At 66.7% G+C, this 52,980-nt stretch carries 28 protein-coding genes; 17 read left to right on the forward strand and 11 right to left on the reverse strand.

The features are described 5' to 3' along the window. The 9 genes from SX243_06990 to SX243_07030 all read left to right on the forward strand — a co-directional run. On the forward strand, positions 1 to 2,479 hold a 2,479-nt coding region (locus SX243_06990), incomplete at its 5' end, for a hypothetical protein (GenBank protein ID MDY7092702.1). Positions 2,480 to 2,571: 92 nt separating this feature from the next. Continuing rightward, a complete protein-coding gene (locus SX243_06995) occupies positions 2,572 to 4,602 on the forward strand; it encodes a YncE family protein (protein MDY7092703.1) in 2,031 nt (676 codons plus the stop codon). A gap of 17 nt (positions 4,603 to 4,619) precedes the next feature. After that, a complete protein-coding gene (locus SX243_07000) occupies positions 4,620 to 5,336 on the forward strand; it encodes an SCO family protein (protein ID MDY7092704.1) in 717 nt (238 codons plus the stop codon). Beyond that, positions 5,333 to 5,947 (forward strand): SCO family protein, encoded by a 615-nt coding sequence (locus SX243_07005; protein ID MDY7092705.1) that lies wholly within the window; start codon positions 5,333 to 5,335, stop codon positions 5,945 to 5,947. Before SX243_07000 ends, SX243_07005 begins: the two co-directional genes overlap by 4 nt. Then, positions 5,944 to 7,605, forward strand: coding sequence for an ABC transporter substrate-binding protein (locus tag SX243_07010; protein MDY7092706.1), 1,662 nt, complete (start codon positions 5,944 to 5,946; stop codon positions 7,603 to 7,605). The genes SX243_07005 and SX243_07010 overlap by 4 nt, the downstream gene beginning before the upstream one ends. 977 nt (positions 7,606 to 8,582) lie before the next feature. Continuing rightward, a complete protein-coding gene (locus SX243_07015) occupies positions 8,583 to 9,017 on the forward strand; it encodes a hypothetical protein (GenBank protein ID MDY7092707.1) in 435 nt (144 codons plus the stop codon). Between the two features lie 244 nt (positions 9,018 to 9,261). Continuing rightward, a complete protein-coding gene (locus tag SX243_07020; GenBank protein ID MDY7092708.1) occupies positions 9,262 to 9,837 on the forward strand; it encodes a hypothetical protein in 576 nt (191 codons plus the stop codon). 329 nt (positions 9,838 to 10,166) lie between these two features. After that, positions 10,167 to 11,678 (forward strand): DUF1254 domain-containing protein, encoded by a 1,512-nt coding sequence (locus tag SX243_07025; protein ID MDY7092709.1) that lies wholly within the window; start codon positions 10,167 to 10,169, stop codon positions 11,676 to 11,678. Between the two features lie 578 nt (positions 11,679 to 12,256). Then, positions 12,257 to 12,589 carry a multidrug transporter gene (locus SX243_07030; protein ID MDY7092710.1) on the forward strand — a complete coding sequence of 111 codons (333 nt, stop codon included), beginning with the start codon at positions 12,257 to 12,259 and terminating at the stop codon, positions 12,587 to 12,589. Positions 12,590 to 12,627: 38 nt separating this feature from the next. Here the strand turns inward: SX243_07030 and SX243_07035 are convergent, their stop codons facing one another. Both SX243_07035 and SX243_07040 read right to left on the reverse strand, forming a co-directional pair. Beyond that, on the reverse strand, positions 12,628 to 13,329 hold the full coding sequence (locus SX243_07035; GenBank protein ID MDY7092711.1) for a hypothetical protein: 702 nt from the start codon (positions 13,327 to 13,329) through the stop codon (positions 12,628 to 12,630). Between the two features lie 61 nt (positions 13,330 to 13,390). Further along, positions 13,391 to 13,759, reverse strand: a complete 369-nt coding sequence (locus SX243_07040; GenBank protein MDY7092712.1) for an MmcQ/YjbR family DNA-binding protein — start codon at positions 13,757 to 13,759, stop codon at positions 13,391 to 13,393. Positions 13,760 to 13,834: 75 nt separating this feature from the next. On the opposite strand from SX243_07040, the gene SX243_07045 reads away from it, so the two are divergent. From SX243_07045 to SX243_07060, 4 genes are all read left to right on the forward strand, one after another. Further along, positions 13,835 to 14,338 carry an N-acetyltransferase gene (locus tag SX243_07045; protein MDY7092713.1) on the forward strand — a complete coding sequence of 168 codons (504 nt, stop codon included), beginning with the start codon at positions 13,835 to 13,837 and terminating at the stop codon, positions 14,336 to 14,338. Between the two features lie 23 nt (positions 14,339 to 14,361). Then, entirely contained in the window at positions 14,362 to 14,730 is a 369-nt protein-coding gene (locus tag SX243_07050; GenBank protein ID MDY7092714.1) for a hypothetical protein, read from the forward strand. Between the two features lie 228 nt (positions 14,731 to 14,958). Further along, positions 14,959 to 16,845: a S8 family serine peptidase gene (locus tag SX243_07055; GenBank protein ID MDY7092715.1), complete on the forward strand. Its 1,887-nt coding sequence runs from the start codon at positions 14,959 to 14,961 to the stop codon at positions 16,843 to 16,845. Positions 16,846 to 17,080: 235 nt separating this feature from the next. After that, positions 17,081 to 17,554 (forward strand): hypothetical protein, encoded by a 474-nt coding sequence (locus tag SX243_07060; protein MDY7092716.1) that lies wholly within the window; start codon positions 17,081 to 17,083, stop codon positions 17,552 to 17,554. A 260-nt stretch (positions 17,555 to 17,814) separates the two neighbouring features. Here the strand turns inward: SX243_07060 and SX243_07065 are convergent, their stop codons facing one another. Then, positions 17,815 to 18,159 carry a hypothetical protein gene (locus SX243_07065; protein ID MDY7092717.1) on the reverse strand — a complete coding sequence of 115 codons (345 nt, stop codon included), beginning with the start codon at positions 18,157 to 18,159 and terminating at the stop codon, positions 17,815 to 17,817. Positions 18,160 to 18,266: 107 nt separating this feature from the next. Beyond that, positions 18,267 to 18,695 (reverse strand): hypothetical protein, encoded by a 429-nt coding sequence (locus SX243_07070; protein ID MDY7092718.1) that lies wholly within the window; start codon positions 18,693 to 18,695, stop codon positions 18,267 to 18,269. 227 nt (positions 18,696 to 18,922) lie between these two features. On the opposite strand from SX243_07070, the gene SX243_07075 reads away from it, so the two are divergent. Further along, positions 18,923 to 21,478: a tetratricopeptide repeat protein gene (locus tag SX243_07075; GenBank protein ID MDY7092719.1), complete on the forward strand. Its 2,556-nt coding sequence runs from the start codon at positions 18,923 to 18,925 to the stop codon at positions 21,476 to 21,478. Between the two features lie 12 nt (positions 21,479 to 21,490). On the opposite strand, the gene SX243_07080 is transcribed toward SX243_07075, so the two are convergent. The 7 genes from SX243_07080 to SX243_07110 all read right to left on the reverse strand — a co-directional run bounded on the left by SX243_07080 (position 21,491) and on the right by SX243_07110 (position 45,654). Continuing rightward, the gene (locus tag SX243_07080; GenBank protein MDY7092720.1) at positions 21,491 to 33,301 is read right to left on the reverse strand and encodes a hypothetical protein; all 11,811 of its coding nucleotides are present in this window, start codon (positions 33,299 to 33,301) and stop codon (positions 21,491 to 21,493) included. A gap of 55 nt (positions 33,302 to 33,356) precedes the next feature. Beyond that, complete coding sequence (locus SX243_07085) at positions 33,357 to 34,901, reverse strand: hypothetical protein (protein ID MDY7092721.1); 1,545 nt, start codon at positions 34,899 to 34,901, stop codon at positions 33,357 to 33,359. Positions 34,902 to 34,903: 2 nt separating this feature from the next. Further along, positions 34,904 to 38,632, reverse strand: coding sequence for a hemagglutinin protein (locus tag SX243_07090; protein ID MDY7092722.1), 3,729 nt, complete (start codon positions 38,630 to 38,632; stop codon positions 34,904 to 34,906). A 7-nt stretch (positions 38,633 to 38,639) separates the two neighbouring features. Continuing rightward, entirely contained in the window at positions 38,640 to 42,164 is a 3,525-nt protein-coding gene (locus SX243_07095) for a hypothetical protein (protein MDY7092723.1), read from the reverse strand. Positions 42,165 to 42,224: 60 nt separating this feature from the next. Further along, complete coding sequence (locus SX243_07100) at positions 42,225 to 43,922, reverse strand: hypothetical protein (protein MDY7092724.1); 1,698 nt, start codon at positions 43,920 to 43,922, stop codon at positions 42,225 to 42,227. Between the two features lie 375 nt (positions 43,923 to 44,297). Beyond that, positions 44,298 to 45,338, reverse strand: coding sequence for a hypothetical protein (locus SX243_07105; protein MDY7092725.1), 1,041 nt, complete (start codon positions 45,336 to 45,338; stop codon positions 44,298 to 44,300). 4 nt (positions 45,339 to 45,342) lie between these two features. Then, a complete protein-coding gene (locus SX243_07110; GenBank protein ID MDY7092726.1) occupies positions 45,343 to 45,654 on the reverse strand; it encodes a hypothetical protein in 312 nt (103 codons plus the stop codon). A gap of 1,124 nt (positions 45,655 to 46,778) precedes the next feature. Between SX243_07110 and SX243_07115 the strand changes: the two genes are divergently transcribed. The 3 genes from SX243_07115 to SX243_07125 all read left to right on the forward strand — a co-directional run. Continuing rightward, a complete protein-coding gene (locus SX243_07115) occupies positions 46,779 to 49,220 on the forward strand; it encodes a DNRLRE domain-containing protein (protein ID MDY7092727.1) in 2,442 nt (813 codons plus the stop codon). Between the two features lie 286 nt (positions 49,221 to 49,506). Then, positions 49,507 to 51,945 (forward strand): DNRLRE domain-containing protein, encoded by a 2,439-nt coding sequence (locus SX243_07120; protein ID MDY7092728.1) that lies wholly within the window; start codon positions 49,507 to 49,509, stop codon positions 51,943 to 51,945. Positions 51,946 to 52,304: 359 nt separating this feature from the next. After that, the coding region (locus SX243_07125; GenBank protein ID MDY7092729.1) for a hypothetical protein at positions 52,305 to 52,980 on the forward strand (676 nt) is incomplete at its 3' end.

Genomic DNA, 52,980 nt, shown 5'->3' on the forward strand with positions numbered 1-52,980 from the left:
TGCGGGTCTGGTGGTGGAACCGGAAGGCAGCGTCTGGGTGCACAACGAGACCGGCGTGCCCCTGAGCTCCGGCCGGGACGACGGTGGTCCCACCAGCTGGCAGGCGGCGATTCGCAACGGCAGCGACAGCTACCGCGAGTTCCTGCTCGAATTCGGCGACTTCCAGCACGCCTACGAGGAGGAGTGGGATCCCATCTGCCCCACCGACGCGCTGGGGTTGGCGAGCCCGCAATACGCCATCAATCCGCCGGGCCGCAAGTCCGACGTGCCCCACTTCATCTATGAGAAGCCGGATCCTTGCCCCATCTCCGGGGCCGCGCCGCCCTGTCCCGAGGCCGTCTCCGCGGACGATCCGGGCTTGACGGTGGTCAACTATCGCAACGAGCCGGTGGCCATGCGCATCCGCAACCCCGGCACCAACAGTCAGGCCGCCCACGGGATCGGTCTCGAAGAGCCGGGGGATCTCTCCTTCGCCTACGAGACGCGGACGGACCGCGAGGATCCGGACTACAACCTCTTCCCCGGCGTCCGCGCCGGCGTGCCCAGCGCCGGACCCTACCCGCCCCTGACTCGGGGGCTGGTCCAGGGTGACCCCTTCACTCCGCTGATGCGGGTGCAGGAGGGTGACAACGTCAAAATCCGTGTCTTGGTGGGTGCCCACGAGGAGGAGCACAACTTCACCATCCACGGTCTCAACTGGCTGGCGGAGCCTTCGAATAGCAATTCCGGCTACCGCAACTCCCAGCACATGGGCATCTCCGAGTTCTTCGATCTCGAGGTCGGCCATATGCCGGGGCTCGAAGCCGGGCGTTCCGTCGATCTGCTGTACAAACCCAGTGCCGCTGTGGAATGGCAGTGGACGGGTCTGTGGGGTCTGGTGCGCATCTATCGCGGCCGCGACACTACGGACACCCAAGACGATCGCCTCGAGGCGCTGCCCAACAACACCCTCGGTCAGGTCAACGTCGACGAAGGCGAGTACCAGACCTCGACCCGAGGCCAGACGGTACCGGGAACCTTCGACGGCGTCATGATCCCGGAGAAGGCAGGGGCCGGTCCCGCCGACCCCACCGCCATCGTGCCCATCGCGTGCCCCAACGGCGCGCCGCGGCAGATCTATGACATCACCGCCGTCGCTGCCACCGAGGTGCTCCCGGACCGGACCCTCTACTACAACTGGCGCGACACCACGGTGGTGCGCTGGGACGATCCCGACGCCGACGAGTATCCGCCGTCGAGCACGGTCAATCGCGGACCGCTGCACGACCCGACGGCGATGCTCTTCGTCGAGACCAGCGACCTCGATTACTCCGGCACCCGCCCGGTCCTCAGACCGGACGCGCCGGTGGAGCCGTTGATCCTGCGCGCCAACGCGGGGGATTGCATCGAGGTCACCCTGCGCAACGACCTGCCTAGCTCCTACGGTCCGCTGCCCAGCCAATACCAGGATCTGGACGGCTGGAGCGGTATGCCGATGATCATCGAGCACTTCAACGCCAACGATGTGAACCCCTCCTTGGACGTGGGTCTGCATCCTCAGCTGGTGTTCTTCGACGTCCGCCAGGGCGACGGCAGCAACGTCGGTCTCAACCCCGCTCAGTACCAGAAGCAGACGGTCTCTCCCGGTGAGAAGATCACCTACTACTGGTACGCCGGGCGCATCGACAACACCCCGCTGGGCGTGGTGGCCACTCCCATCGAGTTCGGTGCCATCGGCCTGAGCTCGTCGGACCCCATCAAGCACACCAACAAGGCGGCGGTGGGCGCGTTGATCGTCGAGCCCCAGGGCTCCAGCTGGCAGCTGGACGACACCGACAACTACAACGACGAGCCCCAGGATCGCCGGACTCGGGCTTCCGCCACCATCCACGCCGCCGACGGCACGTTCTTCCGGGAGTTCGCTTTGATCTTCCAGAACGACGTCAATCTGCGCTACGGCGCCGAGCGGACCGGCGTCCGCAACACCGAGCCGGTGATGAGCATGGCGGTCAACGAAGACGCCACGGAAACCGGCCAGAAGGCGTTCAACTACCGCACCGAGCCGATCTGGTTCCGTCGCGGCTACAAGCCGGAGAGTGCGCCCACGAGGACCCGCGAGGTGACCAACTTCGACCAGGTCTTCACCAACGCGTTCATCGGCAACCAGGACCCGGTGACCCCGGTGTTCACCGCTGACGCGGGAACGCCGACCCGGTTCCGGGTGGTCCATCCCGGCGGTCACACCCAGGCCCACGTGTTCAACATTCACGGCCACGTCTGGGAGCAGACCCCCTACGTCAAGGACTCGGAGCTCATCGGCACCAACCCCACCTCCCCGTGGGTCGGCGCCCGCTACGGCCACGGCCCGTCGAATCACTTCGACGCAGTTCTCAAGGACGGCGCCGGCGGTCCCAACCTGGTCACCGGTGACTACCACTACGGTGACTATGTGCCCTGGTACCTGGTCAACGGTATGTGGGGCATCTTCCGGGTCGACTAAGACCGGCGAACACCCGGGGCGGCACGCTCCGCCCCGGGTGTTCCGTTGGTTGTCTCTTCGTTCTCTTGTTTTGCCTTAGAAAAGGAACCGTGATGAACCATTCCCTGGCTCTACGATTCTCGCGCAGCTTCGCAGTTTTGCTCCTGGCCCTAGCCCTCGCCACCGCCTGGATCCTGGCAGCGATGCCCGCGGCGGCGTCCGTGCCGGCGGCGGACGAGGCCGCCCAGCCTCCGGCGGAGAAGGAAGCACAGCCTCCGGCGGAGAAAGAAGGCGTCCAGATTCAATTCCAGATGGAGCGCCTGGAAGCCGGCAGCGGACCGCTGCAGGAAGGCGATCAGGTGCGGGTGCGCTTCCACATCACCGATACCGCTTCCGAAGCTCCCCTCTCCGGTCTCTACCCCGCCGCCTGGATGGACCGGGTGCCCACCTCCGTAAGCTACGAGCAGGAGAGCTGCGACCAGAAGGTCAGCGCCTTCTTGAGCGGCACCCTCTTCTCCCAGCCGGAGCTCAACCTCAACGTCTACTACGTCCTGGCTCTCAACGACGACGCCACCATCACCATCGTCGATCCCCTCTTCGGCTTCGGCACCACCAAGCTCCTGGCATTGGTGGAGTTGGAAGCCCGGGGCGAAGACTGGGTGATGCAGCCCCGCGGCCGCTACCTCTACGTCTCCATGCCCACGGCGGGCAAGATCGCTGTGGTGGACACCGAGGTCTGGAAGGTCGCCGCCACCCTCGACCCCGGCTTCGCCCCCACCCGTCTGGCCCTCACCGAGGACGGCGGGCAGCTGTGGGCGACCGACGACGGCCAGGGGGAGTCTTCCGGCATCGCCGTCTTCGACACCCAGAGCCGCGAGCTTCAGGCGCGCATCGCCACCGGTGCCGGGCCCCATGATCTGGTGCTCGATCCGCGGGAGCAATACGCCTACGTCAGCAACCGCGCCGCCGGCACGGTTTCGGTCATCGACGCCCGCGCCCTGGCCAAGGTCGCCGACGTCGCCACCGGCCCGAGCCCCAGCTACCTCGCCTACTCCACCGCCGGCGATGCCGCCTACGTGGTCGATCCCCGGACCGGCATCGTCTCCGTCATCGCCCCCGGTCAGGGAGTGGTGAGCCGTATGGAGGGCCGGCCGGGGCTGGGGCATCTGAGCTTCGCCCCCGGCGGACGCTACGGTTTTCTGGTCAACCCCCTCACCGACCAGCTGCACATCCTCGACGCCGCCCGCCAGCGCATCATTCAGACCGGCACCATGGAGGAGGGACCCCACCAGGTCAACTTCACCGACGAGCTCGCCTACATCCGACACCTGGACAACGAGCTCATCCTGATGGTGCCCCTGGACGAGATCGGCCGCGAGGGAGCCCCCATCTCGGTGGTGGACTTCCCCGGTGGTCAGCGGCCGCCGGGCCTCGGCGCGGCGCTCCTGCCGGCACCGTCCATCGTGCAGGCTCCGGGAGCCCCGGCGGTGCTGGTGGCCAACCCGACGGACAAGATCATCTACTTCTACAAGGAGGGGATGGCGGCCCCCATGGGCAGCTTCCAAAACTACAACCGCCAGCCCCTGGCGGTGCGGGTGGTGGATCGCAGTCTGCGAGAGCAGGCTCCCGGCAGCTACGAGACGACGGTGCAGCTGCGCCGGCCGGGCACCTACGATGTCGCCTTCTTCCTCGACGCCCCGAAGCTGGTGCATTGCTTCCAGCTGACCGTGGCTCCGGATCCCAACCGCGAGCGGGAACGGCAGGCGGCGATGCCGAAGGTGCGGCTGGAATCCCTGCTCGACAACCGGCAAATCGCCGTCGGCGAGCCCGTGGATCTGCGTTTCCGCCTCACCAGCCGGGCCGACGGCTCGTTGATCGAAGGGGTGGATGATTTGCACACCCTGACCTTCCTGGGCCCCGGCCTGTGGCAGAAACGCCAGACCGTGGAGCACCAGGGCGCAGGAATCTACGGATTCTCCTTCACCCCGCCCCGCCCCGGCCTGTACTACGTGTTTCTCGGCTCGGCCTCCTTGGGGATTTCGTTGAAAGAGTCCCGATACATCCTGCTGGAAGCTCGGGAGAGCTCGCCGTCCTCGGACCGCGCCGGCACTTCCGCCGAAGCCCAAACCGCCAGCTTGCCCTAACTCGAAGGAGATCGACGATGCCTATCCAACTTCTCCGCAGCCGGTCCGCAACTCGCGGTCCGCTCTCCCTCCTCGCCGCCTTGACCCTCGCCAGCGCCCTGATGCTCTGGACGGCGCCCGGCGCTCGAGCCGAGGAACCAAACTGCCACGACACCGCCGCGGAGCCCTCCGCTCACAGTGACCACGCCGGGCACGCGGAGCATCGATCCGCGGATGCGGAACGCGCCTCCGGCCTCGACCTGCCCAACGTCGAGCTGGTGGACCAGGACGGCCACGCCGTCCACCTCTACCAGGACCTGATCGAGGATCGGGTGGTGGCGATGAATTTCATCTTCACTACCTGCACCACCATCTGCCCGCCCATGGGCGCGAGCTTCGGCAAGCTCCAGCGGGAGCTCGGCGAGCTCCTGGGGGATCCGGTAAAGCTGGTCTCGGTGTCCATCGATCCCACCACCGACACGCCGCCACGGCTCAAGAGCTGGGGCGCGAAATTCGGTGCTGGGGACTCCTGGAGCCTGCTCACCGGCTCGAAGCAGGACGTGGATCAAGTGCTCCGCGCCCTCGAGGTCTTCACCCCGACCCCGGAAGACCATGGCCCCATCGTGTTGCTGGGTAACGACCGCACCGATCAATGGGTGCGGGTCAACGGCCTGACCCCACCGTCCAAGCTCGCCGCCATGCTCGAAGAATTGGCCACCGACCACCGCCCCACCGCTGGAAAGGAATCGCGATGATCCGCTTCCCTGGAACCCCCTCGAAGCTCTCTCTCCTCGCCGTCGCGGGGATCCTCCTGGCCGCGCTCTCAGTGCAGATCCCGGCCCAGGCCGCTCCCGATGCCCGCGTCGACTCGAAAGCCCGCGGCGCCGCCGACTACTTCACCGACGTCGAGCTGGTGGATCAGCACGGCGAGAGCCACCGCCTGTACAGCGACCTGATGCAGGGCAAGGTGGTGGTGATCAACGCCATGTTCACCTCCTGCGCCAGCAGCTGCCCCGCCATGGCCGCGCGGTTGTCCAAGATGCAGCGTTTCCTCGGCGATCGGCTGGGGGACGATGTCCACATCCTCTCCATCTCCGTCGATCCGGAGCGCGACACCCCCGAGCGCCTGCTGACCTTCGCCGACTCCTTCGGTGCCAAGCCGGGCTGGTATCTGCTCAGCGGCAAACCCGACAACGTCAACCTGGCGCTGACCAAGTTGGGCCAGTACGTGGACGAGCCGGAAACCCACAAATCCATCATGATCATGGGCAACGAGTCCACCGGATTGTGGAAGAAGGCCATGGGGTTGGCTCCCGCGGAGGAGCTCATCGCGGTGCTGGAGAGCGTGCTGGAAGACCGGGAATGATGCCTGCCCTCGGCCGCGGATCCGGTTGGTCGTTCGTCTCTCTGGCGGCCGGGCTCTTGCTTCTGGGCCTCGCGGGAGCACCGTCTCTCCTGGCCGAGACCGGAGCCCGCGCCGAGGGTGATGCCGAACGGGGGCGCTCCATCTACCACCAGGGCGTCACCGCCGAGGGCGGCACCATCGACGCCGCCTTCGGGGACCAGGGCTTCGTGGTGGAAGCCTCGGTGCTGCCCTGTGCCAGCTGCCACGGCCGGGACGGTAAGGGCAAGCCGGAGGGCGGCGTCAGCCCCTCGAACCTGACCTGGCATTCCCTCACCCACCCCCGCGGCGCCCGCGGCGGAGCGGGCACCAACCGGGGCGGCCGCAGCCATCCGCCCTACGACGAGCGGTCGGTGGTCAAGGCCATCACCATGGGCCTCGACCCGGCGGGCAACGAGCTCGACTCCACCATGCCCCGATACCGGCTGTCCCACCAGGACGCCGCCGACCTGGTGGCCTATCTGCGGCAGCTGGAGCACGAGAAGGACCCGGGGATCTCCGACGACACCCTGGTGATCTCCACCCTCCGCGCCCACGGCAGCTCCCAGGGCACCGCCGTCGAGGATGCCCTCCGGGCCTTCTTCGACGAGGTCAACGACCGCGGCGGCGTCTACGGCCGCAAGGTCCGCTTCCGCCCCCTCGACCTCCCCATCACCCCCGGAGCCCAGGCCCTCGCCGACGACCTGGGCTCCCAGCTGGAGGCGGATCCTCCCTTCGCGCTGGTGGCGGCGGATATGACCCGGCGGGAAGCCCCTCTCGCGCGGCTCTTCAGCACCCGCCAGCTGCCGGTGGTGGGCCCCTTCGCCGTGCAGCCCCAGCTCGAGATGCCCCCCAATCCTTATGTTTTCTATCTCCTCGGCGGAGTCCAGGAACAGGTCGCCTCCCTCCTCGACTTCGCGCGGCAAGAGCTCGCCGCCGGCCAGGGCGGAGAGACCCCCGGCCGCCTGCTCATCGTCCAGCCAGCCTCCGCCGGCCTCGGCGATCCCGACACCGAGCTCTGGGCCGAGGCCGCCGTCGAAGCCGCCCAAGGCGGCCCATGGAGCGAGGTCGCCCGGCCCACCCCTGAGGAGCTCTTCTCCGACCTCTCAGCGTCCTCCAGCCAGGCTCAATCGAGCCAGATCCAAGACACCGTCCTCCTTCTCGGCGGCGGCTCCGCCCTCTCCCAGTTCCTGGCCCGCGCCGACCACAGCAGCTGGTACCCCAAGGTCCTGATCCCCGGCGTCTTCGCCGGTTCCAACATCCTCTCCGCTCCCCCCAGCTTCGACGGTCACCTCTACCTAGCCTTCCCTGTCCTCCCCTCCGACGCCCGCCCCGACAAGCTGCAAGAAGTGTGGCAACTCGCCGACCGCCACGACCTCCCCAAGCAACACCTAGCCGCCCAACTCTCCGCCCTCGCCGCCGCCCAAGTCCTCATCGAAGGCCTCCACCGCGCCGGCCGCGAGCTCTCCCGGGAACGCCTGATCCAATCCCTAGAAGGCCTCTACAAACACCCCACCGGCCTCCTCCCCCCCGTCACCTTCACCCCCAACCGCCGCCTAGGCGCCCCCGGCGCCCACATCGTGCGGGCGAACCTGCAGACCCGGAACTTCGAGCCTTTGGGTGAGCGGGTGGTGCCGCGGTGAGGGTGGGGCTGGCCTGAAGAAAGGCCTTGGCTGAGGCTGCGACGTTGGCTGTCTGACAGCGTCTAACGAACATTTGCCCTTCTTTCCGCGCGAAGGAGAGCCCTATCGATTAGGGATTCTCTGTCTCCAAATTGGACGCAGCGGGAACAGAACTCTAGCTACGACTCTTGGATAGCCTCTATGACACGCCGTGTCGTAAAAGAACAAATCAAGCGATCGGCGTTGCTGTGGCCTGACGATGGGCTGCGTTTTACGGGTGACGGTTGTCCCAAAACCGGTGCATAGCGAAGTAAGAGAGCGTCCTCACGGAGAAGCAAAACTGAATACCACTTCCATAGTATTAAACAATCAGAATGCCGCGGACGTTGCACAAACCAACACTTCTTCACCACCCCTAACTGAGAGGATCAACAATGCGGACAGATGTCAGATTGATTCTTATCCTCTTACTCGCTCCTGCCTTGAGCGCTCTGGGCTGCTTCAGTATTGCTCCTCCGAGCGCTTGCTGTGGTGTGGTCACCGGGAACCCTCTCCACTGTCCATCAGTGATTCCATTCGACAGCATCCAATTGCCGGAAAGAAATCCAACGAAGCTAACCTGCCTAAGTGACGACACCGGTGCTATTTGCTGCGGCCCGGTAGTTCCCGGTTGTCATGCCTGCAACTGCTCCTGTTGGGGTGGCAGATGGTGCGACAAGCTTCGCGATGAATGCGACAAATCAGGGGCGAGCGGATCCTTCTGGTCGGATGACACCGGTCTCCTGGGCGCATGCGAACCCTTAACGCCGGCTCTTCCTTCATAAGGTAGTGACACCGCCCTGGAAGTGAAGCTCCAGAGTACCAGCGGCTGAGTCATCCCTGAGCCGGGTGTACGATGCGCTCGACCGAGATGGAATTGCTTTCGGGTGCATAACGAAACACCAAGGGCCCTCACCCCGACGATTCCTCACAACCAACCCACCAAGGAGCTGAAGTAGATGGACTCATTTTGGATCATTCTAATCGGCGCAGCAATCTTCGGAATATTGATTGCGATCGGTAAGAACCAGGCGAAGGAAACCGCTGAGACTGCATACAAGCAGAGTCTGACTGAGCTTAAGTTGGACCCAACGAACGCGGAGCTTCGTGAGAAGACCCTGGACCTCGGCCGCAAGTACTCAAACTTGACCAGAGACGGAAAGGGGATCGCCATTTTCGACGAAATCGCGCTCATGAATGATCTCAATGCTGCTGCAGGTGGATCTATGGCTCTAGCGGACGGACCGCCAACCCAACCACCACTACGAGACCAAGCTCCGCCTCGAGCAAATCCGGAGGCAAGACTGAAGCAACTGACAAGTCTCAAGGAGAAGGGGCTAATCGAAGAGGAAGAATTCGAAGAGCGGCGAGCCAAAATCCTGGACGAGCTCTAGAATTCTCGACGAATCGCTCCCTGAAACACAGCGAGGACGAAAAGAGTCGAGGTCCTTAGCGCTAAACACCCAGAGCCTAGCTGAGGACCCTTTCGACTCGGCAAGCTGAACGAGCCTCAAGGCGAGCAATATCGATGCTTCCGCTGAGCCTTGCCCGCGAGCGAACAGCCCGCGCTGTCGCTTAGCTTTGCTCATTCTCCGTTAACTGGAACCAACCCACGCCCGGCGAAGTCTAAACGGACAGATGAACTCACCAAAGCCCACCGTCCCCCAATCCCTGCCCTGGCTCCTCGCCGGATCCACGGGCCTTGCCGCATGGGGCCTACTCATGCTGCAGGCTGCCGCCGCGACCGGCCCAGCCGGTTACTTCACCGACCTGGCCCAATCACCAGCGCACTTCCTGGCCTGGCTCGCCCTCCTCGTCGGCCTCCAGTCACTAGTCACGGCAGCTCAACGCCAAACCGCCTGGAGGTGGGTCGAAGTGCGGGTGGGTGTGGGCCTTGGATTGGTCCCAGAGCTCCTGCTCACTCTTCCTCTACTCACCAGGATCGACATCGAAGCCGGCGCCTGGTTCTTGTGGCTGGAGCGGCTGATCAGCCTCTTCCAGCTCCCGGGACGGGCTCTCACCGCCCCATTCCGCGACTTTAGCCGGTGGGCGGTGGGGTTGACGGATCCGGGATCGGCGTGGGTGGCGCGGGAGCTCGCCGTGTTGAATCTCGCGAATGTGCTGGGGTGGGTGGTGGTTTGCCTGCTGGTTGGTGTTGGCGTTCGGGGGCTTGGAAGGGCGGCCGAGAGTCCGCCTGAGGAATCTCAGCTCTAGCAGAGCAGCAACAGCAGAGCCCCGCTGCGCATCAGCGCCCCTCGAGGGGCTCTGCGAGCTCCCCCTGCCCAACCCCGTCCCGACCAACAAACGCTCTTCTGCTCCGATCCGTCGCGTCGTGGAGGCAGGACTCTCGAGACAGCAGCGCTCCCGGCTTGCCTTGCCGATTGACGGCAGATCACCAATAAGTCTATGATTCCTCAAGCTTGCAAGTTTAAATAACAGAATTTCTTGAATAGAGAGCCGGATAAGCCGCGAAGGATGAGTGGGGCGCGCGCTATTCAATTTAACGCTAAGCAAATGCCTGCCCAAGTGAGGAGGAATCAGAGATGAGGATCGTGAAACCGGCCACAATGTCGACTGTGATCTGGATCTGTGCGATGTTTCTCGGCTCCGGTGCCGCCGCTCAAGTTCCCGATGACGTGCTCGAGTCCATTGAAACCCCGGACCAGGTCGAAACGTCCATCGGAACGCTCCATTTCCTTGATGGGGCGCCGCTGCCCGAGACTGCTGACAGAGTTTACGACTACCTCGACACTGCCAGGGCCATGGACGCCTTCTTGAAGGGCCAGCCGGCGACGTCCGTGAGAGCACTCATCGAAGGCGCACACTCGATCGGCGCGGTGGCAGCGAACGAGGTCATGATCTTTGACCACCTGATGGACTCGAACTCGCTCTTCCTCACCGGCAATACCTCCACGCTGTACACGATCCCCGACCTCGACCTGAAGCGGGATGGGCCGACCGTGGTGGAGGTGCCGAATGGCCTACTCGGCGCGGCCAATGACGCCTACTTCCGCTACATCAACGACCTCACGCAGGCCGGGAAGTACCTCTACCTACCGCCGGGGTACGAGGGTCAGGTGCCTGCGGGCTATACCGTCCTGAAGCCGAGCACCTACCGGGTGTGGGTTTTCCTGCGCGCCTCGATCGCCAACGGCGTGGACGAAGCGGCCGATTTCGTGAAGAGTACCTTGAAGGTCTATCCGCTGTCCCAGGCGGACAATCCCCCCGAGATGGTCTTCGTCAGCGCCTCGAACAAGTCCTTCAACACCATTCATCCCAACAACGTCGAGTTCTTCTACCACCTCGACGAGATCATCCAATACGAGCCCTTGGGCTGGCTCGATCCCGAGACCCGCGGTCTCTTCGCCTCCATCGGCATCGCGAAGGGCGAGGAGTTCGCACCGGATGCGAGAATGCTCGGGCTCCTCGCCGACGGTGTCGCGCTCGGGAACGCCGCCTCGCGCTCGATCGTCTGGTTTCCTCGCTACACATGGAATATGGACGAGATCCGGATCTATCCGGACACCAACAGTTCGTGGATCATGGGCTTCTTGAATCGAAACGTTTTCTTCAACGGCGAAGACGGCCAGACCATGAACACCGACGCCCGGGTCATGTTCTTCTATCCCTATACCGCCGTCTCGCCCGCGATGGCCACGCCCCAGGTAGGCACCGGATCCGACTACGCCATCACCTACACCGACGCCACCAAGCAACCCTTCGACGGCAGCAAGACCTACAAGCTGAACATTCCCGCCAACCCACCGGTCAACAACTTCTGGGCCGTCACGGTTTACGACACGCAGACGCGCTCGATGTTGCAGACGAGCCAACTCTTCCCGACCGTAGGCAGCCAGACAGAGGGAATCCAGCAAAACGAGGACGGATCGACGGATATCTACTTCGGAACTCAGGCTCCAGAAGGGTTCGAAAACAACTGGCTGGAGACCATCCCCGACAAGAGTTGGTTCGCCATCCTTCGCATGTACGGCCCGCTCGAGCCGTGGTTTGATAAAACCTGGCGTCCCAGTGAGATCGAGCTGACGAACAACTAGGCTCTTCCGCCGGTGGGCGGTAGGGTTGACAGATCCGGGATCGGCGTGGCTGGCGCGGGAGCTCGCCGTGCTGAATCTTGCGAACGTGCTGGGGTGGGTGGCGGTCTGTCTGCTGGTTGGCGTTGGCGTTCGGAGGCTTGAGCGGGCGATAGTCCGCCGCGAGAACTCCCCAGGGAATGCCTAGCAGTTCCTGTCTCCCCTCCGGGGCTTGGGGATTCTTCGGACCGCACACCCGGGGCTTGCGCCCCGGGCTAGATGCCTCCGCCCCTCCGGGGCTCTGCTGTGCCGCCGGGGCTCCAAGGTGGCGAGGAAGCATACCCAGGGCTTGCGCCCCGGGCTAGCAGCCTGTGGTGTAAGTCAGACGCCAGCGAGAGCGAGCACTTTTTCGTCGAATCAAGGCCGGAAAACCGCAGGCGATGCGGGTATCGGCGAGGTTTTCGAACGAAGATTCGGCGGAAAAGAGCCGCTCGTAGCGCGGCTCAACTTTCACCACGGGCTGCTCGTGTTGATAACATCAGGCGCTCGGCTCAAGAAGACAAGACGCACCTCGACTTCCAGCCAGAGAAAAGGAGGGCGAAATGCACAACAAACCCCTAGAGTCCGACTGGAAGATCTACCGAGAGCGCGTTTCCGAGTGGCGAGAGCGGTACCTCGAGAAGAAGAACCAGGAGATCGTGGCGATTCTGGAAGACGAGGGCAAGACTCCAACGGAGCGGTTCTGGGAAGCCCGGCGCGCGATGGACGAGGAAGCGGACATTCTGACTACCTGTCTCGACGGTCATTCCAGATCGAAGATGTCCTGGAATCTGCTCCTGATGCACGGTCACGGCCTCGTGCTCGACGAAGACCTCGAAGAGTTCAGCGACGGGCTGCGGGAGTCGATCCTCAGGTCGTCCCGCGAGCTGCCCTAACAGCCCGTGGTGTAAGTCAGACGCCAGCGAGAGCGAGCTCAGCTCTTCTTGCCCAAGAAGACCACGTGGCGCTGGCCCCGGGCTTTGCGGCCGGAGGCTCCGGGGCGCGCCCGGACGGTGACCGCCCTCACTTCGAAGCCGGCGCGGCGGAAGCGATGGGTGAAGGGATCGTCGCGGAAGGACGACCATACCGCCAGCACGCCCCCGGGGCTCAAGGCACGGTGGATGCGCGCCAGACCACGGTCGGAGTACAGTGCGGTGTTCGAATCCAGGGTCAGGGCCTCGGGGCCGTTGTCGACGTCGAGAAGCACCACATCGTAGAGCGGAGATGGGGCCTCGAAGCAGCCGCCCACATCGCCGACGGTGACCGCCACCCGCTCGTCCTCCAGGGGATGGCCCGCCAGGTGTCCCAGATGGGCACGGTTCCAGTCCACCACCACGCGGAAGACTTCCGCCACCTCGACCCGTGCCTGCGGCCAAGAGCCCAGCTCGTCGAGCACCGCGCGCAGGGTGAACCCCATCCCCAAGCCCCCCACCAGCAGCCGCAACTCTCGCTGCCCGCTGCCCTTCCCCAGAGCTCCCAACGCCAGCCTCGCCAATTCTTCCTCCGAGCCGTGAGCCCGGCTGGACATCAGATCGTAGCCGTCGACGTAGATCTGGAAGATATCTCCCCGCTGATAGAGCACCAGCTCCCTCTCGTCGGGAGTCAGGGCGCTGTCGAGAATTCTCCGGGCTTTCATGGCTGAGGGGATCCTATCTCTCTTCCGCTCGGCCCACCGGCTGCTTCGCCAATCGGCTCCCCTACTCCCCATCCAAAATCTTCAGCGCCCGCTTCGGCGCCACCATGCGGTAGCCGGCCTCCAGGAGCTCCTCGACCATCTCCCAATCCGGGTCCCGGTCGAGGCGGACGCCGATCCAACCGCTGGGGCCGAGGTAGGGCGGAACGAAGAAGGTCTCACCATCGGCTTCGACCCGCAATTCCTGCTCATCGAAGGTCGACTTCACCCACACGGCGATGCGCTCGGCGCCGTGGTGGTGATCGTCGAAGGTGGCGAAGGTCTTGCGTCCCCCCCACCAGGTGGGCGAGCCGTGGGAAAGCTTCTCCCGGGTCTCCGGCCAGGCGGTGATGATGGTGCGCAGGCGCTCGAGAAGCTCTTCAGCGGTAGCCATTCGGAAAGTGTAGCAAGGGAAAGTGGTAGCAAGGAAAGGCGCCGCCGGAGTCTGGCGATCCGATATCCTTTCCCCATGCTCATCCGCCCCGAAGAGCCCACGGATCACCGCGCCGTCCGTGAGATCCACACGGCGACCTTTGAGACGCCGGCGGAGGCGCGGCTGGTAGAGGCTCTCCGCGAGCGCACCAAGCCTCTCGTCTCACTGGTGGCGGTAGAGGGCGATGAGGTCCTTGGTCATATTCTCTTCTCACCGGTCTCGCTCCCCGAACTCCCCCACCTCGAGCTCATGGGGCTCGCCCCCATGGCGGTGGCGCCGGGCCATCAAAGACGAGGCATCGGCTCGGCCCTGGTTCGTGAAGGTTTGGAAGCCTGTCGACGGCTGGGTGCGGGGGCGGTGGTGGTCCTCGGCCATCCGGACTACTACCCCCGCTTCGGCTTCGAGCCTTCGGTGCGCTTCGGCATCGGCTGCGAATACGACGTGCCGCCGGAGGTCTTTATGGCCCTGGAGCTGCAGCCGGAAATCCTGCGGAACGTTTCGGGAACTGTGCAGTACCATCAGGCATTCCGGGAACTTTAGAGGCTCACAAGAGAGGACTCAGCATGCAGATCGCACTCTACGCCGCCGCCGTCCTCCTCGTCGCCATCGCCGCGGCCCACTCCTACCTAGGCGAGCAGTACATCCTGATCCGCCTCTTCCGGCGGGACAATCTGCCCAAGCTCTTCGGCGGCACGGAGTTCACCCGCCTCACCCTGCGCTTCGCCTGGCACATCACGTCCCTGGCCTGGCTGGGCTTCGCCGGCGTCCTCGTCCTCCTCGCCCACCCACCGGCCGACCCCAGCCGCCTCGGCCTGGTCGTCGGCCTCACCTTCCTCGCCCACGGCCTCCTCGCCGGAGTGGCCTCCAAGGGCAAGCACCTCTCCTGGATCGTCTTCCTCGCCGTGGGAATCCTGGCGATCTGGGGCACCTAGCAGCTCCCCAAAGCCTCGCCAAACCCCGCCTGAGGGTTTTTCCTCAGCAGATCTGAGGACTTTCCTCGATAGCAACGCCAGCTCCCAGCGCCGAAACTCGGACGCGTTCGGGAGACTTTTCTCACAGAGTAGTGACCTCGCGCTGGGGGACCTTCTCGTCGTTGGACGAGAGTCGGCTCCGCGCGGCCCTCCCGAGCTCTGATCCATTCATTACAAGGAGCAAGAGTTATGAGTTGGTTTGCGCTTCAGGGCTTTGGCCCCAAGTCTCGAGTTTCGCTGGTGCTAGTCCTCGTCCTCACCCTGCTGGCCCCCGTCGCCGCCGACGCCTCCGGCTGGCTCTGGGATCAAGATGCCGACGGCATCGACGACCGCATCGAGGAAGTGCAGTCGCTGGGGCTGGCCGCCGCCTTCGAGAATTTCGATCTGATCGACGGCCGCCAGCGCTTTGCGGTCTTCGATCTCGGCGGTCTGCTGACCTATGGGGTTTATGTGGGCTTCGATCATCACCCCACCGCCGCGGACCTGGACATGCTCGCCGCCGCCGGCGTCGACACCGGCGTGCTCCACGCGTACCACAGCATCGACTATGTGCGCATGGAGCTGACCTTCCCCGAGATCGCCACGGTGGCGGCGCTGCCCGGAGTGACCCGGGTCGAGTCCATCCCGCTGCTCTACCCGCTGAACGACAACGCCACCCGCACCTCCGGCATCACCCCGAGCTTTTTCGAGCGCTTCCCCACGGTCCAAGGGGATCTGGGCATCACCGGCTCGGGGGTGGTGGTCTCGATCCTGGACACCGGCGTCAACGATCAGTCGCTGCTCTTCGGCCTCTACCCCGGCCATGAATCCTTCGCCGGCAAGTTCATCGCCGGCGGCAACTTCTTCGCCGGCCAACCGCTGCTCAACACCGGTCTCGACGCCAGCGAGAATCCCTTCGACTTCGGCGAGGCGGCGTCCTCCAACCACGGCACCCACGTCGCCGGCACCACCCTCGGCACCGGCGGCGCCTCCGGGACCTTCGGCGGCGTCGCCCCCGGCGCCCTGCTGGTGGATCAGAAGGTACTCTCCGACGCCGGCGTCGGATTCGGCTCCGCCGACGGCGTCGACTGGGCGGTGTACAACAAGGATCGCTACGGCATCCGCATCCTCAACCTCAGCCTCGGCGGCGTCGACGCTTCCGATGGCTCCGACGCCGGTTCCCAGGCCATCAATGCCGCCTTCGACGCCGGCATCCTCGCCGCCATCGCCACTGGCAACGACGGCGCCACCAACCACATCTCCTCCCCCGCCGCCGCGGACAAGAGCGTCGCCGTGGGCTCCTACGCCGACCAGAACACCGTGGACCGCAGCGACGATGTGATCTCCAGCTTCTCCAACGAGGGTCCGCGCACGGACGACGGGGACGCCGACGATGTCGACGAGATGAAGCCTCTGGTGGCGGCGCCGGGATCGGACATCCTGTCCGCCGACGGCAGCCTGCTCACCGGCGGGAACTCCTACAAGAATCTGTCGGGCACCTCCATGGCGACTCCCCACGTGGCGGGAGTGATGGCCTTGATCCTCGACGCCAACCCCGGCCTGACGCCGCCCCAGGTGGTGGCCATCCTGCAGCACACCAGCGAGCATCGCAACGCTTGGGGCAAGACCGCGGCGGGCGCCAACCCCTTCCCGCAGGAAGATCCCAACTACCACCCGTCCGGCGGCTGGGGACAGGTGGATGCCTACGCCGCGGTGAAGGAAGCGCTGCGCCTCGCCGGTGACCCGACCTCCCAGACCCAGGTGGTCGCCATCAGCGCCGATGCCGACGCCGGGAGCTCCACCATCACCGTGCGCTGGACGTCCCAGCGGGAGATCGACCTGTTGGGCTATGAGGTCTTCCGCGCCCCCGATCTCGGCGGTGTGCCGGGAACCTTCACCCAGGTCAACGGCGCCACCATCCCCGGCACCGGCCAAGCCCAGATCGAAGGCCTGGCCAACCGCAGCCTCTACAGCTTCGTCGATGCTCAGGGCTTGGGCGTCGGCCAGAGCTACTGGTACCAGATCCGCCACACCTCCTCCGACACGGCGGTGGGCACGGTGACGGAGCCGGCGCTGCTGGTCACCCTCGCTCCCTGAGGCCAAACGCCGGTCCGCGAATCTTCCCCTACAGCAAGTCGTTCTTGCTCCTGCCCCGGTGGTCTCCGAGCCGCCGGGGTTCTTTTTTGCTGCAGACTTTCTCTTCTTGCCAAAGACCTGAGGTTCTGCCGCGATCGTCGAGAGAGGCGCGAGGACTTCTCCCGAGGCTTGAAATTGACCGGCTAGCGGGGAAAAGATACCCTTTGATCATCAATTCATTTACTGGAGGACAAGAATGAAATCTTTGATCACCTTCGTGCTCCTCACCCTGATCCTCTGCATCGGCCTCGTGCTGCCTGCAGAAACCAGCCTGGCGACGGAACCCGCACCGGCGGTCACCACCTGCGCGGACGCGTCCTCGACGACGGCCCTCGCCAGCGACGATGCGATGCTCAAACCGCCGGCGGTGGGCGGCGAGTCGGCCACCTGGTTGAGCAGCCCCTGCACCGTCACCCGCTACTGTCAGGATCCCCCGCCCACCTATGTCACCTGCACCAGCCAGGCCGGCAACTGCACCCTTGGGCCGACCTATGTGATCTGCGACGGTAACCGCTACGACTGCCCGGTGTGCTCGCCCCAATGCGACGACATCGACGGCACCTCCTGCGGCAGCGGCAGCACCTACTGTCAGCGCAACGTCGGCGGCGAATGCTTCAGCTACCTGTGCACCTGCTTCAGCGGCAAGTGGCGGTGCGCCGGCGGCTGGTAAACCCCCGCCATCGCAGTGCCAAAAACACTGCCCCAAGAACACAGTCCCCAAAACCAATCCAGAAAACAGCCTCCAAGGCACAGCGGGCCGGCGCAATGCCGGCCCGCGCTCCTAGGACTTCCCCTACCCGCCCGTCCCGAATCGGTGAACAAAAAAAGGGTTCGCGACCCCCAAGACGAACCAGCGCACAGCCGGCCTGCTTGCGAGAGCCGCGAACCGAGGGGGAAAGCCCCCAGGAGAATCGGTCGTGAAGCTCGGTGCTAGTTCAACAAGATGAACCGGCGGAAGACTCGGGCGGTAGCCTCGACCGAGCAGAGGGTGGTGACGACCTTGCCGGTCCAGGGATCGATGACGTCGGAGCACAAGCACCGGCCGTAGGAAACGCTGAGCAGCAGGTAGTCTTCCGCCAGCTGGTCCCGGGCATTGTCCGCGGCCTCTTCACAGGTCCGTCCGGCACCGACGGCGCTAGCGGTGGGAATCCTCAACTCTCCGATGACCGTGTCGACGGTCCAGTCACCGGGCTGTTGGGCGGAAGCGGTGCCGGAGATGCACAGGGCCAGGGCGAGCACGAAAGCGGGGATCAGGGTTCGGGCGACGATCTTCATTGGTAAACTCCTCAAAGGTCAAAGATGACGAGTCAAAGGTGACCGGTCGAAGGTGACATGAGAGCGCCGGGACACTCCCAGCGCGATGAAATTGAATGTCGGTGACTTCAGATGCCGTTGTAGATGGAGCGCACCATCTGGAAACTGACCAGCCAATCCTGCGGAATGGGCTGCGGTAGGAAGGGACCGTTGCTGAGGATGATGGTGAAATTGCCATTTCCCCAGGAGCTGTGAATGACGATGCCGTCAGCGGTAATGCTCACGTCGAACACCATGCCGTCGATTTCCGGGGGGGTGAAGAGGCCTTTGGTGGTCAGCCACTGGACGGTGTCGTGCAGGGCCTGGTCCTCCGGGGCCGGCGGTCCGCCGGGTGGGGGCGGTGATTGGGGCACCAGCGACGACGCGTGGACGACCTCGTGACCGGCGACTACCTGCTGGTGGAAGAGGAGCTGCACTTCGCTGGCCTGGGCGGCGGCGGCGGGCAGCAGGAGGGCGAGGACGAGAGCCGTCGCCAGGATTGGGAGCACGCGGTTCATGATCTCTCCTTTGTCGAAACAGATCGTGCCTCGGCACGAAAGAGTGAATTCTTCGCCCCGGTCTGCAGAGGGCAGGTCCGCAGAGGACAGGTCCTCGAGGAGCAGAGCCTCGAAGCCAAGAGCCCGGGTCGAGATGGCTGCAGCTTGCGGTTTGCGCCGGTCAAAGGGCTTCGCAAAGCGTCAAAAAACCGTCAAAGCGCCGCAGGACGCCGCGCCGAGAAGCCTTCATGCGCTATCGCTTCGCTGAATTAACCCTCGATCTCGAGGCCGGCCGCCTCGAAGGTCCCGACGGCGAGCTCCCGCTCCGGCCGCAGACCTTTCGTCTCCTCGCAGTGCTGGTGGAAGAAGCGCCCCGGGTGCTCTCCCAAGACGAGCTCTTGGACCGCGTCTGGGGCGCCGAGCACCTCTCGTCCAACTCCGTTCGCCAGGCGGTGAGCGAGCTCCGCTCAGTGCTAGGAGACTCGGCCAACCGGCCCCAATACATCGCCACCGTCCACCGCCGGGGCTACCGCTTCGTCGCGGACCTCTTGGCCGCAGACCTGGAGCGCGAAGAGGAAGCTCTCCCCGCGGCCCCGCAGGCAGCCCCGCAGCCGCCCCGGCCGGGATCGGCTCTGCCTCCTAGCTCTCCAGCCCCCAATGGATACGAAACCCGGCCGGCGCAGCGTCGCTCCCCTGCCCTGTCCCCCACCCTCATCCTCGCCGCCACCCTCATCACCCTGGCGGTGTTGGCCGGAGCCTGGTGGTGGACCAGCGCCGACAGCGAGCCCGAACCGGCCACCACCAACCGGCCGTCGCTGGCGGTGTTGCCCTTCGCCAACCTCGGCCTCGGCGACGACGAACGGTGGATGGGCAGCGCCGTCGCCGAGGTGCTGCGTTTCGAGCTCGCCACCGCCGGCCAGCTGCGGCTGGTCCCCGGGGAGACGGTGGCGCGCATGAGTCGAGAGCTGCAGCTCGAGAGGCTGGCGGATTACGGCGGCGAGACCTTGGCCGCGGTGGGCTCCAACCTGGGGGTCGAATGGGTGCTCGCCGGCGCCTACCTGCCGGTGACCGGCAGCGAGACGGGGGAGCTGCTCTTGCAGGCTCAGGTGCAGCGGACGGACGACGCGGCGGTCATCGGCTGGGCTCAGGAGACCTGCACCCCGGACGAGCTGGCCCCCGCCGCAGCCCGTCTAGCCCGGGCCCTCCAGACCTCTCTCGGCCTGGCCACCTCAGCGGAGGAGGCGGCGGGACTGTGGATGCCCGACACTCACACTCTGCGCCTCTACTCTCAGGCCCTGGAGCTGCTGCGCCGCAAGGAGGCGGAGGAGGCCCGGGTGCTCCTGGAGCAAGCCCTCCACCGATCGCCCGACAATCCGCTGATCCACGACGCCCTCTCCACCGCCTATGGCTTCCTGGGCTTCGACGCCCGGGCCCGGGATCTGTCGAGGCTGGCCTTGGAGCATGGCGAAGATCTGCCCCGCAGCCTGCGCCTCGCCATCGAAGCACGGGCACTGGCCCTGGAAGGCCAAAAGGACGAAGCGGTGGCCCGCTGGCAAGCGCTGTGGCAGTTCTATCCCGACGAGGCGGAGCACGGACTGGAGCTGGCCCAAGCCCAACGTGCCGCCGGGCGCTACCAGGAAGCCCTGGAGACCCTCGACGCCCTGCGCTCCACGCTGCCGGCGGCCCAGGGCGACCCGCGGATCTCGCGACTGGAGTCGGATCTCTTCGCGGATCTGGGAGACTTCGCCATCTCCCGGGACAAGGCCCTCCAGGCCATCGAAGAAGCTGCCCAGCGAGGCACGCCGCTGCTCGCCGTCGACGCCCATCGCTCCCACGCGTGGGCCCTGGGCCGCCTGGGGGACAAAGCTGCCGCCCTCGCTGCCCTGGAGCGGGCGGAGGCCCTCTCGGTGCAGATGCGCAACCCTCTCGGCCGCATCTTCGCCCTCTGCGACCGGGCGCAGGTGCTGCAGCGTCTGGGACGCCTCGACGAAGCGGAGGCGATTTACCGCGAGGTGCTTGTGCTCTTGCGCCAGCGGGGCACCCGCAAGGCCGAAGCCCTGACCCTCAACAACTTCGCCTCCCTCCTCGCTAGCCGCGGCGACCTCCCCGGAGCCCGGGAAGTACTGGAACGCTCGGTGGAGCTCAAGCGGGAGATCGGAGATTCCCGAGGCCTGGTGACCTCCCTGACCAATCTCTCCAACGTCCACCGATTCCTCGGAGACCTCACCGCCGCCGCCGCCTACCTCGAGGAGTCGGTGGAGCAGGCGCGGCAGCTGGGATTGCCGGAGCAGCTGGGAGCGTCCCTGCGCAGCCTCGCCTACCTGCGCCTCCGGGAGGAGCGCTTCGAAGTGGCCCGGGCGCTGTTCAACGAGGCCCTGGAAGTCTCCGCCAGCGAGGAGGCCAAGGCCGAAACCCGCTTCGGCCTCGCCACCCTCGCCCGCAAGACCGGCGAGCTGGAAGAGGCCCAGCGCCACTTCGAACAATTGGTGAGGGACTACCGGCGCCTGGAGGCTCCTGAGAGTCTGGCCCATACGTTCCACAGCCTCGGTGAGGTGCAATTGCTGCGCGGCGAGCCGGCGGCTTCCCGCAACAGCTTTGAGGAAGTGATGACCCTGGCCCGCTCCCTGGAGAGTTCGATGCTCGAGGCCTATGCCCACTTCGGCCTCGGCCGCCTCGCGGAGGAGAACGGTGAGCTCGCCACCGCGGAGACGGAGCTGCGGCGGGCCCTGGACCTCTTCCTCGAGGTCGGGGACGAGGAGCGGATCGAGGAATGCCGGGCGGCGCTGGCGCGGCTGAAGGCTTGAGGCCGGTCCTCCTCAACTCAAGCGGTAAACCATTTCCTGCACGTTGAGCAGCGCCCGGTGGCTGCCGCTGGTGGAGCTCAGCTGGCTGAATTGGGTCAGGCCGATGAGCCATGCCCCGCCGGCGGTCTGGGGCGACTGGGCCTGCTGCCAGGCGGCGAGGGCCTGGGAGAGGGTGGCGGCGGTGGTGTTGTCGAGGGTTTGATTCGGATACAGGGCCACCGGTAGGAAGGTGCGCAGACCCTCCGGATCGCCGCTGCCCGGCGCCACCAGCTGGAAGCCGTAGGAGAGCTGAATGGTCACCGGCTGGCCGTCCATGGCGTCGCCGAAGAGCTGCTGGAACGCGGCCTGGAGGGCGGCCTCCACGGTGGCCCCGAGGCTGGTGATGTCGAAGGGCTCGGACCATTGATTGAGCGGCGTGGCGAGCCCTGGAGCGCTCACCGTGGCGGTGGAGAATACGAAGGCTTCGGAGGTCGGGATCTGCGGCTGGCCGGGGGGTAGGAGCTCGCGGTTGCGCTGCACCGAAAGGGTGACGCTGGCGTTTTGCTGGGTCGCCGTCGACAGTCCCCGCCACTCTAGGCCGATCTGCGCCCAGGCGGCAGCGGGCACCGGCTCGTCGGTGGGAAAGTCATACACCCGCTGATCGCCCTGGCCGCTGCCCTGTCCCAGATCCACCACCCTCCCGGAGGGGGCCGTGTAGGTGGCGTAGGGCCACTGCCCCACCGGCCCCGGCTGGGCCTGCAACGCTTCGATCACCAGGCTCTCGATGGTCTCGCCGGAGTAGGTCAGCCGCAGGCGGAATTGGAAGCTGGCGCTGGCGGGAGCGTCCTCGGTCACCGCTCCGGCGCCGGCGTCCACCGCCGCCCAATAGCCCTGCCAGGCGCTGGCCACGTCCCCCACCAGCTGGGCGAAGCTGGCGGCGGCGTTGGCGGCGGAGGTGGCCTCCCCGGCGCTGGGGTCGGCGTAATAGCCCAGCAGCTGCCACAGGTCGTCGGCGGCGTTCTGGTAGATCGCCAAAGCCGCCGCCACGTCCGGCGGGTCGTCCTCCGCCATCAGCTCGCCGGCACCGTCCTCGAGGTTGTACGAGGTGGTCAACAACACCTCGTCCTGGGCGGCGTGCTCGTGACTGTAGGTCACCCCGTGGCGCCAGTCGGGAGCCTGGTCAAGAGCCGGATCCGCGATGTCCGCCGCCGCCTGCTGCCCCTTGAGCACCGGTGTCGCCGGGTAGTAGCGCAGCGGCACCGGAACCGTCGCCGACCCCAGGTCCGTGTGCATCACGGCCGGCTTGTCGGCCCCCGCCAGCGCCGGCACCATGGTGAGCCAATCGGAGGCCTCGTAGGTCGTCTGCGGGTCCACCGCCACCGGCTGGATGTTGAATTCCAGATGGGTCAGCTCGTACTCCGGGTCGATGGCCACGTCGGTGGTGGTCTCGACGTCGTCGACGGTCATCAGGAAGGTGACGAAGGAGCTGGTCTCCGCCAGCGGCGTCTTGGCGTTGGTCAGGCTGTAGCCCGGGTCCGCCCCGACCCCGCCGGCATCCGGGATCCGGGCGTCCCCGTCGAGGCGCGCCGGCGGCAACGTGCCGGCGGTCCAGGCGCTGGCTACGGTGGCGTCGTATTGCAGCAGGACATCCGTGTCGTAGCCCTTGGACAGGCTGATGCCGAGGTGCTGCGCCAGCTCTTCCTCCGCTGCCGCCCGGCCCGCCGCCGCCTGCGAATCGGTGAGTTGCAGAAGCGGTGCGAGGCCGGCGGAGATGCCCTCCACCAGCTGGCGCTTGCTCTCCAGCACCGAGGTCAGGGCTGCCGGCGCCGCCGCCTGCAACGCCGGTCCGTAGGGCGCCGCCAGGAAGAGGTCCACCGCCGCCAGGAAAGACTCCGCCCATACCTCGGCGTCGATGCCCTGGAGGTCGGTATCGCGCACCGCCGGTACCAGGGTGCCGTCGGCCTGAACTTCCTCGAGGCGCACGCTGCGGTGGATGAGCTCGGTGTAGAGCGGCCGGATGGCGAAGTAGCGGGGCCAGGTCAGGCCTCCCGGCACCGAGACGCCGGGAGCGACGGTGAAGTCGGTGACGCCGCCGGTGGTGAAGACCACCACCCAAAGCTCCGACGGCTCCCCCGCCACCCGGCCGGTGCCCAGGCGCAGCTCCGGAAAGGTGGTCATGAAGCTCGCCGCGAAGGCGTCCAGGGAGACGCCGGTGGCGCCTTGGTATTGCGGCGACACCGGCGAGGGAATCCGGCTCTCGGCGCGCTCCACGGCACCGTCCCGATCCACCGTTCGGAACTCCGGGTTCACCAGCTTGCGGGGCCGCTGGAGCTGCAGGGCCACCTCGAGGGCGAAGACCGGTCCGGGGAACGGCGTCGACCCCACCGTGCCGAGGTCGGCGGTGAGGGTGAAGGGGGTCGGCGGCAGCAGGGCCTGAGCACCGCTGCGGAAGAGCGCCGCGGAGGAGTTGTCGGAGACGATCTGCCCCGGCGAAGTCTGGGCCCCGGCGGCGGCGAAGCGGGCGGTGACGGCGTTGAAGGTGTCGTCGGCGACGGTGGTGACCTGCACCGCATTGCCCTGGGGATCGTCGGCGGTGAGCTGGACCCCCGACGCCACCAGGCCGCGCACCGCCTGGTTGGCCTGGGCGAAGCTCTCGGCGCTGACCGTGTAGACCCCGGGCACGCCGTCGGGAGTCGTGGCGGCGGCCGGCAGAAGCGCCGGAGGACAGAGGAAGAGCCCGCCGGCCAGCAGCAGATCGGTGGTGTCGGCGATGGACGACGCCAGGTCCCCCATGTCGATGCTCGACACCTGGGCCTGCAGCCGGCCGAGGACGTCGTCCAGGCTGTCGCCGGCCTCGGTGGTGGTCTGGGCGGTGCCGGCGATGACCGTCACCGAGATCTGCACCCCGGCCACCAACACGTCGGGCATGGCGCCGTTGTCGGTGGCCAGCTGGGTGTTGGCTTCCGCAGCCTCGGGGTAGGCGAAGCGGCCGGCGACGGCGGACAGGGTATCGGAGCTGCGCAGGGTGTAGGGAACCCGCAGGGCGTCGGCGTCGGTGGGGAACGCCGCCATCCCCGGCGCCACCAGCGCCGAGCCCGCCGGCAGCTCGAAGTCCTCCGACGCCAGGGCGGCGAAGAAGAGCGCCGGGGTGGTGCCGTAGCGATCCACCAGCTGGCGGATGGTCCCTTCGGCGGTGGGAGCAGGATCGAAATCCCCCAGATAGACCAGCGCCCCGGCGTCCCAGATATCGACGGTGTCGACGTTGGCCTGGGCCAGCTGGTCGACGGTGAAGCCGCTGTCGTTGTCGGCGAGGGTCTTGGGGGCAGCGCCGGCGACGGCCTCGGGGACCAGGTAGTGCAGGCTGGTGAGGGTGGCTCCGGATTCGAACATTCCCGGGCTGAGGGAATTCTCCGTCGCCAGATCCCCCACCGAGCGCTGGACGCCGAGATCTGCGAAGGCCGAAACCACGTCGTCGAAGGAGCGCACGCCGTCGGGGGTGCCGGCGGCGTCCACCGTCACCGCTTGCTCGTCGGCGACGAATTCGAATCCCTCCTGCAGAATCGATGCATCGGCGGCGTTGTCCCCGGCCAGCAGCGCCGGCGAGGTGTGGTGGTCGACGGCCAGCTGGGCCAGGGTCGGCGTCGGGCTGCCGGTCCCGACGTCGACGGTGGCGGCGGGAGTGCTGAGAGCGATGGCCGGCCGCAGCGGCAGCTGAGCGGAGTTGAGGGAATCGGAGAGAATCTTGTCCGCTGTCGTGGACGGCCAGCCGGGCTGCGGGTTGGCGGCGAGGGCGGTGGCCGAGGAACCCTCGACGAAGACCCCGAAGGCGGGCATCACCAGGGTGCCGGATCCGAGCACCGCCGCCGCCTCCTGCTCGGCGTTGGCCGCAGCGACGGTGGCGAGATCGACACCGTAGTCGGTTTGCAGCTGGCTCAGCGTGCCGGCGGCGGCGGCGAAGGGACGGACGGGCTCGAGGGCGGCGGTGGTGGTGGCGGCGGCGTGGGCAGCACCGGCGAACCGCCACAGGTCGATGCCGGCGTCGTCGAGGCGGAAGCGTTCCGGCACGCCCTCGTCGTCGGAGACCAGGGTGGTCCAGGCGCGCACCTTCAGGTCCGGCTGCACCACCTGGTAGTAGATCTCGCTGTAGCTCTCCGCCGTCCGCGCCGCCGCTTCCGCCGCCAGCGCCGCCGGCTGCAGCAGGCCCATGGCCAGGGTACCCGGCTGCAGCGAGAAGCCGAGGTCCAGCGCCGCCCCGGTCGGCTCGCTGCGGAAGTCGTAGGTACTCACCAGGCCGGGCCAGCCGGTCACCGGCCGCAGCGCATCGGTGTAGCCCACCGGTGCCGCCACCAGACCGCTGGTATCCCCCGCCGCCGGCGCCGCCGTCTGGTTGCCCAGGATGTCGCCGAAGCCGAGCTGGATCTGAGCGTCGGTGAGCTCGTCCCGGCCGCCGATGCCGCGGTAAGGGTCCGCCGCCGGCGCCGGCAAGCCCGGCACCGCGGGAGCCTGGGAGGCCGGCCCCATGCGGCTCACCGGGATCACCTGCTGGTAGAGCCAGGAATCCAGCGCCGGATCCTCCAGCGTCTCTCCCCGGGCCAGGGCACGGCGCTGCAACCGCCGCCGGCGCCAGGCCTCCACCGCGCCGCTGGCCACCGCCTCGGGGGTCACCGGCGGCCCCGACAACGGATCGTAGAAGGTGTCCGCGGACGTGCCGACGGCGTATTTCGCCAGGCTGTAGAGCTCGTAGATATCGGCCTGCTCACCGCTCGTGGCCGGGGGCTTGGGCAGGGTGAGAGTGAGTCCCACATTGCCCGGCGGCACGGTGGCAGCGGCCATCAGCTCGCTGTCGTCGGCGGTCTCGACAAAGAGCGACTGCACCGCCGGATCGAGGCCGCTGTCGACCAGGGCGCAATTGTTGAACGGCAGCAGGGGCCGGCCCTGGGGTGCCACGCTCTGTTGCGCCGCCGGGATCACCAGCAGCCGCACCGAGGCCCGCCCGCGGTCGTCGAAGAGGCTCGCCGGCAAGGCCTCACCGGCGGTGGTGGCGAAGCCTAGGAAGTACCCCTTGCCCCCTACCACCGTGCCCTCCCAGAGCAGGGTCAGGAAGGCGGCGAGGTCCCCCAGGGTGGCGGTCCAGGTGGTCTGGGTGTCCTCCACCGCCCGCTGGGTCAGCCTCTGGGCGCTCTCCTCCGGCAGCCCGGGCACCGTCTCGGTGGAGAGATTGGTCTTGAGCAGATAGGTAGCGGCGGCGTCGGTGTCGAGGACCGTCCAGCCGGAGGTGTTGCCGGCGTCCGGCGACGGAGCGACCAGCACGGAGGCCTGGGCTCCCTCGTGGCCGTCCTCGGCCAGGTATTGCCACAAGGCCAGCAGCGTCTGGGAAGTGGTGGTGGTCGAGCCCACCAGCTCATAGACCCCGCCCAGGGCTTCCAGCTTCTGCACCACGAGCTCGATCACCGTGGCGAAGGTGGCGTCGAGGAGCACGGCGTCCTCCGCACCGCCGGCGCTGCCCGGATCCTCCGTCCGCACGATCTCCCACGGCGTCGAGGTCGCCTCCCGCGCCCGGGCTTCGAGATCGACGGAGAACGGCCACAGGCTGGGATTGCCCGCCAGGGAGGCGGTGCCCTGCTGCGGAATGGCCAGGGGGACGGGGGTCTGGACCTCGGCGCGCTGATCGAGGCCGTAGGTCCGCGGCACCTCGGTGGCCAAAGGTAGGGACGCCGGGCCTTGGGTGGGGTCCAGGCCCAGGCTCGGCGTGGGATAGAGCGCCGCCAGCTGGGCGTTGGTGTAGGAGTACTCTAGGCTCTCCGCCTCGCCGACGAGGACGATCATCCCCTGAGCCGCCGGCGCTGTTCCCCCCGCCGGGCCCCCCGCCGCCAGGCGGCGGTTGAGCTGGCGGATCTCGGGACGCTGGTCCAGCAGCAGCTCCAGGTCCTCCACCGCCTGGGAATCCATCAGCTGGATCCACGAGGTTCCCTCGTTCACCCGCAGGCTCATGGTCAGCGCCGTGTCTCCCCCTCCCTCGCCGCCCTCCGGCGGCTTGGGCCCCGGGAACTGCTGGCCGGAGAGATCGAGGATCGAGGTCAGAGGCCCGGTGGCGGCGGTGTGACCGCTGCCGTCGTCCTCCGGCGCCGGCAGCTGCAGCCCGGCGAGGAGGAAGCGCGACGACATGCCCGAGACCTGGGAGAGCAGCGGCCCCGCCAGCACCCGCTGCACCAGCGTATCGATGTCCTGTACCGGCAGCCGGGTCACCACCAGGGCGGAGCCGTCGGGAATCAAATTCTGAGCGTTGGCCAACCGGCCGCCGACGCTCCCGACGTCGAGGCCGAAGGCATCCGCGATGGCGGCGAAGGTGGTGTGGAGGGAAGTGTCCACCGAATAGCTCGGCAGCTCCACCACCCCCAGGGAGTCGAGGATGGGCTGGTCGCCGATCCAGTCCAGCAGCCCGTCGATATCCGGATCGCCGCCGGCGCTGGTGGCCCCGAAGAGGATGGTGCGCTGGGCCAGAGCGTCGGGGGTCTCCCCCAGCTGCACGGTCATGGTGGACGCCGGCAGGCTCACCGCACTGCTGCCGGAGGCCTGGACACCGTCCCGAAACTCCGGCCAGCCGGGTACCGGCCCGCTGCTCACGGTGCCGTAATTCTGGTCCAGGGAGAGGGCGGCGCCGATGCGCTGCACCGTGTCGCCGGGCACCGTCGTGTAGGTGATGGCGGCGCTCTGATCCGTGCTGCCCAGGGCCGAGGGCGCCTGCAGCGCCAGATCCGGCGGCAGCTGCCCGTCGATGGACACGTCCGCCAGCTGGCTCTGGTTCCAATCGAAGACCGTCTGGGCATACCAATTCCCGTCGGGGATGTCGGCGGGAGTGGTGAATCGAACGAAGAAGGCCGCCGCCGACAGCAGCACGTCGAAGCCGGTCTGCAGCGTCCAGGTGGCCTGCTGGGTCGGGAAGCTCGCGTCGGCGGCCAGCACCTGCCGGTCCTCCGCCAGCAGCGTGTTGGAAAAGAGCGCCGAAGCACTGGCGAAGTCGAAGCGCTGGGCGATGGAGTCGAAGGTGTCACCGCTGCGGATCTGATACTCCAGATCGCCGAGATCGTAGGTGCCGGCGGTGAGGGCGAGCTGGGGATTGTCCAACGCCAGGATTTCCGGCGCCACTCCCAACACCACCGAGACCTCGGCGCCGGCGTCGGCGGCGTCCAGCTGGCTTTGCAGGTGGGGGTTCAGGTAGCTGATCTCCGCCGTCGTCACCCCCAACACCTGGGCGACGTGGGCCACGGTGTCACCGGCGCGCACGCGGTACTCCACCGACACCTGAGGAAAGTCCCCGGCGAGGGCGGCGAGGTCGCTGGCGGCGCTGGTCTCCAGGGCCCACGACTGCATCTCGTCGTCGGCGGCCTGGACGCCGGCCTTGGTGATCATCAAGCACCAATCGCGGAAGATGAAGGTGGCGAAGGACTCGTAGTCCGCCGGATCGTCGGTGCCGGCCCCATTGGCATCACCGTCGCCGCCCTCGCCGCCGTCCCCGTCAGAGACATAGGTCGAGAACGAGGCCATGTAGGCCGCGGCGCCCTGCTCGTAGAGCGCTCCCACCGGGGTTTGGGTGGCGAAATCGACGGTACCGCTGCCATCGCCCTGCCAGTTGAGGGTCAGCGCCGGCGGCACCGCCACCGCCAACCCGCCGTAGCCGGTGGGATCCCCGCCGGGATCGCCGGAGATCTGGAGCAGCATATTGGTGCCGAAGAAGGTCTCCAGATTGGCGATGGCGAAGCCGCCGTCCACCGTTTCCGTATCGTTCATCTCCGCCAACAAGACATCCATCTGGCCGGCGGTGACGGTGGTGGGGGCCGAGCCGGTAGAACCCACCGGGTTGGTCACCGCGAAGATCGCCCAGCGCAAGAAGGCCTCCACCACGGTCGTCGCCGGCAGCTCCGCCGGATCGTCGGCGTGGGCGCTGTGGTCGGCGCTGCGCTCCAAGGTCTCGGCCACCGTCGCCGCGGCGGGATCGATGCCGTTGTCGGCGAAGAGGAGCATCGCCACCTGATAGGAAGGATCGTCGTTGGCCGGCGCCGTGCCGTTCCAGGCGAGGGGAATGTCGGCGGCGCTGAACGCCGGCAGCAAGGTCATGGGCACCGGCTCCGACGGCTGGGAGAGCACCTGCTGGGTAGGATCCCAATTGAGCACCACTACCTCCTCCTCCGCCGCCGCGCCGGCGGCGAGGGCCGTGCGGTGGCGCTGGAGCAAGCGCAAATGTTGCTGGCGCAGAGCCCGGCGGGTGAGCTGGGGCTGACGCAGCTGTCGCACCTGACTGCCGTAACTAAGGCGCAGGGAGCCGAACGACTCCGCCCCGCCGGCAGCCCCTGCGTCCACGATCCAGGGCGTGGCGGCGGCGCTGCCGACGGTGAAGCTGGTGTCGAGATCGACGTCGAAGCTGAAGTGGACGGTGACGAAGAGCACCTTGACCTTGGCCTCCACCGTCACTCCCACCGCCAGCCGGAAGACCGTTGGCTGATACGACTCCAGCACGACGCTGGCCTCGGCGTAGGCCTCCAGGTTCACCGATACCTTGATGACCTTGAAGTCCACCGACCCGTAGAGCTTGCCGTGGATCGCGGCGACGCCCTGGACCTGGTAATACTGGGCCGATTCGGCGCCGCTGCTGGTGGGATTGAACCACGCCAGAACGCCCTGGAAGAGCACTTCCACCTGCACGTAGATCCCGCCGGAGAGGGGCCCGACGCTGATGTCCTTGCCCACCCCCACCGCCAGCCCGACGCCGAGCTCGAGGACCGGCGCGAAATTGCCGTTGGTGATCTTCGGCACCCGGCGGGAGGTGTCGCCGTCGAGGACTCCGAAATAGATGCCACCGCGGCCCAGGAAGGGGAAGACCTCCACCGAGAACGAGCGGTCGAAGTTGCGCTCGTAGGGGAAGCCGAAGTCCACCAGGAAGTTGCCGTTGGTGTAGATCTCCACCACGATGACGCCGAGGGTGATGGACACCTCCCCCATCTCGATGTGGCGGAACACCTCCGGCAGCCGCAGCTCGATGCGGAACATGCCGACGGTGTCGGTGATCTTCTTGTACAGGATCTCGAAGTACAGACCGGCGAGCCCACCGGCCTTCTCGCCGCCGAGCTGGATGTAGAGCCCGTAGAGCACCGGATCGTTGAACACGATGCCCAGGTCCACCGTCTCCATCAGCCCGATGTCGAGGCCCAGGAGCCACTCGCTGTCGGGGCTGAACACCAGCGCCGAGTTGTCCAGGGGATTCTCGCCCGTCGACCGCGGCGGCCGCATCTCCTGCCGCAGGCGGTCGAGGGTCTCCCGCACCGTATTGAGATCGCTGGTGTCGGAGAAGGTCACCCGCTGGCCGACGCCGATGTAGCGCAGGTCGATGAGAGTCTCGTTCTGCCCCGGCACCGCCGGCGGCGGATCCCGCACCACGTCCCACTCCAGAGCGTCGTCGCCGGTGTAGTCGGTGCCCAGGAAATTGCCTTCGAGCACCAGATTCACCGAGCCCACGCCGTCGTCCAGGGCGTAGCGCACGCCGATGCGGTCGATGCGCATGACCACGATGTCCATGTCCACGCGATAGGTCAGCTGCACCACGTTGTCGGTGGGGTCCACCAGCAGCTCGAAGCGCGACAGCTCCACCTGGTTGAGCACGTCCCAGGGCGGATCGAGCTGGAAGCCCAGGGTCGGGGCGGCGAGGTTGACCAGATACTCCAGCACCTGCCCCAGGGTGACGCCGCCGAGCTGGACCGTGATCACCTGATGGCGGTTGCCGCTGTCGCCGGTCCAGGAGGTCACCCCGCGCAGCCACAGGTCGCCGAACTGCACCTGGAAAAGATAGGTGGGCTCGGTGACGCCGATGTCCCGCTGTACCGTCAGCGACAGGCGGTTGACCGAGAAGCTGCCGCTGAGGGTGCCGGAAGGATCGGTGCTGCCGTCGGGCCGGCTGATCTCGGCGCTGGCGGTGGCGGAGAGATTGAGGGTGCTGCCGAAGACCTCCACCACCCAGCGGGCGGCGATGGTGCCGGCGGCCCAATAGGCCAGGCTCTCGGTCTCGTAGCGCCAGCCCATGGCGACGATGTCGAGGCTCGGCAGGCCGGCGGGGGCCGGGTCGATGCCCAGCAGGTTGATCACCAGGGCGTCGAGGCTCACCGGGTTCTGCCCCGCCAGCTGGGCGTTGAAGATCCACCCGCTGCTGGAGCCGCTGCTCCTGTACTCGGCGCCGATATAAAACTCCGGTACCGCCTCCGGATCGTGGGAGCCGCCGACCAGGAGGATGGTGCCCATGATGCCGCCGTAGACCGAAGACTGGGAGACGTCGATCTCGAAGGACAGTCCGATCATGGTGATGGCCACGGTGTCGGTGAGCTGCAGCGTCCAATCGGTGGTGATGGTGGCGGAGGCGTTGAAGGTGCGGGTCAGGGGCCCCGCCTCGAATTGGAAGGAAGTCACCGCCATGCCGTTGGGGGTCGGCGGCCCGGGGTCGCCGAAGAAATGACGGAAGGCGTCGCCGATGGGGATGGTGTCGTCCTGCTTGAGATTGCCCAACACCACGAACTCCGGAACATAGGCGGTGATCTCGACGGTGAAGGAAGAGCTGGGATCCTGGGGCGGCGGATCCGGCGGCTGCAGCACCGGCCCGCCGGTGGGGGGCATGTCCGGACCGATGGTGACGCCCCCCCACACCGCGCCGGAGGTGTAGGGAGTGCCGCCGTCGGAGTCGGCGAGATAGCCCACCAGCCAGCGCATCCCCACGTCCCGCACCCGCACGAAGGGGATGGGCGGTGCCCACACCCGATCCGACGCCAGGGTCACGGCGATGTGGGAGGCGGTGGGCGCAGGGCCGCCGAGGGAGGTCAGGGGCGGAATGGCGAATTCCACCTCCACCAGGTAGAAGTCATTGAAGACATCGAGGCCCGGCGGCGCCACCAGTCCGCTCACCGGCAGGCCCAGAATGGCCGCCACGGCGGCGATTTGATCTCCCACCCGGTACTCTCCCGGCTCCGCCTGCACCAGCAGCCTCCAGGTCTGGCTCGTCGCCAGCAGCGGTACCGACAGGGTCAGGGGCGAGGGTGAGGAGCCGAAATAGAGGCTGCCGATGAGATCCAAATACGACACCGCCGGCTGCGGGCTCTCCAGCTCGTCGAGATCGGTCTGCGTCCACAAGCGCAAACCCACCTGCTGCACCTGGGTGTCGCCGAACGCGATGGTGGCGGTGGCCGAGACGGCCCGCAGATCGAGCACCGGCGGGTCAGCGGTCGTGGCCCCCAGGACCACCGTGCCCGAAAGGTGGAGCGGCCAGGAGGGGAAGAGGGCCGCGTAGGCCGCCAGGGCCCCATCCGGCGACAGATCCCCGCTCAGCTGCAGCGGAGCATCGACCTCGGAGGTGCCGGAGAAGACCGGCTGGGCGAGGGGCAGACCGATGAGGAAGGAATCTACCCAAGTGACGGTCTGGGAGTCTTCGTCGTAGCTCTGGCACTGCGGCAAGGTGGGAAAGAAGGACGAGAAGGTCCAATCCGTCGGCTGCATCGCCAGCGCCAAGGCGAAGAAGTTGCTGCCGCCCGGCGCTGACCCGTCGAGGGTGCCGGTCACCGCCTGGGTGGTGGCGGCATCGGGGGCGCCGTAGCTCCCCTGCCCGGTGAGCCGCACCGAGTCTCCGGTGGGCTGGGAGAGCACGGCCTCGGTGAGCACGAAGCTGCCGCTGATGCCGAAGACGGTGAGGGTCGCCCCCAAGCCGTCGAGGGCCGGGTCGGCGCTGGCGGCCACCAGGTCGATCTGCTCTCCGCCCTCGCCGTCGGGCTGGAGGTAGCTGGCGAGGGCGTCGTAGATGGCTTCTACCGACACGGCGCGCTCCCTGTCGAGCACCGTTTGCTGAGCCGGAGACTGTCGGCACTTCGCCTCATGGCAGCACCTTCAATCCCGCCAGGGGCCCGCCACCGGGCTTTCTCCCGGCGACCTTCGGCCCGGCCACGGCCCCTCCGCCCCGCCGCCCTCGCCGGACACCCTCGGGCGAGCCCAGCGCCACCACTTGCCGGGGCCAGCGCCGCAGTCCTCCCGCGGGCCCTCCCGGTGCCTCGGTCCGTGTCCCCGTGCTGGCCCCCGTCGCCTCCGCCCGGCCCCGCTTCGCCCGCGCCTCGGTCAGCAGCTCCTGCTCCAAAGCGAGCAAAGAGGGCCGGTTGGTGATCTGACCGATGGTGGTGCTGTCACCCTCCGGCGACAGGTAGTACCAGGCCACCCCGAGGGGCGGATAGGGCGTCGCAGACGGGGTCTGGACTCCCTGCCCCGGGTTCGGAGGCAGCAACGCCGTGTAGTGGTTCGTCTTGTCCGGCACCATGTCCGGATCGAAATAGAGGTTGGTAAACAGGTCATTCGCCGTCTGCATCGTGTACCACCAGTTGGACGGTGGAAACGGCTTGGGGCCCGTGGCGCTCTGATAGGTGTAGCCGTCGTCGGTGTTGAAATAAGCGACGTAATAATGCCGGCCATTGGACAAGGTCGGGTCGGTGTAATCGCCGGATCTGATGAAGGGCCAGAAGAACTGCAACAGGAACGCGGAAGGGTGCTTGAACGTCCGCTTGCGCTCGGCGCTGGCGGTGATGGTTTGCGGCGCAATGTTGGCGGCGAAGGTCTCGACGTTGCGGACCGCGTCCGCGTCGTCTCGGCCGCCGCCGGAACCGGTAAAATTGAAGGTCGTGGTCTCGCTACCGTGATGGGGCATGGTGACCATCAATACCTGCGGTAGAAAAGTGCTCTTGATGGTCGGGGTGATGAACTTATTGCACGCCGCCAGAGTCACTCCGGTGGCATCGCCGGTAGCGATGTATTGAATCCCCCAGGACACCACTACCACCAGGGATTTCGTGTTGATGGCGAAGGAGTCGACGCTGGACGATTTCTTCGCGGCGGCCGCGGCGGAACGCGGAGCATTGCCTACCATCAAATACAGATCGACACCGTCGATGGTGCGGAAGGGCGCTGGGCTGCTCACACCGAAGCTGGACTTGTTGGTGGGAAACGTGCCGATGCCGTTGAGGGTGTACTTTGCCAGCTCGACCAGCACATTCTTACCGCTCTTCGAATACAGCTTGTAGTCCCCACCGTAGTAGCTGCGTTGTACCGTCAGAATCCTCTTGGTGGGGTTGATCGTGCCCGGGGGATCGAAGGCGGCAAGGACCCGCTCGAGCAGGTTGATGTGATCCGAATCGCTGTGGGAGAGGATCACGCAGTCGAGCTCGGGGTTGGTCATCCGGTCGAGCTGGGTGACGACAAAAGCCGCCGAAGGGCCTCCGGCTTCGTTCTTTTGTTTCTCGGAGCCGAGGTCGATGAGGAAGGTCTTGGTCGGTGCGGTGGTCGGTCCCGGAGTCTTGGTGCTGAACAGCTCGATGAAATTGCCCGTCCCCTGACCGACGTCGAGCACCGTGAAGCGGAGCGCCTTGGTGGCCATGATCACTCTCCTCCCGGTTGACTGGGGCCGCGGCTGGGGTCGGGATCGAAGTCGTGATTGGGCAGCCGCCGGCCGGAGCGTAGCCGGCGGTCGATGCGCACCTGCGCCGACGGCCGCTTCCGGGCCCGCGGCTGCGTCGGGGGGAGGCGCCGGCCCGAGCCCGCCACCAGCTCCCCCGCCGACGGATCTCCACCGCTCCCCACCTCCTCGTCCTGGGCATAGCAGGCGTACCAGCCGAGGCGCTCGGTGGAGCTTTGGTCCGGGTTGCCGAAGAGCAGCACGTCGGTGTTGCCCGGCGGAAAGCTCAGGCCGAGGATGCGCAGGGCGAATTGACGGAGCAACAAGAGATAGGCGACCTCATGGTTGGAGTCCTCGTAGGTCTCGAACTCGAAGCTGCGAAAGCCCAGGCTGAGGATGCCCTGGAGCGGCCAGTCGATGCCCAGGGACTTGGCGTTGGGCAATTCCAGGCCGACGTAGAGCGGCTGGGGCTGCTCCGGCGTGCCCGGCTTCCACGCCGTCAGCAGATTCACCGTCAGCCCGACGCTCCCCGCCAGCGCTCCCAGGGTGCCCAGATCGAGGGTGAAATTCAGGCCGTACCAAGGCGGCGTCATGGGCGTCTGTTCGAGGGGGACGGAGACCGAGGCGAAGCCAAGGTCTTCCGGGGAGCTGCCCTCCGGCGAGCTGCCTCCCTCCTCGCCCTGGGCCACCAGCCCCGAGAGGGTCAGGGGAAAGGCCGCCGCCAGCCCGTGGGGGCGTGGCGAGCTGTTGGCGAGATCGAAGCTCATCTGCCCCTCGGCCACCGTGAAGCTCTGCTCGTCGGGAGTGGCGAGATCGAATTGCATCGTCACCACCAGCCCCGCGAAGCGCAGATAGCCGTCCAGCGGCGGCTCCCCCTCCGCCGTCGCCGCCACGCCGTAGGTGAAGGGATCGAAGGGCTGGAATTGGAAGAAACGTAGATTCCCCTGCAGGGAGAAGTCGGTGAACAGCCGGCCTTCTACGGTCAGCGACCGGCGGGTGTTGAGCTGCACCCCCAGGACCTCGATGCTCTCCAGGGCGCTGTCCGGAGACCCGTAGAGATTGGAGCCGCTGAGCACGAAGCTGTAGGTGGCGATGCCCCCCACCCGCTGGTAGGAGCCGTCGAGGATCAGATTGTTGCCGTGCTCGGTTGGCTGCTTGGTCAGCTCGGCGCCGAAGAGCTGGTTGGTGAGCAGCTCCACCTGGCCGGCGAAACCGGTGAGATGGGCGTTGGCGAAGGTGGCGGTGAGCTCCTTGGTCTTGAAGGCGAAGGGCACCGTTAAATTGGTGTAGAGATCGACGTCGTCGACGTAAGAGATGAGCCCGAAGGCGGCGGTCTGACCGAGGGCGGGGGCGCCGCCCTCGACGCTGAAGGGGGTGAGGGAGAACCCCACGTGGTGGGCATAGAACTGCTCCGTATCGATGCCCGCCACCATGAATTGCAGATCGTCCGGCAGCTCGGAGATGGAGACCGGGGCGTTCAAGAAAAGCACGCCGTTCCACGCCGGCCGAGCCGCAATCTGGTCGTAGAACTGGCGCAGGGGCGTTCCCGGCTCCGCCGCCGCTGCCTGCTCGAGAACGCCCTGGAGCACCGCCTGGGTGGGCTCCAGCCCCGCCGTCCCCGTCTCCGCCGCTTCCGGCCAGCCCCAGCTGGCGGTATCCGCCGCCAGCTCCACCAGCGAGCGGTTGCAGAATTTGAAGATCATCAAGGTCGGGGTGAGGTCGTCGCTGCGCCAGGAGCGCGGCGAAAGTTGGAAGGTCCAACCTTCGAGATCCGCCTTCAGCAAGCCCCCCACCTCCTGACATTGAGGCAAGTAATCCCCCACCGTGGCGCTGATCGCGGCGTCGAAGGCCGCCTCCGTGTCGAAGACCGGATAGGGCGGATCGAGGCCCGCCAGGAGGGTGTTCAGATCTTCCACCACCGAGGTCGGCACTCCCAGGGCTTGGAGCACCGGCATCTCCGCCTCCGTCAACTGGTAGGCCACGGAGCTCGACCCCATGAAGGTCTCGACGTCGGAGACCACGAAGAAGAGCTGATTCGACTGCAGCGCCGCCTGCAGCGACGGTCCCACCTCCGTCAACTCCACCTGGGGATAGGCGGAGCCGGGCATATTGGCCAGGACCACTCCGGAAAGAGCCGTGTCGCCGGAGGCCACCTCCACCACCAGCCCGTTGGGGGTCACCGCCAGCCGGCTCGGGTCCACGTCTTCTTCGGCTCCCGCCGCCGGCAAGCCCAGGACGCTCCGGCGCACCGGCGCCAGCACCGACGCTTCGAGCCGCTGCGCCAGCGAGGCGGCGACATCCTGGAGGCCGGTGAACGCTCCCACCGGCAGCGTCGCCGGCACGTCGCCGCCACTCTGCCAGGCCGGAAGCACGGCAGCGGGCAGCTCCAGGTATTCGAGGAAGGAGCCACCGAGGGTGTCCCCGCCGTGGAAGAGCGGCGCCTGCCGCGGCTGCGCCAAATAGGTCAGCCCGCTGCCGCCGGCGCTGGCCGGCACCAAGGTCATCCAGGCGGTGGTGCCGAGGCCGCTGAGGGCTTCGGCCACCGTCGGCGCCCCGGCCTCGGGAATCTCCGGGACGAAGGCGGGCTGGCCGGCGGCGAAGAAGGCGATGCACGAGCCGCCGGAGGGCAGGATCGCCGACTCCAGCCCCGAGAGCCCCAGCATCAACTCGTCGCTACCTCCCCCGGAGGCGGCCTGGAGGGTGTAGGCACCGTCCGGGGTGAGGTAATAGTCGAAGCCCGGCTCACCGCTGCCGACGGTGGCCAGAGGAGTGCGGCCGAAGGCCAGCCGCCCCGGCCCGAGGGGCGCGGCGGCGTCGAGGGGCGTCAGCGTGGTGGTGTAGCCGAGGGTGGTGCGCAGGGTTGAGGTCAGGGCCGGCGGCACCGGGAACCCGGAACCGAAGAATCCCAGCTGGCTGCGGTCCGGCACCAAGGGGTTGAGCGGATCGAAGCGCAAGGCCAGGGTCAGCGCCACGTCCCCCTGGCCGAGAATGGGCATGTCCAAGGACTCGACGCTGCCGTCCACCGCCTGTGCCAGCCCCGGCGCCACCTCGTCCTGGGGCACCGGGGTGGCATAGCGCAGCAGCACCCCCAGCTGAGCCAAACCGTCGGGAGACAGGCTGGCGGCCACCGGTAGCTGGGCCTGCCAGCACCCCACCCCGGTGTCCGCCATGGGAATCCAGGCGCTGCTCCCGGAGGCGGTGAATCCGCCCCCCGGCGCGGCGAAGAGGAAGGCCGACGCCGGCACCGCCAGGCCATAGCCCAAGGAGTCGGGATCCGCCTGGGTGAGCGCCACCCCCGGCGTCACCCGCAGGGCGTAGCCGCCGAGGAGGAAGAGTCCCTGTCGCGCCACCGTCCAGGCGATGGAGCCGCCGCTGCCGGTGGCTTCGGCATCCAGCCGCTGCACCTGCCAAAGGCTGGACGGATCCTCGGGGTTCGGGATCCATGCCACCCGCAGCAGGCCGGTGGGAGAGAGCTTGGGCAGCAGCGCCCCGAAGGCGTCGGCGAAGGTCCCAGCGTCGCTCAGATCGGCGCCGAGGAAGAGCAGCACCCCCCCGGCGTCCTGCCACACCTGATCCCAGGTCGCCGTGGTGCCGAAGCCGGCGTCGTCGCTGGCGAAATACCCCGCCCAATAGGCGCTCAGACCGGCGTCGCCGGTGCTGCTGGCGAGGTATAACCGGGGGGCGACCTGGGAGAAGGTCGGGGCGTCGGGCATGCTCTTCCTAGCTCCCCAGGGTCAGCACATCACCGTGCAGCAAAGGCAGGGAAAGGGCATCCCAGGAAGCCCCGTAGACCTGCAAACCGTCCCAGGCGAGGTCCACCGGCCAGCGGGCACCGGCGGCCAGCGCCTGATTCGCGGAGAAGGCCACCGGTCCCAGGCTGCGGGTCAGCCGCAAGCCGGTGAGAGTCCCCGCCGCCACCGTCGGCTGCTGAGCCAGGCGATCCAGGAGGTTGCCCACGGTGGTCCCCACCGGCACCAGCAGCTGCTGGCCGTCGAGGAGCACCCGGATCAACACCTTGAGCACCGAGCGGCCGCGGAAGTAGGCCACCGTGGTGCTGTCGGAGGGCACGTTGACCGTGGTGGTCAGGGCGGTGTAATTGTCCGCCGCGGCGAGGGTGAAATTGGCCGCGGTGTTGGTGCTGCCAGTCTGGCTCGCCGAAAGCAAGGTGGTGGGGATGAACAGGCGATAGAACGGCTGCTGGAAGCTGGGATAGAAGAGGTCCGCTCCCTCCGCCAGGCCGCCCTCCTCACCGGCGCTGGCATCCGACGGCGGCGGGTTGACGCTCAGCGCTCCGTTGGCCACCAGCTGGGCGATGAAGGCGTCCATGCCCACCATCCAGCCGCTGGCGCTCTGGTAGGAGCCCACCTCGTAATCGGTCACCGTGGTGCCGGTGTAGCCGGCGAGCCAGGTGGTGGTGTTGGTACCGCCGACGTTGAGGTAGTCGCTGCTCGCCACCCGCAGCACCATCCCCGGGCGCAGGTCCACCGAGCCGTATTCCACCGAGCCGCCGGGGAAGCTCAGCCCGTAGCTGTAGTAGAGCAACTCCTGGAAGGTCTGAGGCATGGCCCGGGCGAGGGTCAGCTGGAGCTGCGCGATGCCCCAGGGCACCGCCCCGGCGTTCTCCACCGATTGCAGGAAGGACACCACCTCCTGCGCCAGATCGCTGCGGATGGGACTGGTGTCGAAGGTCCAGGCGGCGCCGCTGCCGGCGATGGTCAGCTGGTAGGGACGGGTGCTGTTGCCGCTGGCGGCGAGGGTGAAGGAGCTGTTGGAGCTGCTGATGGGGAGCCCCTGGAGGGTGGTCCCAGCGCCCAGGTCTCCGAGATAGACATCGATGTCCGAGCCGCTGGTGCCCAAGGTCGCTGCGGTGGCCTGGGCCAGGGTCTGAGCCGGGAAGACGTAGGGCGCGGCGGTGCTCGCCGCCACCCGCGACGGGAACCAGCCGGCGGTGAAGACGTCCGACGCCCGCGACAGCGGTCCGCTGCTCTGGGTCTCGCTCGCCCCCTGCAGCACCTGCACCGCTACGGTGTAGGTCTTGGAGGTGTCCGTCAGCCCCGGATCGAAGATCACCGTCGAATCCGTGGCCCCGGCGGTGGCCGTGGCCCCCGAGACGGCAGCGCCGCCGTCGAGCACCGTCACCTGATACCCCGTGGCCCCCGCCACCGGCTGCCAGGAGACGGTGAGATACGTGCCGTCATAGGACACCTGGGTGAGGACGGTCTGGGTCGTCAGCACCGGCCACGGCCCGGCCCAGGGTCCGGTGGCGGTGACCCCGTCGCTGGTGGCGGTGGCGGCGATGCGCACCGTCACCGCCTGGTTGGCCGCCGGGGCCGTCGGCAGAGCGTAGGAGTCGTTCGCGGAGCTCACCGGCGGCTCGTCGTCTACCTGCACCAGGTACCCGCCGGCACCGGTGAGGGCGGACCAATGGAGGGTCACGGTGCCGGCCACCGCCGTGGCGGAGTAGAAGCCGGTGACGCTGCCCAAGAGGATCGGCGCGCGGGTCTGGGCGGTGCCGTCGGAGCCGGCGTCGAAGATGAGGGCGCTGCTGGTCACCAGCAGGCCAACGGTGTAGCTGTCTTCGCCATTCAGCGGCAGCGCCGCCAGCGGCAGGCTGGCGGTGAGGGCGGGGGTGGCAGAGCTGCGGTAGACCTCCTGCTCGCTGCCGTCCTCGTCACGGTAGATCACCACCACGTAGCTCGGATCCTCCACCGCCCCGGTTTCCGTTGGAGCGGCCCAGGTCGCCTGCAACGCCCCGTCCTCCCCCACACCGCCGGGGACGGTGGTGCTCGCCAGCAGCGGCCCGGTGAAGAGCACCGGCTGCTCGGCGGCGGGGGACTTCGAGCCCCCGGCCCCCAGGGCCATGACGGTCACCGAGTAGGAATCGTTGGTGAGGCTGCTCTTGGTCACCGACAGGGTGTTGCCGCTGGTGGTGCTGGTGACCGTCGTGGTCCCCTGCATCAGCGCCAGCTCATACCCGGTCACCTGCGGATCCTCCGCCGGATCCCAGACCGCCGAAAGGCTCCATTTGGTGCTGTCGGAAGAGTCGGTCTCGATCACCACCGAGCGCAGCAGCGGCGCCCGGCCGAGGATCGGCACCGGCGCGCTGAAGGGTCCGGTGAGGCTGGGCGGTCCGGCGGCGCTGGCTTGGGCCACCACGGTCAGCCCGCTGGAGCCACCGGCCGCGTAGTCGAAGGTGACGGCGCCAGAGCTCTCGTCCTCCGGTCCCGCCACCACCGCCTCACCGGCGCGGATCCACGCCTTCACCGCCGAGCCCGAGGGCACGGTGACGCTGGCGGTGACCTGGCTCGCTTCCGTCAGCACACCGGTCACCACCGGCGCTTCGCTGAGCAGATCCACCGCCGTCCCGGGCAGGCCGACGATTTGCCCCTGCACGGTGCGTCCGGAAACCGACCAGGTGTCGGAGCCCACCTCCCCCACCACCGCCGAGGCGCCGCCCTCCGCCGCCGGCTCCTCCACCGCCGCACCCTCGGAGCTCTGGGCCAGCAGACGATAGGAGGTGGGGCCGGAGTTGGTCGCCGGTGCCGGAGCCTGCCAGCTCACCCGCACCGCATCGCCGTCGTAGCTCGCGGCGCTCACCGAAGGAGCCTCGGTGGGAATGGGAATCACCGCGCTCACGGGGCCCATGGTGTAGGGGCCGTCGAAGGTCCCGGTGCCGGAGCCGGTGATGGGCAGGACCCCCTGGAGATACAGGCTGTAAGGGGCGCTGGCCCCGGGAGTGAAGGAAACGTCCCCGTCGGTGCCCTCGACCCGCAGGAATCCGGCGGAGCGGTCTTGAGAATCAAAAATGGTGAGGTTCGCCCCGGTGGGCACGATGCCACCGCTGCCGGGCTCGAAGGCCAGCCGCAGGGTCCCCGCGACCAGCTGTCCGGAAACCAGGTGCTGGTAGGAGGTGATCACCGGCGAGGTGGAGGTGGTGGCGGTGTTGCTCCAGTTGATGTTGTTGGGGTCGGTGCCCTCGGCGACCCACTGCACGTCCACCGCGTAGCTGCCGGTGGCGGACAGCGGCGCCGCGGGCAACAGGCGCACCTGGGTCGGCGTCGCACCGAGGGTCACCAGCACCTGCGCCGTCTCCAGACGCAACCGCCCCGCCAGCACCAAATCAGTGGGATCCGCGGGGGGATTCACGTCCACCACCACCCCGGTCTGATTCCACCCCGGCGGCAGGCTGGCAAAAGGATTGAGGTAATAAACCTGTTGGAAAACCGGCTTGCCGTTGTCAGCCATGATGTCTCGCTTCCCACGAATCGCCGAGGGCAGAACCTCGATCCTGCCCCCGGCGGAGGTTCAATATCGGACGTCTTCGACGGCGCTGACGTAGTCCCGGTGCTGCCCCTCCGGCAGCCGCGGCAACATGAAGTCCAGATCCCGCCGCCGTGCCGTGCTCTGAGCCGCCATCGCGGCGTGGTCGCCGACGGCGATGCCGTTGGCCAGGTAGGTGCCGATGAGGCCACCGCCGGCGCGGGCGCGATCTGCCTGATCCCCCAGCTTGAGGTTGAAGAACTGCCCCTCGTGGTCGATACCCTCCACCGCCTTCACTTCCGAGACCCCGTCCTCGGTGAGCACCGAGCCTCCGGCCTCGAGGTCGGCGATGGCGATCAATCCGGTGGGGGTTGCGATGGGATGAGAACCGGTGGCCACCAGCTCCCGGCCGCAGGACGTCCGCAGGTGATAGACCGCTCCCAACCCCGGTGCCCCGGCGGAACCCTGGTGAGGTCCCATGGAAGTCGCCTCCACCGCCAGATCACCGCCGTGAGCAGTGCGCACCCGATGGGTGTTGTCCAGCGTCTCGATGCCCGCCTCACCACCGTCGGCGAGCCGCACCTGGGTGCCCTCCGCCAGGCAATGCCACCAGAACTGCAGGTTGTTGATCTCCACACATTGCACCGAGGGCTGGTTCGGAGTCCCCTCGCTGCACACGGCGAAGGTGTAGGTGGTGACCGGAGCGTTCTGCACCGGAATCTGGAATTGATAGAAAAAATACGAGATCTGCTCGTTGGTCAGGGACTCCTGGTCGTAGACCAAGGACGAGGTGTTCGTATAGGAGTTGCCGTCCGCGGGGTAGCTGAACTCGAGGAGATATTGATCCGCCGGATTGATCACCACGCCGTCGGCGAGGCGCGTCGCCGGGGTGTAGGTCGAATTCAGATCGATGGTGAGGGTGGTCCCGTCGGTCTTGACGAAGTAGAGCTGAGTGGTCAGCACCGCTCCCTCGACCGGCTCCCCCATGGTCCCGGAAATCTCGTACGCCATCGCCGCCTGGCCCGCGAAGGGGACGATCAGATAGGGCGTACCGACGTTGCTGGGCTCGACGTAGGTGTAGTCCGCATCCGGGTTGGTATGACCTGAATCGCGGCCCAGGGCGATGACCACCTCGGTGTTTCCCGTGACGGTGATCACCGGCTCGGTGATGGTGACATCGGCGTCGTCGTCATCGTCCTCCGCCGCGGCGCGGGTGGCCGGCTGGGGCGACGCCAGGGCGTCGGAGCCCAGGGCGGTGAAGCGAGTCGAACCGTCGGGATAGGTAGAATGAGCCACGTGCAGCAGGCGGAATTTCTCCGGCGCGGGCTGTGCCGTGTGGGTGTCGGTGGAGGTGGCGAGAAAGCCGTTGAGGCTCGAGTTGTGGCCGTGGGCGACCACCGCATCCTGCTCCGAATGCAGGGCGAAGAGGGAGCTGCCCATGAATAGCGGAGCGCCGTCCCCCCGGTGCCAAACCTGAGCGGTGGCGCGGCCACCGCGGTCGCTGCCGGAGTCGATGAGCTGGGAATGCTCGTCCCCTTCCGAACCGGCCTTGCCGTCGAGCTGGGCGTGCAACGCCGGGTAGCGGTCCGCCTCCCGCCCCGCCGCCCGTAGGCTGGCTTCAATGCCCGCTCGATGGGTCTCGTTCGCAGGGTTCAGGGTTACCGTTCCCTGGCCGTTCACCGCTCTGTGCAAGGCTCCGAGAGCCTGCAAATCGCTCTGACTGAGTTTCGGTAGCGTATCCATCGACGCACCTCCTATGAAGGTTGAGCTCCGGGCCAAGGCTCACGGACCACAGCCCGCCATCTCCATCCCCCGCAGCCGGGCGACAGCGCTGATTGGATACAAAGATCCTCAAGCCGAAGCCTGCGGCTGCACTCCCTCGGCGAGGTCGAAACGCTGAATCGTCACCGATAGATCACCGGCACAATTCAGAGCCCGCCCCGTCTCGGGTGCGAGTTCCGCAATTGCCTTTGGCTCGGATAGCGAAAGAAGGCTCTTTCACTCACTGGCAATGTGGGTACTTGCTCAGGCTACAACGGCAAGTCTAAATAAAGCAAGATAATTCTTATATCTGAGGTCATTCAGCCGCGATTCCGTGAGAGAGCCCCACCGACTCTTCTAGCTCCCACCCTTCACAAACCGAACGAAGTGAGGATCGAAAAGCTCGGCGGGAAAATCGTCGGTCCAGTCCTGGCCTCGAAAAAGCTTGGCGTTCTTGCGCGCCGCCGCCAAGCGCTCCTTGTCGTTCCCCGCCATGCGATGCAACCGAAAGTTAGCAGCGGCTCGGAAAAGATAGACCTGAGTCCTTGCGCGAGGGTCGCTGAGATCGGCTTCCCCTAGGAGCTCGAGGGTGCGCCGGGGCTTGCCGCTGAAATAAGCATCGATAGCCGCCCGCAGCCGCTCCTCTGCAGAGAGCACTAGATCCACCACGTCGGTACCGGCCTCGGCAAGATCCACCGTCGCTTTCCCCCGATCCGCTGCGCGGCCCAACTTGGACCCTTCCGGCGCAAGGCGTCCAACTGCCTCAAGGCCCTTGCGCGCTGGGTCTTTGCCCTTCTCTACCACCCGCTGCCCAGTACGCACGTTTTCCTTGGCGGTGCGCTTCTTGCGTGGCTTCTCCTGGGAAGACTCCTCTTCGTTGCCCTGCGGGGAGGTTGAAGAAGAAGTCGACCCAGGGCTGGAGGACTCAGCTCCGGATCGGGCTTCTGGCTCAGCCCCTTCCTGAGACTGGGATTCCTGTCGAGCCGACTCGGCGGAGGCGGTGATCAAGGTCGGCGTGCCGTTCTCCTCGCAGTCCTCCTGCATCTGGGAAAGCTCGAAAAACTCCGGCTGTCCGACGATGGCGGCCTGGCTTTCCGACTCGGCCCAGGCCTCCAGCGCTCCAGCACAGTCGCCTTGGCGATAGCGAGCCAAGCCGAAGTAAAAATGCGGAAAGTAGCTGCTGCGCCGGATGAGCAGCTTGCGCTTCTCTTCCGGCTTGAGCTCGATGGCCCGCCGCATCATCTCCTCCACCATCTCCCAATCTCCGTCGTCCCGCGCCACCAAGCCGGTCTTGTAGAAGTCGAGAAAGTCCGCCGCGACGGCAACGCCGGGGGAAAGCAGCTGTCCTAGGAGGATCAGCCCGCAGATCAACCACCCACGGTATCGAGAAGTTCTCACTGTCTCACCAGCCGATCTTCTCGAGGTAGGAACTCGCATCCACCGGTGCCAGATCCACCCAACAGGTCGCGACCTGGTCCTGCTCCACCTGCAGGCTACAGCGGCGCACTTCCGGCCCCGGCGGATAGGTGACCTGGGCCTCGTAATTGCCCACCGGCAAGCTCATCACCAGCGGTGTCGTACGCATCGATGGAAGATCGACCCGCGAGCCTTCCGAGGTACGGATCCAATCCACCTCGCCCCAAGGATTGGCGTCGATCTGGACTTGGCCGGCAGGACCGGAGTTGGAGCTCTCGACCACCTTCGCGACGACCACTGCACCACCTCCAAGAAAGGCCGCGAACAGGATCGCCACCCATTTCGGATGCTTGAAGACCCAGTCCACAAAGGCTTGCCCCAGCGCGTTCGCCGCCGAGCCGAAGAAGTTGTCTACCCAGCGGGCCAGAGCGTTGCCGAAGCGCCGAGCGAGGCCCTCCCCATTCTCTGCTACCGGCGATGAAACGGTTTCTGGACTGCGGCCCTTCGACTCTTCTGATCGAGAAGAGTCGGACGATTTCGGGCTGGACCTTTCCGCTAGGTCTGCCGGGTCCTCCCTATCCAAGAGATTCTCCGTCACCACCGCGGCAGCCCCCGCGGACGCCCCTTCGACCACTTTGTCGAAAACCCTCGAAGCTCTTTCGCGTCCGGGGCCGCGCTTCGCAGCTGGTGCTGGCCGCTCTGGAGACGAGCTAGGCTGGTGAGCCGCCCCGCGGTCATCTCTGTGCCCCGAAGACAGAGGGGCTGCCGGAGGCACCGGCTCCTGGGAAGCTCTCGCGGGCTCGGCTGGCTCCGGTGCTCGGACAGCGGCCAGCGGCGGAGGTGGTGGCGGTGGTCCGTCAGGGATCTCCAGAACCCGAGCGCCCGTTCCCGGCGGCAACGGCGGCGGCAGATCCTCGAGCAGCCCCTGGAGCTCTTCGACGCTCCCCAGCTCCTGCCATTCCTCCATCCCCTTGCGCCAAACCAGGTTCTGACGATGGATCTCTCCGGCGAGAACCACTTTCCGAAGACCATCTAGGGACACCGGTCCCTGGACAGCCCCATCTCGTTCGTAGTGCCAGTGCTCGTCCATGTCATGTCCGGGAACTCCTTTTATTAAATCAGCAACCTTGTAGAGCCGCAAGAGTTGTCCTCAAAATGCTCTACAGATCTCGTTGTTGGCCCCGGATCAGCATTGATTCGGACCGAACGCCGTATTGCCCTCTCCTACAGACACCGTTACCTAAGCTTTGCTTTCTCCCATTGGTGTACTAAGGGGCTGCTACGAACACCGTAGAGCCTGGACTTCGACCACGAAGCTCTGCTTGCGTGAGGAGATTTCCGCCGAAATCCCGCGTTTCTTATCAAGGCAATACAGCCGATTGCTCTCTCATTCGCTGCTCGGAGCGAAGAAAGGACTGATGAATGCTCGCTCACACCCGCTCGTGGATCGTCTATTCGATCCTCTTTTGCTGTTTCGCCGTCACCCTGGCGGCTCCCACCGCGCTGGCCGAGGCTGCCCCCGCGGTCTTCGAAATCCTGTCGGAAGAATCCGTCGCCATCACCGACGAAGAGTCTCGAGTCGATCTCTTGCTCACCATCGACCAGGGGCTGATTCAAAGCGATCCCGACACCGTCTCCGTACCCCTGCCGGACGGCACCACCGCCCTCGCCCAGCGTGCCTACTGGCAGTGGGTGAGCGCCGACGAATACCACTGGTTCGGTGAATTGCACAGCGCCGCTGGCGAGCTTCTCGGCGGCATGGTCAGCTTCCACTATTTTCACGATCGTCTCATCGGCGACCTGTACACCGCCGAGGGAGGCTCCTACCAGATCGTCCCCGACGCCGGTGTCCACCGCATGTCGCGGGTGGAGTCCTCCGGCGGCGGCTGCGGTCTCCATCCCGCCGAGAGCGGGCCTTCCGCTCTCACCGAGGAGCTGCAGTCCGCCGAGGCGGCGATGGTCCAGCAGTCCGATACCGTCTGCGTCCCCAACAAGGCCCTGTACACCGTCGACGTGATGGTGCTTTATCCCCTGACCCTCCAGTCCCAGGCCACTGCCGTGCAGAACCTCGCCGTCAGCAAGGTCGCCGAGGCCAACATGCTGTTCAGCAATAGCGGCGTCAACATCGTCTACCGGCTGGCCTACGTCGGCCCCATCACCGCCGAGCAGCCCCCGGGGCCTTCCCTCTCCGGTCCCAACCACGCCACCGCACCGGTACTCAACTGGATCAACGGCCAGGTCAACGCCTCCAATCCCGACACCGAGGTGGAGCTTCTGCGCAAGGCCCACGGCGCCGACCTGATCAGCATCGTGGTACCCAACCACTCCAACAACAACTGCGGTATCGCCAACCTGCCCGAGAAGCGCACCTCCGGCGGCTCCACCTACGAGGCGATGTACGCCTCCACCACCCCATTCAATGACAAGGCCTTCATGGTGATCGAGCTCACCTGTCCCTCCGGGGACTTCACGTTCGCCCATGAATTCGGGCACACCTTCGGCATGCGTCACGAGGATGACCGGCTGCCCACCACCGGCAGTCGTCAGGCGGTCTACCCCTGGGCCTACGGCTTCGACATGGTGGTCCCGTCCGCGCCGGACGACGCGACAGCTCTGGCCTGCTTCCAGGGACCGTCCAACTGCAACCGGATTCTCCGCCTCTCCAACCCCGACCTCCCCTACAACGGGCGCGCCACCGGCGAGCATTCGAGCCAGACCAGCACGCCCTCCCACAACGCCTGCGTCGCCTACAAGCGAGCGTACAAATACGCCACCATCACGCCCCTCCGGCCCACCGACCCGCCGAGCTTGGTGATCACCAGCCCGGCGGACGGGGCCCAGGTCACCGTCGGCTCCAACTTCCAGCTGCAGGCCACCGCCACCGATCCGGAGGACGGCAACCGTGCCGCCTACGTGAAGTGGTATTCGGACCGCGACGGCTACCTCGGCCAAGGCTCACCCTTGACCACCAGCCTGAGCTCCGGTGCCGAGCACCTGATCACCGCCGAGGTCACCGACACCAGCGGCACCAAGGTGCCCTACAGCATCCGCCTCCACGGCTATGAGACCAACGGCCCGGTGAGCTGGATCGACGACCCCAGCCACAATGAGCAGGTGTACGGCACCATCACTGTCTCCGGCTGGGCCACCGACACCTCCGGCGTCGACACCATCAGCTTCAAGGTCGACGGCAACCCGGTGTCCCTCACGGGGCTCAACACCAGCCTCAGCCGCGGCGACGTGTGCGCCGCCTACGCCAGCCTCAACGACCCCAACTGCCCGTATGTGGGCTTCCGGGGCAACCTCGACACCGAGCAGTTCAGCCCCGGCTATCACACCCTGCAGCTCATCTCCACGGACATCTGGGGCAACACCTCGACCTACAACCGTTCCTTCCGCAAGGTCACAGCGAAGATCTTTGCTCCCACCGACGACGCTTATGTCAGCGAAGCGGCCCCCAACAACAACTACGGCACCAACGACTTCCTGTACTTCCGGGCGACCGGCTCCGGCCAGGCCCTGCACACCTACTTGAAGTTCAACGTCACCGGCGTCGGCAGCCCGGTGCTCTCCGCTCAGCTCGAGCTGCAGCAAGCGTCAACGCTCAACAACCTGCGCATCTACAACATGACCGACGACAGCTGGAGCGAAGGCACCATCACCTGGAACAACGCCTCGTTGGTCAACAGCGGTAGCTTCCTCGCCGGTACCTTCTCCTCCGGAACCGACATCTCCATCGACGTCAAGTCCTACATCAGTGGCAATGGCGTCCACACTCTGGGGCTGGTCTGCACCGACGCTGCGGGGCAGCGCGTCTTCAGCGACGACAGCCTCTTCGGACCGCGATTGGTGATCACCTACTAATCCCTTTCTTGCCTCGACCGCTCCGGCCTGGGCCGGAGGCCTGAATCCAAGGAGCCCCGCCTCGGCACCGCTGCCGGGGCGGGGCTTGTTTCGTTGAAGGTCCTCGCGCGGCGGTTCCAGGGGAATCGTCTGTCCTCGGCGGTCTTGCCGGTACTGCCCCGCCGGGCTGTGGAGCACCGACTGGCTCTTCGGTGAGGAGAATCCCGCTGACTTCCCGCGTATTACTAATGAGGCACTCAAGCCTATAGCTATATCTCGCTCTTTGAGGCGAAGAAAGGACTGACCAATGCTCGCTCCAACCCGCTCGTGGATCGTCTGCTCGATCCTGCTCTGTTCCCTCGGCGTCGCCCTGGTGGCTCCCGCCGCCAGCGCCGACGTCCCTCCGGCAGCCTTCGATGTGCTCTCCGAAGAGGTTGTCTCCACCACCGATGAGGAAACCCGTGTCGACTTCCTGTTGACCCTCGACCAGGGGCTGATTCAAAGCGACCCCGATGCCGTCTCCGTGCCCTTGCCGGACGGCACCACCGCGCTGGCCCACCGCGCCTATTGGCAGTGGCTGAGCGCCGACGAGTATCACTGGTTCGGTGAATTGCAGAGTACCGCCGGTGAGTATCTCGGCGGCACCGTCAGCTTCCACTACTTCCAGGATCGCCTCATCGCCAACCTGCATACCACCGAGGGAGGCTCGTACCGCATCGTCCCCGACGCCGGAGTCCACCGCATGTCGAAGGTCGAGTCCTCCGGCAGCGGCTGCGGCATCCACCCTGGCGAGACCGGTCTCTCCGCCCTCACCGACGGGCTCCAATCGACCTCCGCCGCCATGGTGCCGCAGTCGGATTACCAGTGCCTCCCCAACAAGGCTCTGTACACCGTCGACGTCATGGTCCTCTACCCCCTGAGCCTGCAATCCCAGGCCGCCGGGGTGCAAAATTACGCCACCTCCAAGGTCTCCGAGGCCAACATGCTGTTCAGCACCAGTGGCGTCAACATCGTCTACCGCTTGGCCTACGTCGGCCCCATCACCGCCGAGCAGCCCCCCGGGCCCTCCACCAACGGCCCCAACCACGCCACCCAACCGGTGCTCAACTGGCTCAACGGGCAGGTCAATGATTCCAACCCCGACACCGAGGTGGAGCTCCTGCGCAAAGCCCACGGCGCCGACCTGATCAGCATCGTGGTGCCTCCCCATCCCAACAACAACTGCGGCATCGCCAACCTGCCGGAGATCCGCACTTTCGGCGGCTCGACCTACGAGGCCATGTACGACTCCACCGTCCACTTCGACGACAAGGCCTTCATGGTCGCGGAGCTCGACTGTGGCGACGACGACTACACCTTCGCCCACGAGTTCGGCCACACCTTCGGCATGCGTCATGAGGACGACACCCTGCCCACCACTGGCAATCAGAAGGCCATCTACCCCTGGGCCTACGGTTTCGACATGGTCCAGTCCGGGCCGGACGACGCCACGGTGATGGCCTGCTTCATGGGACCGTCCAACTGCCGCCGCATCCCCCGCTTCTCCAACCCCGACGTGCCCTACCAAGGGCGCGCCACCGGCGAGCATTCGAGCCAGGCCACGACTCCCTCCCACAACGCCTGCGTGGCCTACAAGCGGGCGTTCAAATACGCCACCATCACCCCTCTCCGGCCCACCAATCCGCCGAGCCTGGTGATCACCAGTCCGGCGGACGGCGCCCAGGTCACCGTCGGCTCCAACTTCCAGCTCCAGGCCACCGCCACCGACCCGGAGGACGGCAACCGCGCCGCCTACGTGAAGTGGTATTCGGACCGCGACGGCTACCTCGGCCAGGGCTCCCCCCTGACCACCAGCCTGAGCTCCGGCGCCGAGCACCTGATCACCGCCGAGGTCACCGACACCAGCGGCACGAAGGTGCCCTACAGCATCCGCCTCAACGGCTATGAGACCACCGGGCCGGTGAGCTGGTTCGACGACCCCAACCACAACGAGCACGTCTACGGGACCATCTCCGTCTCCGGCTGGGCCACCGACACCTCCGGCGTCGACACCCTCAGCTTCAAAGTCGACGGCGCCCCGGTGACCCTGACCAACCTCAACACCAGCGTCGGCCGCGGCGACGTGTGCGCCGCCTACGCCAGCCTCAACGACCCCAACTGCCCCTATGTCGGCTTCCGGGGTAACCTCGACACCGAGCAGCTCAGCCCCGGGTACCACACCCTGCAGCTCGTCTCCACCGACATCTGGGGCAACCCCTCGACCACCACCCGATCCTTCCGCAAGGTGACGGCGAAGATCTTCTACCCCACCGATGATGCGTACGTCAGCGAGGCGTCCCCCAACGCCAACTATGGCACCGACAACTACCTGTACTTCCGGGCTTCCGGCTCCGGTCAGGCCCGGCACACCTACATGAAGTACAACGTCACCGGTGTCGGTAGCCCGGTCCTCTCCGCCAACCTGGAGATGCGCCCGCTGTCGACCCTCAACAATCTGCGCATCTACCACATGACCGACGACAGCTGGAGCCAGTTCAGCCTCACCTGGAACAACGCCTCCCTGGCCAACAGCGGCAGCTTCCTCGCGGGCACCTACTCCGCCGGCGGCACCATCGCCGTCGATGTCAAGACCTATGTCAACGGCAACGGCGTCTACACCCTCGGCCTGGTCTGCACCGACGCCCCGGGCCAGCGGGTGTACAGCTCCGACACCCTCTTCGGACCGCGACTGGTGGTCACCTACTGATCCCCGCTCCCGCTCCCGATGGCTTCCAGTCTCGGCTGGAAGCCCACAATGAACCAGCCCCGACTCGGCAGCGATGCCGGGTCGGGGCTTTGTTACTGATCGATCCGCAGAATCGCGGCAGGGCAATGAGGGGAAGTAGTCAGATTTTACGCGTTTCCATTCGAGAGCCTCACTCGGGAACCACCCGATCCGTTGAACTGGATGGAGACAGAACGACGATGAATATTTTGCAGTGCATGCCTCGGAAGCCAGTCTCGAGAACCTCAACCCGGCGGAAGAGCGGCGACGTCTTTCGCCCCCTTCTCCGATGGCCCGCCGCTTGGGCGCTGATCGTCCTGTGCGCGGCGCTCGCGGGCGCAGTGCCCGCTGCCGGTCAGGCCGGAGCCACCGTCGACACTCCCATCACCTCCGAACGCGGATTTCAGGGACAGACTCCCTTCCTACAAGGCCAGCCCTTCGAAACCATCAGCACCTCCTCCGGCAACCTGATGCTTCGCATCCCGCTGGGCCAGGAGTACAGCGTCGGCCCCGTCCTCACCTACCAGTTGCAGGCGGTCTATAACTCCAACGCATGGGATTTCCCCGAGGTCCGCTGCGCCATCAACCAACAGGGCTGCAATAACGATCCCCCTGCCATCTTCGCCATCCCCAACCAGGAATCCAACGCCGGCGTGGGCTGGGAGGTCCACCTGGGCCGCCTTTACGCACCCCTGCCCCCATCCGGAATGGACAGCTTCCAGCGACAGAGCTGGCCCAACCGGGACGCGGACTTCTCCGACAACAACAATCGCTGGAAATACGTCGAGCCCGATGGCTCGGTCCGCTATCTGCACTTCCTCAACGGCCGGAACAACGGCACCTCGGCGCTGCCCGTGCGCTACACCAAAGACGCCTCGCAGTACCGGCTGCGCCAAGTGTCGGCGACCAAGATCCTGGTCTCCCGCCCCGACGGAGTGGAGTCGGAATTCGAAAAGACGCCGAATATCGCCGGCACCAACTTCTGCAACGGCACCACCATCACCGATTGCTGGCGGC

This window comes from Acidobacteriota bacterium (assembly GCA_034211275.1).
Lineage (GTDB): Bacteria > Acidobacteriota > Thermoanaerobaculia > Multivoradales > JAHZIX01 > JAGQSE01.

Bases quoted from the DNA above. Each gene is read 5' to 3' on its own strand.
- SX243_06995 (MDY7092703.1), top strand. From the start codon at position 2,572: ATGAACCATTCCCTGGCTCTACGATTCTCGCGCAGCTTCGCAGTTTTG.
- SX243_07000 (MDY7092704.1), top strand. From the start codon at position 4,620: ATGCCTATCCAACTTCTCCGCAGCCGGTCCGCAACTCGCGGTCCGCTC.
- SX243_07005 (MDY7092705.1), top strand. From the start codon at position 5,333: ATGATCCGCTTCCCTGGAACCCCCTCGAAGCTCTCTCTCCTCGCCGTC.
- SX243_07010 (MDY7092706.1), top strand. From the start codon at position 5,944: ATGATGCCTGCCCTCGGCCGCGGATCCGGTTGGTCGTTCGTCTCTCTG.
- SX243_07015 (MDY7092707.1), top strand. From the start codon at position 8,583: ATGGACTCATTTTGGATCATTCTAATCGGCGCAGCAATCTTCGGAATA.
- SX243_07020 (MDY7092708.1), top strand. From the start codon at position 9,262: ATGAACTCACCAAAGCCCACCGTCCCCCAATCCCTGCCCTGGCTCCTC.
- SX243_07025 (MDY7092709.1), top strand. From the start codon at position 10,167: ATGAGGATCGTGAAACCGGCCACAATGTCGACTGTGATCTGGATCTGT.
- SX243_07030 (MDY7092710.1), top strand. From the start codon at position 12,257: ATGCACAACAAACCCCTAGAGTCCGACTGGAAGATCTACCGAGAGCGC.
- SX243_07035 (MDY7092711.1), bottom strand. From the start codon at position 13,329: ATGAAAGCCCGGAGAATTCTCGACAGCGCCCTGACTCCCGACGAGAGG.
- SX243_07040 (MDY7092712.1), bottom strand. From the start codon at position 13,759: ATGGCTACCGCTGAAGAGCTTCTCGAGCGCCTGCGCACCATCATCACC.
- SX243_07045 (MDY7092713.1), top strand. From the start codon at position 13,835: ATGCTCATCCGCCCCGAAGAGCCCACGGATCACCGCGCCGTCCGTGAG.
- SX243_07050 (MDY7092714.1), top strand. From the start codon at position 14,362: ATGCAGATCGCACTCTACGCCGCCGCCGTCCTCCTCGTCGCCATCGCC.
- SX243_07055 (MDY7092715.1), top strand. From the start codon at position 14,959: ATGAGTTGGTTTGCGCTTCAGGGCTTTGGCCCCAAGTCTCGAGTTTCG.
- SX243_07060 (MDY7092716.1), top strand. From the start codon at position 17,081: ATGAAATCTTTGATCACCTTCGTGCTCCTCACCCTGATCCTCTGCATC.
- SX243_07065 (MDY7092717.1), bottom strand. From the start codon at position 18,159: ATGAAGATCGTCGCCCGAACCCTGATCCCCGCTTTCGTGCTCGCCCTG.
- SX243_07070 (MDY7092718.1), bottom strand. From the start codon at position 18,695: ATGAACCGCGTGCTCCCAATCCTGGCGACGGCTCTCGTCCTCGCCCTC.
- SX243_07075 (MDY7092719.1), top strand. From the start codon at position 18,923: ATGCGCTATCGCTTCGCTGAATTAACCCTCGATCTCGAGGCCGGCCGC.
- SX243_07085 (MDY7092721.1), bottom strand. From the start codon at position 34,901: ATGGCCACCAAGGCGCTCCGCTTCACGGTGCTCGACGTCGGTCAGGGG.
- SX243_07090 (MDY7092722.1), bottom strand. From the start codon at position 38,632: ATGCCCGACGCCCCGACCTTCTCCCAGGTCGCCCCCCGGTTATACCTC.
- SX243_07095 (MDY7092723.1), bottom strand. From the start codon at position 42,164: ATGGCTGACAACGGCAAGCCGGTTTTCCAACAGGTTTATTACCTCAAT.
- SX243_07100 (MDY7092724.1), bottom strand. From the start codon at position 43,922: ATGGATACGCTACCGAAACTCAGTCAGAGCGATTTGCAGGCTCTCGGA.
- SX243_07115 (MDY7092727.1), top strand. From the start codon at position 46,779: ATGCTCGCTCACACCCGCTCGTGGATCGTCTATTCGATCCTCTTTTGC.
- SX243_07120 (MDY7092728.1), top strand. From the start codon at position 49,507: ATGCTCGCTCCAACCCGCTCGTGGATCGTCTGCTCGATCCTGCTCTGT.